At 68.5% G+C, this 57,671-nt stretch carries 53 protein-coding genes and 2 tRNA genes (2 of these 55 running past the window's edge); 41 read left to right on the top strand and 14 right to left on the bottom strand.

What is annotated here, in order from left to right; translation table 11 throughout:
• Window positions 1-381: the final stretch of a fructosamine kinase family protein gene (locus ACY466_RS13265; RefSeq protein WP_463245829.1), read on the top strand. 387 nt of this gene lie to the left of the window's left edge; the window shows 381 of its 768 coding nt (coding positions 388-768); its start codon lies off the left edge, out of view; it ends in the stop codon at window positions 379-381.
• A gap of 40 nt (window positions 382-421) precedes the next feature.
• Here ACY466_RS13265 and ACY466_RS13260 read toward each other — a convergent pair whose 3' ends face one another.
• Entirely contained in the window at window positions 422-1,006 is a 585-nt protein-coding gene (locus ACY466_RS13260; RefSeq protein ID WP_463252285.1) for a TetR/AcrR family transcriptional regulator, read from the bottom strand.
• A 140-nt stretch (window positions 1,007-1,146) separates the two neighbouring features.
• On the opposite strand from ACY466_RS13260, the gene ACY466_RS13255 reads away from it, so the two are divergent.
• The 5 genes from ACY466_RS13255 (at window position 1,147) to nrdF (ending at window position 6,180) form a co-directional block, all read left to right on the top strand.
• Complete coding sequence (locus ACY466_RS13255) at window positions 1,147-1,701, top strand: NAD(P)H-dependent oxidoreductase (RefSeq protein WP_463245828.1); 555 nt, start codon at window positions 1,147-1,149, stop codon at window positions 1,699-1,701.
• 414 nt (window positions 1,702-2,115) lie between these two features.
• Window positions 2,116-2,355: a redoxin NrdH gene (locus ACY466_RS13250; RefSeq protein WP_463245827.1), complete on the top strand. Its 240-nt coding sequence runs from the start codon at window positions 2,116-2,118 to the stop codon at window positions 2,353-2,355.
• A gap of 40 nt (window positions 2,356-2,395) precedes the next feature.
• Complete coding sequence (nrdI, locus tag ACY466_RS13245; RefSeq protein ID WP_463245826.1) at window positions 2,396-2,833, top strand: class Ib ribonucleoside-diphosphate reductase assembly flavoprotein NrdI; 438 nt, start codon at window positions 2,396-2,398, stop codon at window positions 2,831-2,833.
• A 36-nt stretch (window positions 2,834-2,869) separates the two neighbouring features.
• The gene (gene nrdE, locus ACY466_RS13240; RefSeq protein ID WP_463245825.1) at window positions 2,870-5,035 is read left to right on the top strand and encodes a class 1b ribonucleoside-diphosphate reductase subunit alpha; all 2,166 of its coding nucleotides are present in this window, start codon (window positions 2,870-2,872) and stop codon (window positions 5,033-5,035) included.
• Between the two features lie 179 nt (window positions 5,036-5,214).
• On the top strand, window positions 5,215-6,180 hold the full coding sequence (gene nrdF / locus ACY466_RS13235) for a class 1b ribonucleoside-diphosphate reductase subunit beta (RefSeq protein WP_463245824.1): 966 nt from the start codon (window positions 5,215-5,217) through the stop codon (window positions 6,178-6,180).
• A gap of 102 nt (window positions 6,181-6,282) precedes the next feature.
• On the opposite strand, the gene ACY466_RS13230 is transcribed toward nrdF, so the two are convergent.
• Both ACY466_RS13230 and ACY466_RS13225 read right to left on the bottom strand, forming a co-directional pair.
• Window positions 6,283-6,756, bottom strand: a complete 474-nt coding sequence (locus ACY466_RS13230; protein ID WP_463245823.1) for an NUDIX hydrolase — start codon at window positions 6,754-6,756, stop codon at window positions 6,283-6,285.
• A 20-nt stretch (window positions 6,757-6,776) separates the two neighbouring features.
• Window positions 6,777-7,847, bottom strand: a complete 1,071-nt coding sequence (locus ACY466_RS13225) for an ABC transporter substrate-binding protein (protein WP_463245822.1) — start codon at window positions 7,845-7,847, stop codon at window positions 6,777-6,779.
• Between the two features lie 190 nt (window positions 7,848-8,037).
• Here ACY466_RS13225 and ctaD point away from each other — a divergent pair, with 190 nt between their 5' ends.
• The 3 genes from ctaD (at window position 8,038) to ACY466_RS13210 (ending at window position 11,974) form a co-directional block, all read left to right on the top strand.
• Window positions 8,038-9,825: an aa3-type cytochrome oxidase subunit I gene (gene ctaD / locus ACY466_RS13220; protein WP_463245821.1), complete on the top strand. Its 1,788-nt coding sequence runs from the start codon at window positions 8,038-8,040 to the stop codon at window positions 9,823-9,825.
• Between the two features lie 65 nt (window positions 9,826-9,890).
• A complete protein-coding gene (gene serB / locus ACY466_RS13215; protein WP_463245820.1) occupies window positions 9,891-11,156 on the top strand; it encodes a phosphoserine phosphatase SerB in 1,266 nt (421 codons plus the stop codon).
• Between the two features lie 68 nt (window positions 11,157-11,224).
• Window positions 11,225-11,974, top strand: coding sequence for an aminoacyl-tRNA hydrolase (locus ACY466_RS13210; protein ID WP_463252284.1), 750 nt, complete (start codon window positions 11,225-11,227; stop codon window positions 11,972-11,974).
• Here ACY466_RS13210 and glgX read toward each other — a convergent pair.
• Window positions 11,914-14,091 (bottom strand): glycogen debranching protein GlgX, encoded by a 2,178-nt coding sequence (gene glgX, locus ACY466_RS13205; protein WP_463245819.1) that lies wholly within the window; start codon window positions 14,089-14,091, stop codon window positions 11,914-11,916. The two genes, ACY466_RS13210 and glgX, sit on opposite strands and share 61 nt — an antisense overlap.
• A 51-nt stretch (window positions 14,092-14,142) precedes the next feature.
• On the opposite strand from glgX, the gene ACY466_RS13200 reads away from it, so the two are divergent.
• The 5 genes from ACY466_RS13200 (at window position 14,143) to ACY466_RS13180 (ending at window position 18,839) form a co-directional block, all read left to right on the top strand.
• Entirely contained in the window at window positions 14,143-14,970 is an 828-nt protein-coding gene (locus ACY466_RS13200) for an ABC transporter ATP-binding protein (RefSeq protein ID WP_463245818.1), read from the top strand.
• Window positions 14,967-15,764, top strand: coding sequence for an NUDIX hydrolase (locus tag ACY466_RS13195; protein ID WP_463245817.1), 798 nt, complete (start codon window positions 14,967-14,969; stop codon window positions 15,762-15,764). Before ACY466_RS13200 ends, ACY466_RS13195 begins: the two co-directional genes overlap by 4 nt.
• Window positions 15,765-15,826: 62 nt before the next feature.
• A complete protein-coding gene (locus tag ACY466_RS13190) occupies window positions 15,827-16,606 on the top strand; it encodes an enoyl-CoA hydratase/isomerase family protein (RefSeq protein WP_463245816.1) in 780 nt (259 codons plus the stop codon).
• A gap of 52 nt (window positions 16,607-16,658) precedes the next feature.
• Window positions 16,659-17,657, top strand: coding sequence for a class I SAM-dependent methyltransferase (locus ACY466_RS13185; protein ID WP_463245815.1), 999 nt, complete (start codon window positions 16,659-16,661; stop codon window positions 17,655-17,657).
• Window positions 17,658-17,666: 9 nt separating this feature from the next.
• Window positions 17,667-18,839 (top strand): THUMP-like domain-containing protein, encoded by a 1,173-nt coding sequence (locus ACY466_RS13180; protein WP_463245814.1) that lies wholly within the window; start codon window positions 17,667-17,669, stop codon window positions 18,837-18,839.
• On the opposite strand, the gene ACY466_RS13175 is transcribed toward ACY466_RS13180, so the two are convergent.
• On the bottom strand, window positions 18,832-20,112 hold the full coding sequence (locus tag ACY466_RS13175) for an outer membrane protein assembly factor BamB family protein (protein WP_463245813.1): 1,281 nt from the start codon (window positions 20,110-20,112) through the stop codon (window positions 18,832-18,834). The two genes, ACY466_RS13180 and ACY466_RS13175, sit on opposite strands and share 8 nt — an antisense overlap.
• Before the next feature lie 200 nt (window positions 20,113-20,312).
• Between ACY466_RS13175 and ACY466_RS13170 the strand changes: the two genes are divergently transcribed.
• Window positions 20,313-21,053 (top strand): acyltransferase, encoded by a 741-nt coding sequence (locus ACY466_RS13170; RefSeq protein ID WP_463245812.1) that lies wholly within the window; start codon window positions 20,313-20,315, stop codon window positions 21,051-21,053.
• Between the two features lie 20 nt (window positions 21,054-21,073).
• Here the strand turns inward: ACY466_RS13170 and ACY466_RS13165 are convergent, their stop codons facing one another.
• From ACY466_RS13165 to ACY466_RS13155, 3 genes are read right to left on the bottom strand one after another with little or no spacing between them, the layout of a single operon-like run.
• A complete protein-coding gene (locus ACY466_RS13165) occupies window positions 21,074-22,327 on the bottom strand; it encodes a glycosyltransferase family 4 protein (protein ID WP_463245811.1) in 1,254 nt (417 codons plus the stop codon).
• Window positions 22,324-23,823, bottom strand: a complete 1,500-nt coding sequence (locus ACY466_RS13160; RefSeq protein WP_463252283.1) for a 1,4-alpha-glucan branching protein domain-containing protein — start codon at window positions 23,821-23,823, stop codon at window positions 22,324-22,326. Before ACY466_RS13160 ends, ACY466_RS13165 begins: the two co-directional genes overlap by 4 nt.
• 29 nt (window positions 23,824-23,852) lie before the next feature.
• Window positions 23,853-24,632: a class I SAM-dependent methyltransferase gene (locus ACY466_RS13155; protein WP_463245810.1), complete on the bottom strand. Its 780-nt coding sequence runs from the start codon at window positions 24,630-24,632 to the stop codon at window positions 23,853-23,855.
• A 226-nt stretch (window positions 24,633-24,858) separates the two neighbouring features.
• Here ACY466_RS13155 and ACY466_RS13150 point away from each other — a divergent pair, with 226 nt between their 5' ends.
• The 8 genes from ACY466_RS13150 to ligA all read left to right on the top strand — a co-directional run bounded on the left by ACY466_RS13150 (window position 24,859) and on the right by ligA (window position 34,184).
• The gene (locus ACY466_RS13150; RefSeq protein ID WP_463245809.1) at window positions 24,859-25,659 is read left to right on the top strand and encodes an electron transfer flavoprotein subunit beta/FixA family protein; all 801 of its coding nucleotides are present in this window, start codon (window positions 24,859-24,861) and stop codon (window positions 25,657-25,659) included.
• Window positions 25,660-25,716: 57 nt separating this feature from the next.
• Window positions 25,717-26,673: an electron transfer flavoprotein subunit alpha/FixB family protein gene (locus tag ACY466_RS13145; protein ID WP_463245808.1), complete on the top strand. Its 957-nt coding sequence runs from the start codon at window positions 25,717-25,719 to the stop codon at window positions 26,671-26,673.
• A gap of 140 nt (window positions 26,674-26,813) precedes the next feature.
• Window positions 26,814-27,641 carry a GNAT family N-acetyltransferase gene (locus ACY466_RS13140; protein WP_463245807.1) on the top strand — a complete coding sequence of 276 codons (828 nt, stop codon included), beginning with the start codon at window positions 26,814-26,816 and terminating at the stop codon, window positions 27,639-27,641.
• Window positions 27,638-28,588 carry a lysophospholipid acyltransferase family protein gene (locus ACY466_RS13135; RefSeq protein WP_463245806.1) on the top strand — a complete coding sequence of 317 codons (951 nt, stop codon included), beginning with the start codon at window positions 27,638-27,640 and terminating at the stop codon, window positions 28,586-28,588. Before ACY466_RS13140 ends, ACY466_RS13135 begins: the two co-directional genes overlap by 4 nt.
• 45 nt (window positions 28,589-28,633) lie before the next feature.
• Complete coding sequence (locus tag ACY466_RS13130; protein WP_463245805.1) at window positions 28,634-29,845, top strand: cysteine desulfurase family protein; 1,212 nt, start codon at window positions 28,634-28,636, stop codon at window positions 29,843-29,845.
• 6 nt (window positions 29,846-29,851) lie between these two features.
• Entirely contained in the window at window positions 29,852-30,958 is a 1,107-nt protein-coding gene (gene mnmA, locus ACY466_RS13125; RefSeq protein WP_463245804.1) for a tRNA 2-thiouridine(34) synthase MnmA, read from the top strand.
• Complete coding sequence (locus ACY466_RS13120) at window positions 30,955-31,983, top strand: uroporphyrinogen decarboxylase/cobalamine-independent methonine synthase family protein (RefSeq protein WP_463245803.1); 1,029 nt, start codon at window positions 30,955-30,957, stop codon at window positions 31,981-31,983. Before mnmA ends, ACY466_RS13120 begins: the two co-directional genes overlap by 4 nt.
• A gap of 44 nt (window positions 31,984-32,027) precedes the next feature.
• Window positions 32,028-34,184 (top strand): NAD-dependent DNA ligase LigA, encoded by a 2,157-nt coding sequence (gene ligA / locus ACY466_RS13115; protein WP_463245802.1) that lies wholly within the window; start codon window positions 32,028-32,030, stop codon window positions 34,182-34,184.
• Here ligA and ACY466_RS13110 read toward each other — a convergent pair.
• Entirely contained in the window at window positions 34,152-34,802 is a 651-nt protein-coding gene (locus tag ACY466_RS13110) for an ACT domain-containing protein (RefSeq protein ID WP_463245801.1), read from the bottom strand. The two genes, ligA and ACY466_RS13110, sit on opposite strands and share 33 nt — an antisense overlap.
• 124 nt (window positions 34,803-34,926) lie before the next feature.
• Between ACY466_RS13110 and gatC the strand changes: the two genes are divergently transcribed.
• From gatC to gatB, 4 genes are all read left to right on the top strand, one after another.
• The gene (gene gatC / locus ACY466_RS13105; RefSeq protein WP_463252282.1) at window positions 34,927-35,244 is read left to right on the top strand and encodes an Asp-tRNA(Asn)/Glu-tRNA(Gln) amidotransferase subunit GatC; all 318 of its coding nucleotides are present in this window, start codon (window positions 34,927-34,929) and stop codon (window positions 35,242-35,244) included.
• Window positions 35,241-36,719 carry an Asp-tRNA(Asn)/Glu-tRNA(Gln) amidotransferase subunit GatA gene (gene gatA, locus ACY466_RS13100; RefSeq protein WP_463245800.1) on the top strand — a complete coding sequence of 493 codons (1,479 nt, stop codon included), beginning with the start codon at window positions 35,241-35,243 and terminating at the stop codon, window positions 36,717-36,719. The genes gatC and gatA overlap by 4 nt, the downstream gene beginning before the upstream one ends.
• A gap of 80 nt (window positions 36,720-36,799) precedes the next feature.
• Entirely contained in the window at window positions 36,800-37,831 is a 1,032-nt protein-coding gene (locus ACY466_RS13095) for a 6-phosphofructokinase (RefSeq protein ID WP_463245799.1), read from the top strand.
• A 22-nt stretch (window positions 37,832-37,853) separates the two neighbouring features.
• The gene (gatB, locus tag ACY466_RS13090) at window positions 37,854-39,359 is read left to right on the top strand and encodes an Asp-tRNA(Asn)/Glu-tRNA(Gln) amidotransferase subunit GatB (RefSeq protein ID WP_463245798.1); all 1,506 of its coding nucleotides are present in this window, start codon (window positions 37,854-37,856) and stop codon (window positions 39,357-39,359) included.
• Window positions 39,360-39,405: 46 nt separating this feature from the next.
• Here the strand turns inward: gatB and ACY466_RS13085 are convergent, their stop codons facing one another.
• Window positions 39,406-40,581, bottom strand: coding sequence for a PQQ-dependent sugar dehydrogenase (locus tag ACY466_RS13085; RefSeq protein WP_463245797.1), 1,176 nt, complete (start codon window positions 40,579-40,581; stop codon window positions 39,406-39,408).
• Window positions 40,582-40,649: 68 nt separating this feature from the next.
• Between ACY466_RS13085 and ACY466_RS13080 the strand changes: the two genes are divergently transcribed.
• Complete coding sequence (locus ACY466_RS13080) at window positions 40,650-41,549, top strand: DoxX family protein (RefSeq protein ID WP_463245796.1); 900 nt, start codon at window positions 40,650-40,652, stop codon at window positions 41,547-41,549.
• A 15-nt stretch (window positions 41,550-41,564) separates the two neighbouring features.
• On the opposite strand, the gene ACY466_RS13075 is transcribed toward ACY466_RS13080, so the two are convergent.
• A complete protein-coding gene (locus ACY466_RS13075) occupies window positions 41,565-42,104 on the bottom strand; it encodes a PH domain-containing protein (protein WP_463245795.1) in 540 nt (179 codons plus the stop codon).
• A gap of 302 nt (window positions 42,105-42,406) precedes the next feature.
• Between ACY466_RS13075 and ACY466_RS13070 the strand changes: the two genes are divergently transcribed.
• The 5 genes from ACY466_RS13070 (at window position 42,407) to ACY466_RS13050 (ending at window position 48,679) form a co-directional block, all read left to right on the top strand.
• Window positions 42,407-44,344: an acetolactate synthase large subunit gene (locus ACY466_RS13070; protein ID WP_463245794.1), complete on the top strand. Its 1,938-nt coding sequence runs from the start codon at window positions 42,407-42,409 to the stop codon at window positions 44,342-44,344.
• Window positions 44,341-44,844, top strand: coding sequence for an acetolactate synthase small subunit (gene ilvN / locus ACY466_RS13065; protein WP_027507015.1), 504 nt, complete (start codon window positions 44,341-44,343; stop codon window positions 44,842-44,844). Before ACY466_RS13070 ends, ilvN begins: the two co-directional genes overlap by 4 nt.
• A 93-nt stretch (window positions 44,845-44,937) precedes the next feature.
• Window positions 44,938-45,939, top strand: coding sequence for a ketol-acid reductoisomerase (ilvC, locus tag ACY466_RS13060; protein ID WP_463252281.1), 1,002 nt, complete (start codon window positions 44,938-44,940; stop codon window positions 45,937-45,939).
• A 134-nt stretch (window positions 45,940-46,073) separates the two neighbouring features.
• The gene (serA, locus tag ACY466_RS13055) at window positions 46,074-47,669 is read left to right on the top strand and encodes a phosphoglycerate dehydrogenase (protein WP_463245793.1); all 1,596 of its coding nucleotides are present in this window, start codon (window positions 46,074-46,076) and stop codon (window positions 47,667-47,669) included.
• A complete protein-coding gene (locus tag ACY466_RS13050) occupies window positions 47,666-48,679 on the top strand; it encodes a 3-isopropylmalate dehydrogenase (RefSeq protein ID WP_463245792.1) in 1,014 nt (337 codons plus the stop codon). Before serA ends, ACY466_RS13050 begins: the two co-directional genes overlap by 4 nt.
• Here the strand turns inward: ACY466_RS13050 and ACY466_RS13045 are convergent.
• Window positions 48,676-49,830 carry an MFS transporter gene (locus tag ACY466_RS13045; protein WP_463252280.1) on the bottom strand — a complete coding sequence of 385 codons (1,155 nt, stop codon included), beginning with the start codon at window positions 49,828-49,830 and terminating at the stop codon, window positions 48,676-48,678. The genes ACY466_RS13050 and ACY466_RS13045 overlap by 4 nt on opposite strands.
• Before the next feature lie 235 nt (window positions 49,831-50,065).
• On the opposite strand from ACY466_RS13045, the gene ACY466_RS13040 reads away from it, so the two are divergent.
• The 5 genes from ACY466_RS13040 (at window position 50,066) to ACY466_RS13020 (ending at window position 53,756) form a co-directional block, all read left to right on the top strand.
• On the top strand, window positions 50,066-50,863 hold the full coding sequence (locus ACY466_RS13040) for a fumarylacetoacetate hydrolase family protein (protein WP_463245791.1): 798 nt from the start codon (window positions 50,066-50,068) through the stop codon (window positions 50,861-50,863).
• Between the two features lie 44 nt (window positions 50,864-50,907).
• Complete coding sequence (gene gltX, locus ACY466_RS13035) at window positions 50,908-52,386, top strand: glutamate--tRNA ligase (RefSeq protein WP_463252279.1); 1,479 nt, start codon at window positions 50,908-50,910, stop codon at window positions 52,384-52,386.
• 12 nt (window positions 52,387-52,398) lie between these two features.
• Window positions 52,399-53,409, top strand: a complete 1,011-nt coding sequence (locus tag ACY466_RS13030; RefSeq protein ID WP_463245790.1) for a YihY/virulence factor BrkB family protein — start codon at window positions 52,399-52,401, stop codon at window positions 53,407-53,409.
• A gap of 87 nt (window positions 53,410-53,496) precedes the next feature.
• Window positions 53,497-53,568, top strand: a tRNA-Gln gene (locus ACY466_RS13025).
• 115 nt (window positions 53,569-53,683) lie between these two features.
• A tRNA-Glu gene (locus ACY466_RS13020) sits at window positions 53,684-53,756 on the top strand.
• Between the two features lie 85 nt (window positions 53,757-53,841).
• On the opposite strand, the gene ACY466_RS13015 is transcribed toward ACY466_RS13020, so the two are convergent.
• Both ACY466_RS13015 and ACY466_RS13010 read right to left on the bottom strand, forming a co-directional pair.
• Window positions 53,842-54,354 carry a pyridoxamine 5'-phosphate oxidase family protein gene (locus tag ACY466_RS13015; RefSeq protein ID WP_463245789.1) on the bottom strand — a complete coding sequence of 171 codons (513 nt, stop codon included), beginning with the start codon at window positions 54,352-54,354 and terminating at the stop codon, window positions 53,842-53,844.
• 37 nt (window positions 54,355-54,391) lie between these two features.
• Window positions 54,392-55,108, bottom strand: coding sequence for an IclR family transcriptional regulator (locus tag ACY466_RS13010; RefSeq protein ID WP_463245788.1), 717 nt, complete (start codon window positions 55,106-55,108; stop codon window positions 54,392-54,394).
• Between the two features lie 70 nt (window positions 55,109-55,178).
• Here ACY466_RS13010 and leuC point away from each other — a divergent pair, with 70 nt between their 5' ends.
• From leuC to ACY466_RS12995, 3 genes are all read left to right on the top strand, one after another.
• Complete coding sequence (leuC, locus tag ACY466_RS13005; protein ID WP_463245787.1) at window positions 55,179-56,597, top strand: 3-isopropylmalate dehydratase large subunit; 1,419 nt, start codon at window positions 55,179-55,181, stop codon at window positions 56,595-56,597.
• A gap of 34 nt (window positions 56,598-56,631) precedes the next feature.
• Window positions 56,632-57,231, top strand: a complete 600-nt coding sequence (gene leuD, locus ACY466_RS13000; protein WP_463245786.1) for a 3-isopropylmalate dehydratase small subunit — start codon at window positions 56,632-56,634, stop codon at window positions 57,229-57,231.
• Between the two features lie 172 nt (window positions 57,232-57,403).
• On the top strand, window positions 57,404-57,671 hold the start of the coding sequence (locus ACY466_RS12995; RefSeq protein ID WP_463245785.1) for an HU family DNA-binding protein. Its footprint extends 428 nt past the window's final position; the window shows 268 of its 696 coding nt (coding positions 1-268); it begins with the start codon at window positions 57,404-57,406; the stop codon falls past the right edge of the window.

Below are 57,671 nucleotides of genomic sequence, written 5' to 3'. Positions count from 1 at the left end.
GGTGAGATCGCCGTGATCGAGCAGGCGTGCGCGCTGGTGGCCGGGGGCGCCTTCGACGACGACGAGCCCCCCGCTCGGCTGCACGGTGATCTGTGGACGGGCAACGTTCTGTGGACGGATCGCGGCGTGGTCATGATCGATCCTGCCGCCCACGGCGGTCACCGGGAGACGGACCTCGCCATGTTGGCCCTCTTCGGGTGTCCCCGTCTGGACGACATCGTCGACGGATATCGGGATCGGCATCCGCTGGTGGAGGGCTGGCGATCGCGGATCCCGGTGCACCAACTCCACCCGCTCGCGGCCCACGCCGCAGGACACGGCCGCAGTTACGGCGAGGCTCTGCGGGCAGCCGCCGAACGCGTCGTGCGCGAGCACGGCTGACGGACACATCGTGCGCCAGCACGGCTGACGGACGCGGTTGCTACCCGTTCGCCGACGCGGTGATCCGGCGGACCAGGTCGTCCCAGCCGGCCTGCAGACGCTCGATCGTCATCCCCGCGTCCCTGATCTGATGCAGCACCAACGTCGCCTCGAGTGTCGCGAGCAGGGTGTAGGTCAGGACCTCGGTGTCGCCGTCGACGGGTACGGATCGCAGCAGGGTCGAGACGTGCGTACGTCCGACCGCCTGCGCAGGGGCCGCGAAGCGCGATTCCGACGAGTTCTCGGCGGCACGCAGCAGCTCACCCTGCACCGCCACCAGATCCAGCCGAGCGCGCCCGTACGCCATCAGCCGGTCCACGGCAGGGGCATCCGGCCCCAGCGGGGGAGGGCCGAACATGAAGGCGGCCTGAAGTTCCTGCTCGGTATGGTCGAGCAGAGCGAGCATGAGTCCGGCGCGCGAGCCGAAGCGGCGGAAGACGGTTCCCTTGCCCACGCCGGCCCGGGCGGCCACCGCGTCCATCGTCACCCCGTCGGCACCGCGTTCGTCGACCAGGCCGACGGCGGCGTCGATGAGGAGTCGACGGTTTCGAGCGGCGTCGCAGCGCTCTGTGTCGTCGAGCGCCATCGGCAGTGCCGCCGAGGGAAGTAAGGCATCTCTCACTTGCTCAGGGTACCCCGTCGGGAATGAAGTGGACTATGGTCCGATTGACCGTGAGTGGGCGTCGTGATCCGCGCCCGCCGATCACTCGAAAGGAACAACCACCCATGAGCCGTGTCATCGCCCTCGTCGGCAGCCTCCGTGCAGAATCCATCACCCGTGGCCTCGCCGAGACCGCCCAGACCGTCTCGCCCGAGGGTGTCGACGTCGTCGTCTACGACGGCCTCGCCGACGTTCCTTTCTACAACGAGGACCTCGACACCCCCGACGTCGACATCGAGGCCGTCACGCGGCTGCGCACCGCGGTGGGCGAGGCCGACGCCCTGCTGTTGCTGACCCCCGAGTACAACGGCACCATCCCCGCCGTTCTCAAGAACGCGATCGACTGGCTCTCGCGTCCGTACGGTGCCGGAGCCATCAAGGGCAAGCCGACGGCCGTCATCAGCTCCTCGATCAGCCCCAACGGTGGCCGCTGGGCCAAGGAGGACACGGTCAAGGCGGCGAAGGTCGCCGGCGGCGCCGTGGTGGAGGACGTCGACCTCTCCATCGGAGCCATCGCGACGGCCATCGACGGCAAGCACCCCCGTGACAACTCACAGATCGCGTCGGACGTGCAGGCCGCCGTCGCCGCCCTCGCCGGAGCCACGCTGGTCGAGGCCTGAGCGACCCGTCGTCGCGCCGCGCACCGGAGGGGAATCCGACGCGCCCGGCGCGCCGACACGCCCGTTGCGACGACCCGCGACCTGGTAATTCCACGCGTGTCATTACAAAGTGTGGTGTTTCCTTGCGCTGTCGGACACTAGGTGTAGTGTCTTGAACACCGAGAGGCCACAACGGCTCGAGGCCGAGAAGAACCGCCGATCCCACGGATCGAAGGCGCTTCTCGGCCTCGGTCACCGTGGCCGGGAGGAGTTCTCGACCCGAGTACGCAGGCCGGAGAGATCGACGAGGAACACCCTCTGGATTTCTCACTGCGAACCGGTCGAGAGCGCCCCCGACGTGTCACCCGGGGCCGCCGTCCCACGGGCACGGCGTCTCGACTCACTCACCGCATGCGCAACAGAACGAGGGACATCATGAGCGCCACCATCACCGTGTACACCAAGCCCGCGTGCGTCCAGTGCAAGGCCACCTACCGCGCCCTCGACAAAGAGGGCATCGAGTACGAGGTCGTCGACATCTCTCAGGACCCCGAGGCTCGTGACTACGTGATGGCGCTCGGCTACCTCCAGGCCCCCGTCGTGGTCGCCGGAGACGATCACTGGTCCGGCTACCGCCCGGACCGCATCAAGTCCTTGGTGTCGGCAGCCGCCTGATCGTCGCCCCGCCCCACCGTCTCTCCCGACAGGACGTGTGATGTCCGAATCGCTGGTCTACTACTCGAGCGTGTCGGAGAACACCCACCGGTTCGTGGAGAAGTTGGGCCTTCCCGCCACTCGGATTCCGGTCAAGAACGCGTCGGGCGACTTCCGAGTCGACCGGCCGTACGTTCTCCTCGTCCCCACCTACGGTGGTGGAACCACCGCCACCGGACGGGACACCAGCTACGTACCCAAGCCGGTGATCCGTTTTCTCAACGACGCCGGCAATCGTTCGCTGATTCGAGCGGTCATCGCCGCGGGCAACACCAATTTCGGTGAATCCTTCTGCTACGCAGGGGATGTCGTCGCGCAGAAGTGCGGCGTTCCGTACCTCTACCGTTTCGAGCTCATGGGCACCCCGGAGGACGTCGAACGCGTCCGCGAAGGTCTCGCCGAGTTCTGGCAGCGTGACGCCGCCGCCTGCTCCGCCTGATCGACTTCATCCTTCCCACCATCTTCAGGAGTACACATGGCACCGACCATCACCGACACGGCGCCGGTCACGTCCCGGGGTCGCGACGAGTCCGAACTCGACTACCACGCGCTCAACGCGATGCTCAATCTGTACGGACCCGACGGTGAGATCCAGTTCGAGAAGGATCGCGACGCCGCCCGTGCCTACTTCCTGCAGCACGTCAACCAGAACACGGTCTTCTTCCACAACCTGGACGAGAAGCTCGACTACCTGGTCGAGGAGAACTACTACGAGGCGGAGGTCCTCGACCAGTACTCCCGCTCGTTCGTCAAGGGTCTGATCGAGCACGCCTACTCCAAGAAGTTCAGGTTCCCGACCTTCCTGGGCGCGTTCAAGTACTACACCTCGTACACACTCAAGACGTTCGACGGCAAGCGATACCTCGAGCGTTTCGAGGATCGGGTCTGCATGGTGGCGCTCACCCTGGCCGCCGGCAACGAGATTCTGGCGACCGATCTGGTCGACGAGATCATCGCCGGGCGCTTCCAGCCCGCGACCCCGACGTTCCTCAACTCGGGCAAGAAGCAGCGCGGTGAGCCGGTGTCGTGCTTCCTGCTGCGCATCGAGGACAACATGGAGTCCATCGGGCGGTCCATCAACTCGGCCCTGCAGCTGTCCAAGCGCGGTGGCGGAGTTGCGTTGCTGCTCAGCAACATCCGGGAGACCGGCGCGCCGATCAAGCGCATCGAGAACCAGTCCTCCGGCGTCATCCCCATCATGAAACTGCTCGAGGACTCCTTCTCCTACGCCAACCAGCTCGGTGCCCGCCAGGGTGCGGGCGCGGTCTACCTGCACGCTCACCACCCGGACGTGTACAAGTTCCTCGACACCAAGCGCGAGAACGCCGACGAGAAGATCCGCATCAAGACCCTCTCGCTCGGCATCGTCATTCCGGACATCACGTTCGAGCTGGCGAAGAAGAACGAGGACATGTACCTCTTCTCCCCGTACGACGTCGAGCGGATCTACGGCAAGCCGTTCGCCGACGTCAACGTCTCGGAGACGTACCACGAGATGGTGGACGACAAGCGCATCCGCAAGACCAAGATCAAGGCGCGCGAGTTCTTCCAGACGCTCGCCGAGCTGCAGTTCGAGTCCGGCTACCCGTACATCATGTTCGAGGACACCGTGAACCGCGCGAACCCGGTCGCGGGAAAGATCACGCACTCCAACCTGTGCTCCGAGATCCTGCAGGTCTCCACTCCGTCGACGTTCAACGAGGATCTGTCCTACAGCCATGTGGGCAAGGACATCTCGTGCAACCTGGGTTCGCTGAACATCGCGAAGACCATGGATTCGCCCGACTTCGCGCAGACCATCGAGGTGGCCATCCGCGGCCTGACCGCGGTGTCGGATCAGACGCACATCTTCTCGGTTCCGTCGATCGAGCAGGGCAACAACACCTCGCACGCCATCGGTCTCGGCCAGATGAACCTGCACGGCTACCTCGCCCGCGAACGCATCTTCTACGGCAGCGAGGAGGGCATCGACTTCACCGACATCTACTTCTACACGGTGCTGTTCCACGCTCTGCGCGCGTCGAACCGGTTGGCGATCGAGCGCGGAACGTACTTCGGCGGGTTCCCCGAGTCCAAGTACGCGTCGGGTGAATTCTTCGACAAGTACACCGATCAGGTGTGGGAGCCGAAGACCGAGCGCGTGCGCCAACTGTTCTCCGAGTCGGGCATTTCCATTCCGACGCAGGCAGATTGGGTCGAGTTGAAGGCGTCGGTGCAGGAGCACGGCATCTACAACCAGAACCTGCAGGCCGTCCCGCCCACCGGGTCCATCTCGTACATCAACTACTCCACCAGTTCCATCCACCCGGTGGCGTCGAAGATCGAGATCCGCAAGGAAGGCAAGATCGGTCGCGTCTACTACCCGGCGCCGTACCTGACCAACGACAACCTGGAGTACTACCAGGACGCGTACGAGATCGGCTACGAGAAGATCATCGACACGTACGCCGCGGCAACGCAGCACGTCGACCAAGGTCTGTCGCTCACGCTGTTCTTCAAGGACACCGCGAGCACTCGCGACATCAACAAGGCGCAGATCTACGCGTGGCGCAAGGGAATCAAGACGCTGTACTACATCCGACTGCGTCAGATGGCCCTCGAAGGCACCGAGGTGGAGGGCTGCGTGTCCTGCATGTTGTAGCGGGCGCCGGACCCCGGGAACGGAGGGCGACACACTCTGTTGTGTTGCCCTCCGTTGTCGGACACAACGGGTAGTGTCGACAGCAGCGATGGACAGTGGCGAACACACGCCGCCTCGCTCACCCCGATCTCCTCTTCGTCAGACCTTTTTCGGCAGAATCGACCTGTAGGCAGGTATCAATGGTCAAGCTCATCGATCGCGTCTCCGCCATCAACTGGAACCGCGTCACCGACGACAAGGACGCCGAGGTCTGGGATCGGCTCACCGGCAACTTCTGGCTGCCGGAGAAGGTGCCGGTGTCCAACGACATCCCGTCCTGGGCGACGCTCACCGAGGTCGAGAAGCAGCTGACCATGCGCGTGTTCACCGGGCTGACGCTGCTCGACACGATCCAGGGCACCGTGGGCGCCGTGTCGTTGATTCCCGACGCGATCACTCCGCACGAAGAAGCGGTGCTGACGAACATCTCGTTCATGGAGTCGGTGCACGCCAAGAGCTACAGCTCGATCTTCTCGACGCTGTGCTCCACCCGCGACATCGACGACGCGTTCCGCTGGTCGGAGGAGAACACCAACCTCCAGCGCAAGGCGTCCATCGTCATGGACTACTACAAGGGCGAGGATCCGCTCAAGCGCAAGATCGCCTCGACGCTGCTCGAATCGTTCCTCTTCTACTCGGGCTTCTACCTGCCGATGTACTGGTCTTCGCGCGCCAAGCTGACCAACACCGCCGATCTGGTTCGCCTGATCATCCGCGACGAGGCCGTGCACGGGTACTACATCGGGTACAAGTACCAGCGCGGACTCGAGACCCGGTCGCCCGCCGAGCGCGAGGAGCTCAAGAACTACACGTTCGATCTGCTCTTCGAGTTGTACGAGAACGAGACCGAGTACACGCAGGACCTGTACGACGAGGTCGGCCTGACCGAGGACGTCAAGAAGTTCCTTCGCTACAACGCCAACAAGGCGCTGATGAACCTCGGGTACGAGGGGCTGTTCCCCAAGGACGAGTGCGACGTGAACCCGGCCATCCTGTCGGCGCTCTCGCCCAACGCAGACGAGAACCACGACTTCTTCTCGGGTTCGGGTAGCTCCTACGTCATCGGCAAGGCCGTCAACACCGAGGACGACGACTGGGACTTCTGACCCACTCGACACTGCTGACCCACTCGACACCGCTGCACCGCTCGCACACCTCAGCCCGTACCGGCCGTCCGCCGGTACGGGCTGTCGGTGTTCCGGGAAGGGTCAGCGCCGAAACCACGCCTCCGGGCCGTGATCGAGGGCCTTGTCGATGCGCAGCGCCGAGGTCTCCGTCAGGTCGTCCGGGAGCTCCGCGCGCGCGAACCAGCGCACCTCGACGTTCTCGTCGTCCGCGACCCGCGCCTGGCCGTCCACACGGCGAGCCAGGAAGCAGATGTCCACGTACTGCGTGTGGTCGCCGTTGGGGTAGACGATGGGTGCGGTCACGTCGACGCTCGTCAGGCGCACCAGTTCTGCGCGTACACCGGTCTCCTCGGTGATCTCGCGCAGCGCGGCCGGTCCGGGTTCCTCGCCGGGCTCGAGCACGCCGGACACCACGGCCCACCGTCCGTTGTCGGCCCGGCGCGTCAGCAGGATGCGGTCCGCGTCGTCGAGGACGACGGCACTGACTCCGGACAGCCACAGCGGTGCGTGACCGATCTGCTGACGGAGTTCGATGATGAAGTCGGGAATCGGCACGGGTGGACGGTACCGGCGATCTAGACGTAGGCGTTGAGCGAGTTCGTCAGATCGGTCAGCACGGTCTGTGCGGCGACCACCCCGTTTCCCGACCACACGGCGTCGTCGACGGTGAACACCCGCGCGTCGGTGGCCGCCCCGAGGTCCATCCACGCGTCGGACTCCATGACGGACGTGCCGTACTCCAGCCCGGCCTCGCCGTCGAACAGCACGTAGATCAGGTCTCCCTCGGCGGCCGACAGATCGTCCTCCGACAGCGCCGTCGTGGTCGAGGACTGCGGTTCCGGTCGACGGACCCCGGCCTGCGCGAGGACCTGGCCCGCGAAGCTGTCGGACCCCAGCAGTTCGGCGCCGTCCGCGCCGAATCGAACGACGGACGCCTGCGTCAGCGGCGCGTTCAGTTGCTGCCCCACCTCGGCGGCGCGGTCGCGGTAGGCCTCGAGCGCTGCGCCGAAGCCGTCTCCGCGTCCCATGGCGACGGCGGCGAGGGCCGCGCTGTCCTGCCACGGCGCGGCCGCGCGGGTGACGACGGTGGGCGCGATGCTCGCCAGTTCCTCGTCGAGACCCGCGAGCGCGGCGTCGGACCCGATCACCACGTCGGGGTCCAGTGCCCGCACCGCCTCGAGGTCCGGAGCGCCGTGAGGACCGACGCTCGGGATCTCGGCGATGCCGGTCCCCAGGTACGACGGACGCAGCGGCTCGGGTGGGGGAGCGACGGGTGACCCCGGAGCCGCCGGCGCGCCCACGACCCGTTCCCAGGTTCCCGCGGCGCACGAGGCGTCCAATGCGGCGAGGTCGAGGACCACGATGCGCTGCGGATCGGCGGGAACGGTGACGGACCGCCCGTCGTCGACCACGATGCGGTCCGCCTCGCCCCCGGCCACGGCGTCGGGTGGGGTGAGCGGTGCGCACAACCCCGCCGTCTCCCGTTCGATGCCCACGACGCCCGCACCGGCCACGTTCGTGGTGGTGCGCACGATGCTCGATGCGTCGTCGGACGAGGTATCGCCGCAGGCCGAGAGGGTGAGGGCGACGGGAACGAACGCGGCGACGACGATGGTCCGGACACGGCCGGCGGGGCGAGCTGACATGGCGCAGACGATACTGCCGACCCCCGACGAAGCGCGTCGGGGAGCGGGTCGGCGGCGTGTACGGCAGGCTGAGTACGACGCGCAGTAGGACCCGCTCCGCAGATGTCCCGCGCAAGGGCTACGATCCAGATAGCGCACGAATTTCTACGTCGACCTCGAGCACGGGGAGACGCGCACTAATGGAGGATCAGTGACTGCCCTAGCGCCCCAGCCAGTCCCCGAGCTGTCGGCTTCCCGGCCGTACCCACCACGTATGGGTTCCAAGGGATCCTTCATCCACAAGATGGTGACGACGACCGATCCGAAGACGATCGGGATCATGTACATGGTCACCTCGTTCTTCTTCTTCTTGTTCGGTGGTGTCCTGGCCCTGCTCATGCGTGCGGAGCTCGCCCTGCCGGGCCTGCAGTTCCTGTCGAACGAGCAGTACAACCAGCTCTTCACCATGCACGGCACCATCATGTTGCTGCTGTACGCGACGCCCATCGTCTTCGCGTTCGCCAACTACATCCTGCCGCTGCAGATCGGTGCACCGGACGTGGCGTTCCCTCGCCTGAACGCGTTCAGCTACTGGCTGTACCTGTTCGGAGCGCTCATCGCCTCGGCCGGCTTCATCACCCCCGGTGGTGCCGCCGACTTCGGCTGGACCGCCTACACGCCGCTCAGCGGCGCGGTGAACTCGCCCGGAATGGGCGCCGACTTCTGGATCATGGGTCTGGCCCTCGGCGGCCTCGGCACCATCCTCGGTGCCGTCAACATCCTGACCACGGTCATCTGCCTCCGTGCTCCCGGCATGACGATGTTCCGGATGCCGATCTTCACCTGGAACATCTTCGTGACGATGATCCTCGTGCTCCTCGCGTTCCCGCTGCTCACCGCAGCGTTGCTGGGACTGGCGGCCGACCGACACCTGGGTGCGCACCTGTTCGATCCGGCGACGGGCGGAGTGTTGCTGTGGCAGCACCTGTTCTGGTTCTTCGGACACCCCGAGGTCTACATCATCGCCCTGCCGTTCTTCGGCATCGTCTCGGAGATCTTCCCGGTCTTCAGCCGTAAGCCGTTGTTCGGATACACGGGTCTGATCTACGCCACCATCGCCATCGCGGCGCTCTCCATCGCGGTGTGGGCGCACCACATGTACGCCACCGGCGCCGTCCTGCTTCCGTTCTTCGCGTTCATGACGTTCCTCATCGCGGTGCCCACCGGTGTGAAGTTCTTCAACTGGATCGGCACCATGTGGAAGGGGCAGTTGACCTTCGAGACCCCGATGCTCTTCTCGGTCGGCTTCCTGGTGACGTTCCTCTTCGGTGGTCTGTCCGGTGTGTTGCTCGCCAGCCCGCCCATCGACTTCCACGTCACGGACTCGTACTTCGTCGTGGCGCACTTCCACTACGTGCTCTTCGGCACCATCGTGTTCGCGACGTACGCCGGCATCTACTTCTGGTTCCCCAAGATGACCGGGCGCATGATGGACGAGGCGTTGGGCAAGTGGCACTTCTGGGCCACCCTGGTGGGCTTCCACGCCACGTTCCTCGTGCAGCACTGGCTCGGCGCCGAGGGCTTCCCGCGTCGCTACGCGGACTACCTGCCCAGCGACGGCTTCACGGTGCTGAACTCGATCTCGACGGTCGGAGCGTTCGTCCTCGGTGCCTCGACGTTGCCGTTCCTCTGGAACGTCTTCAAGAGCTACCGCTACGGCGAGGTCGTCACGGTCGACGACCCGTGGGGTTACGGCAACTCGTTGGAGTGGGCGACCAGCTGCCCGCCCCCGCGCCACAACTTCGTGGAGCTGCCCCGCATCCGCTCGGAGCGTCCGGCCTTCGAGCTGCACTACCCGCACATGGTCGAGCGTCTTCGAGACGAGGCGCACGTGGGCCCCGGTCACGGCGGTGGCAAGACCACCCAGGTGATGGAACAGGCCCGCCGCGCCCCGATCGCCACCAGCGATCACGAAGGCTCGGGCGACCGCGACAACTGATCCAGTACAGACGAGAAGGCCCCTCCCGAATTCGGAGAGGGGCCTTCTCCATGAAAGGAACCGTCGTGGATTCGACAGGTCAGTTCTCCGAGAACACCCCGTTCAGACCGGACCCCACCGAGACCTCGGTACTGGTCAGCGTCACCGGAAGCGACAAGCCCGGGGTGACCTCCGTGCTGTTCGCGACCCTGGCCAAGCACGAGGTCAGCGTGGTGGACGTCGAGCAGGTGGTCATCCGGGGTCGACTGATCCTCGGCGTGCTCGGTACCTGCCCCGGGGACGTCGACAGCCTGCACGACCAGCTCGACGACGCGATGACCACCGTGGGCGTTCAGGTCGAGGTGGAGGTGGGCAGCGAACACGGACGCGCCCCCATGTCGACCCACGTCGTCGTGGTGCTCGGACGCCCGGTGACCGCCCGGGCCATCAGCACCATCTCGCGCGAGTTGGCCACGCAGGGCGCGAACATCGATTCGATCCGCGGCATCGCCGACTACCCGGTCACCGGATTGGAACTGTTGGTGTCCACCTCGGCCGAGGGCGCCGAGGCCGACGCCGCGCTTCGGCGGTCCCTGGCGGTCGTCGCGGCGGGGGTCGGTGTGGACGTGGCGATCGAGCGGGCCGGTCTGGCCCGACGCGCCAAGCGTCTCATCGTGTTCGACGTCGACTCCACGCTGGTGCAGGGCGAGGTCATCGAGATGCTCGCGGCCCGGGCCGGCGTCGAGGACGAGGTGCGCGCGGTGACGGAGGCCGCGATGCGCGGCGAGATCGACTTCGCCGAATCGTTGCACCGCCGCGTCGCGACCCTCGCCGGTCTCGACGCCTCCGTCATCGACGACGTCGCGGACGCCCTCGAACTGACCCCCGGTGCACGCACCACGATCCGCACGCTGCGCCGACTCGGATATCACTGCGGTGTGGTCTCCGGCGGTTTCCGGCAGGTCATCGACGGTCTGGCGCACGAACTCGAACTCGACTTCGTCCACGCCAACACCCTCGAGGTGGTGGACGGTCGACTCACCGGTCGGGTCACCGGGGAGATCGTCGACCGTCCGGCCAAGGCCGTCGCGCTCCGGCGCTTCGCGTCGAGCGTCGGGGTTCCGATGGAGCAGACGGTCGCCGTGGGGGACGGTGCCAACGACATCGACATGCTCTCCGCGGCAGGTCTGGGCATCGCCTTCAACGCCAAACCCGCCCTGCGCGAGGTCGCCGATGCGGCTCTGTCCTACCCGTTCCTCGACGCGCTGCTCTTCGTCCTCGGCGTCACCCGCGGGGAGATCGAGGCGGCCGATTCGTTGGACGGCACGATTCGCCGGATTCCGATCCCGTGATCTCCGGCGACCCTGCTGCTCCTGACGGCCCCGCTGCTCCTGACGACCCCGCCGTTCCGGACACCCCGGTGGCGACGCCCGCCGAGCGGCACGCGGTTCTCGTCGCCGGTACCCGCGCTGCCGGGTCCTACGGCACGAGGGAGGACCCGGAGGATCCCGCGGACGTCCGAGCCATGCCGCTGGTGCTCCACATCCCCAAGGTGGATCCGCCGAGCCGGACGGATCTGCTGGAAGCGGCGGCCGTCGCCACCCTGACTCTGTGTCTCGACGAGCGGGTCGGGGCCGGTGGGCCGTGGCACGAGGAGTTTCTCGCGTGGACCGGCGTCCGTATCCGCAAGGTGTCCCGCCGCGCTCGCGGGGCGCAGTGGACCGCGGCGCAGGACGTCCCGGGGGTGACCGCCGAGGTGCGTGGAGCGCAGGCCCGCGCGTTCGTGCCCGGACGGGTCGGCGATCTGGACCCACGGCTGCGCAAGCTCCAGGTGGGCGGCACCGACCTGCCCGCCGACGATCCCGGTCCGCCCGGTTCGGCCCCGGTCACGCTGTGGGTGAACCGATCCCTGGACATGACGGTCGGAAAGACCGCCGCTCAGGTCGGCCACGCGGTGATGCTGGTCGCGGGAGCGTTGTCGCTCGACGCGGTGGAGGCGTGGCGCGCAACGGGATTCGCCGTCTCGGTCCGAGACGCCGACGAGATGCGGTGGCGTACCGAGGTCGCGGCGGTGCGGGCGGGCATGGCGATCGGAGTGCGCGACGCCGGTTACACGGAGGTGGCGCCGGGATCGCTGACGGTGATCGGATCGGTCGGCGGACAGACGTAGACCAGAACGATGGGACCGTCCACGGAGACGGTCGCTCCTCCCGGCACGGGGTCGGCCGACACCGGCCGTCCGTCGAGGGTGGCCGAGTCGAAGATCGGCACGTACGGCGCCCGAGGTCCGTCCCCGGGTCCGCGGTCCGGCGGATCCGGGAGAACCAGATCGGCGGCGCCGCCGGAATGCAGCACGAGAAGCGCGGAATCGATCGCGTGGAACGTGGCTCCGGGAAGCCGCACGTCCGAACCGTCCACCCACGCCTGCAGGGTCCGCGCCGTGTCGTCGTTCCAGGTCTCGGTCCGCATCTCGACGCCGAGAGCATCGAACCACACCAGATCGGGTCGCCCGCTCGGGGTGTCGCGGCCCGCGAAGAACTCCTGCTGACGCAGTGCGGGCGCGGTGCGGCGACAGCTCAACGCTCGGGCGAGGGTCGCGGTCAGCGCGTCGTCGCGGTTCGACCAGTCCAGAGCGTGGGCGTCGGCGGCCGCGGTGTTCTCCGGAACGCAGTACGCGTTGTTGTTGCCGTGTTGGGTGTGTCCGAGTTCGTCGCCGGCGAGGAGCATCGGCGTTCCGGTGGAGAACGCCAGCGTGGACAGCAGGGCCCGCACGTGTCGGTCTCGCGCACGAAGCACGGTCTCGTCGTCCGTGGCTCCCTCGATTCCGTGATGGACCGACAGGTTGTTGTCGGTCCCGTCGCGGTTGTCCTCGCCGTTGGCGGCGTTGTGCTTGCGTTCGTAGGACACCAGGTCACGGGCGGTGAAACCGTCGTGCGCGGTGACGAAGTTGATCGACGCCCACGGGCGCCGCCCGGTCGAGGCGAAGATGTCCTCGGAGCCGGAGATCCGCGACGCCAACTCCCGGACCCCGCCGTGGCCGGCGAAGAACCGGCGGACGGTGTCGCGATAGTGGTCGTTCCATTCGCTCCAGACTCCACCGAAGGACCCCACCTGGTAACCCGGACCGGTGGCATCCCACGGCTCCGCGATCATCTTGGCGTGACACAACACCGGGTCGGCGGCGATGGCGCTGAGCAGCGGCGCGCGGGGATCGAAGCGCAGTCCGCCGGGGCGGCCGAGCGTGCTCGCGAGGTCGAAACGGAAGCCGTCGACTCCCAGTTCCGTCGACCAGTACCGCAGGGAGTCGCACACCATGCGCACCACCGCGGGGGACGCGGCGTCGACGGTGTTGCCGCACCCGGTGAGATCGATGTCGTGCCCGCGTCCGTCGAGCAGGTAATAGCCCGGGGCGTCGAATCCGCGCCAGGACACCGACGGACCGTCGACGCCGCCCTCGCAGGTGTGGTTGTAGACGACGTCCAGAATCACCTCGATGCCCGCGTCGTGCAGGGCGGCGACCATGGTGCGGAACTCGGCGATCTCCTCGCCGGCGCGGCTGGCGTAGCGGGGCTCGACCGCGAAGTACGACCCGGTGGAGTAACCCCAATGGTTGCGCATACCGCGGGCGCGCACCCCAGGCTCGGTCAGGCACGCGTGCACGGGAAGCAGTTCGACCGCCGTCACGCCGAGTCGGCGCAGATGGTCGAGCACCGCGGGTTCGGCGAGACCGAGATACGTCCCGCGCAGATGCTCGGGTACCTCCGGGTGCGCGCCGGTGTAGGAACCGACGTGGAGTTCGTAGATCACCGTGGCGTCCCACGGGGTACGGAGCCGTTCCGGGGATGCGGGCGGGGCGGGTGCGGTCACCACGCCGAGCGGGACGTGTCCGAGCGAGTCCGACCGGCCGCGGGGTCCGAACGGATCGTCCCGATAGGGGAGCAGGGCGCGCGCGTCGCCGAGCGAGCCCGTGATCCGGCGAGCGTAGGGATCGAGCAGGATCTTCGACGGATCGAAGCGATACCCCGCCATCGGATCCCAGGGTCCGTCCACGCGATAGCCGTAGACGTCACCCACCGCCGCCTCGGCCACCACACCGTGCCAGATTCCGTAGGTGCGTTCGCGCAGGCGGTGCCGACGCTCACCGGCGTCGGTGACGATGCACACCTCGACACCGGACGCCGCCGGTGCGTGCACCGCGAAGGAGACGCCCGACGCCACCGGGTGCGCGCCCAGCGGGAACGGAGAACCGGACGCGTGGGGCGGAGCGGAAACCTCGTCGTGCGACACGCGTAGAGATCCTGCCGTGTTCGAGGCCCGAGCGTGGGAGAAGATGGACGCGTGTCTGAACCTGATCCCGACCTGTTGATCGAAATGGACCGCGTCGTCGTGCAGCGAGGTGGGACCACACTGGTCGGTCCGGTGTCGTGGAACGTCGAGCTCGACGAGCGGTGGGTGGTTCTCGGGCCGAACGGGGCGGGCAAGACCACCTTGCTGCGCATCGCCGCCGCCGAGATCTTCCCCACCGACGGTGCCGCCAACATTCTCGGTGAGACGCTGGGGCACGTCGACGTCGGCGAACTCAGGCCCCGCATCGGACTGTCCTCGGCGTCGCTCGCCGCGCGGATCCCCGACCACGAGGTGGTGTCGGACCTCGTCGTCTCGGCCGGCTACGCGGTTCTCGGGCGGTGGCGGGAGAAGTACGACGACGTGGACACCGAACGAGCGGTGGACATGCTGGAGACGGCCGGGATCGAGCACCTGGCGGGCCGTACCTTCGGCACGCTGTCGGAGGGCGAACGCAAGCGCGTACTCATCGCGCGCGCCCTCATGACGGATCCCGAGATGCTGCTGCTCGACGAACCCGCCGCCGGACTCGACCTCGGTGGTCGAGAGGACCTCGTCGCGATCCTCACCGAGCTGGCGCTCGATGCCGATGCACCGGCCACCGTTCTCATCACCCACCACGTCGAGGAGATCCCGCCCGGTTTCACCCATGCGATGCTCCTCAAGGAGGGCGGGGTCGTGGCGCAAGGACTCATCGAGGACGTCATCACCGAAGAGAATCTGAGCGCCACCTTCAGCCAGGGCATCACCCTCGACCGGGCCGACGGACGGTACTTCGCCCGCCGCACGCGCCGCGGTCGATCCCACCGGCGCGCGCGGTGAGCCCGGCGGCTCCCGCACCGCTGCGGGACGCGTCGACGGTGGTGCTGCTGCGCGACGGCGACGACGGCGTCGAGGTCTTCCTGCAGCGACGCGTCGGGCAGATGGCGTTCGCGGCGGGCATGTCGGTCTTTCCCGGTGGGGGAGTCGATCCGTCCGACCGAACGCTCCCGCGACACCGGTGGGCCGGACCGCCCGTCGAATGGTGGGCTCGCGAACTCGGTACGGACGAGCCGACCGCCTGCGCCCTGGTCTCCGCCGCGGTGCGAGAGACCTTCGAGGAGTGCGGCGTTCTGCTCGCCGGTCCGTCGGCCGAGACGGTGGTGCGGGACACCGCCCGGTACGCGGGTCACCGCGCGCGGATCGAGGCGCGCGAGGTGTCCTTCACCGAGTTCCTCGACGACGCCGACCTGGTCGTGCGGACCGATCTGGTGCGTCCGCGGTGCCGGTGGATCACGCCCGAGGGGGAGACGAGTCGTCGGTACGACACCCGCTTCTTCCTCGCTGCGGTCCCACCCGGGCAACACGCGGACGACGCCACGTCGGAGGCGTCGGACGCGCAGTGGTCCACGCCCGCGTCCGCCATCGCCGACTTCCGGACGGGCGCTCGGATGTTGATGCCACCCACGTGGTCGTCGCTGCGGTCGTTGACGAGCCACCCCACGACCCGAGCGGCGTGGGACTCGGCCTACGACATGACGCCGGTGCAGCCGGTGATCACGACGACCGAGGCGGGTGTGCGCGTGCAGTTCGACGAGGCGGACGACTACTACGCGGATGCGCCCGCACGTCCCTGACCCACCGATTCCCGACCCACCGCCCGGCGAGGCGGCGGACCCGCGACGGTAGCGTGCGACACATGGCTGAATTCGTGACCCTCGAGGTCCAGGACGGTATCGGCACCATTCGGCTCTCGCGGCCGCCCATGAACGCCCTCAACCGGCAGGTCCAGGGCGAGCTGCTCACGGTGGCTCGCGCCGCCACCGCGGATCCGGACGTGAAGGCCGTCGTCGTGTACGGCGGTGAGAAGGTGTTCGCGGCCGGCGCCGACATCAAGGAGATGGCGGACATGACCGTCGGGCAGATGACCGACGCGATCGGAGATCTGCAGGACGGTCTCGGCGCGCTCGCGAGCATCCCGAAGCCCGTGGTCGCCGCGATCACCGGGTACGCGCTCGGCGGCGGTCTCGAGGTCGCCCTGGGCGCGGACCGTCGCATCGCCGGAGACAACGCCAAGCTCGGCGTTCCGGAAGTGTTGCTCGGGGTGATCCCCGGCGGAGGCGGAACGCAGCGCCTCGCGCGCCTCGTCGGCCCGAGCCGTGCCAAGGACATGGTGTTCACGGGCCGCTTCGTCGGCGCCGAGGAGGCGCTGCGCATCGGTCTGGTCGACGAGGTCGTCGCGCCGGACGACGTGTACGAGGCCGCGAAGGCGTGGGCGTCGCAGTTCGTGGGCGGCGCCTCCCGCGCCCTCGCCGCGGCCAAGGCGGCCATCGACGAGGGCCTGGACACCGACCTGGCCACCGGTCTGAAGATCGAGGCGCACGTCTTCGCGGCGCTGTTCGGCACGGACGATCGCCGGATCGGGATGGCGTCGTTCCTGGAGAACGGCCCCGGCAAGGCCGAGTTCACCGGTAACTGACCGACCTCGTCGTCGATCGACCGCCCACCTTCACCAGATAGGATCGCTCTTCATGACCGCCAGTCGCGACAACACCCCCGGTTCCGATCCCGCTCCTCGCCCGCACGCCAGCGCGGAGGAAGTCCAGGCGGCGCGGTCGGACACCAAGCTGGCCCAGGTGCTCTACCACGACTGGGAAGCCGAGACCTACGACGACAAGTGGTCCATCTCGTACGACGAGCGATGCATCGACTACGCCCGCGGCCGTTTCGACGCCGTCGCGGGCGATCAGCCGCTGCCCTACGATCGGGCACTCGAACTGGGGTGCGGCACGGGATTCTTTTTGCTCAACCTCATGCAGAGCGGTGTCGCCGCGCGCGGTTCGGTCACCGATCTCTCACCCGGCATGGTCAAGGTCGCGCTGCGCAACGCCGAACACCTCGGGCTCGACGTCGACGGCCGGGTCGCCGACGCGGAGACCATCCCCTACGAGGACGACACGTTCGACCTGGTCGTCGGCCACGCCGTGCTGCACCACATCCCCGACGTCGAGCAGTCGCTGCGTGAGGTCCTGCGGGTACTCAAGCCCGGCGGTCGCTTCGTCTTCGCCGGCGAGCCCACCACCGTGGGCAACTTCTACGCCCGCTGGCTCGGACGCCTGACGTGGGAAGCGACGACCCGCGCGACCCGGCTGCCGTTCCTCGCCGACTGGCGCCGGCCGCAGCAGGAACTCGACGAGTCGTCGCAGGCCGCAGCGCTCGAGGCCGTGGTCGATCTCCACACCTTCGACCCGAGCACGCTCGAGGACATCGCACGGGCCGCCGGTGCCGACGCGGTCGAGGCGAAGACCGAGGAGTTCGCCGCCGCCCTCCTGGGGTGGCCGGTCCGCACCTTCGAGGCCGCCGTTCCCGCCGAGAAGCTGGGGTGGAACTGGGCGAAGTTCGCGTTCAACGGCTGGAAGTCCCTCAGCTGGCTGGACGAGAACGTCCTGCACCACGTGGTGCCCCGCGGGTACTTCTACAACGTGATGATCACCGGTGTGAAGCCGGACGTGTCCGGCCCCGGCCGGTAACCGTCCTCGGTGGGGTACGCGTTCACCCTCGACGACGTCGCGTACCTCACGTCGGCGTCGGCCGACATCGCCGCGGTCGCGGAACTCGAGCTGGGCCCGGCGTCGCACATCGCCGACGTGCAGCGGGTCCGCGGCCGATTCGGTGACCGCGCCGCTGCCCTGATCGACACGGTGCGCCTGCAACGCCGCGCGGCGCTGAAGGTCCCGTCGGCCACCGGCTGGCTCTTCACCGACGACGCTCTCCAGCAGGCCACGACCGAGGCCGTGTCCCTCCACCGCGCCCGTCGGCTGGCGGGCCGCGCGGTCCACGACGTGACGTGTTCGGTCGGGACGGAGTTGTTCGCTCTGCGCGGTGCGGCCTCCGCGGTGGTGGGCAGTGACCTCGACCCCGTGCGTCTGCGCATGGCTCGGCACAACGTTCCCGAGGTCCCGCTCCTGCGGTCCGATGCGCTGACGCCGGTCACCCGCGGAACCGTCGTGATCGCCGATCCGGGGCGCCGAGCGGGCGGACGCCGACGCCACGATCCTGCTGCCCTCGAACCGCCTCTGCCCGATCTGATGGAGGCGTACCGGGGCCGGGACCTCGTGGTCAAGTGCGCCCCGGGGTTGGACTTCGATCGCCTGGATTTCGACGGTGAGGTCGAGGTGGTGTCGCTGGACGGCGGCGTGCGCGAAGCGTGTCTGTGGAGTCCGGGGCTCGGCGAGTCCGGGGTCCGGCGGCGCGCGACGGTGATGCGGTCGGACGGCACGTCGTGGGAGCTGACCGACGCGGAGTCCGACGAGATCGCGGTACGTGAACCCGGACGGTTCGTCGTCGATCCCGACGGCGCGGTGGTGCGGGCGGGGCTGGTGCGGCACTACGCGGCGAAACACGATCTGTGGCAACTGGATCCGCGTATCGCGCACCTGACCGGTGATCGATTGCCGGCCGGCACACCCGGTTTCGAGATCCTGGAGCGACTCCCGTTCTCGGAGAAAGGATTGCGGCGATACCTCGCCGACGCCGACTGCGGGTCACTGGAAATTCTGGTGCGCGGTGTGGATGTCGATCCGGCGGTTCTGCGCTCGGCGTTGAAGTTGCGCGGATCGCGGGCGCTCGCACTGGTGATCACTCGGATCGGTCGCAGCGCAACGGTGTTCGTGTGCGGCCCGCGCACCATCGGCGGTTCCGACGTCAGCTGAAGTGGAACAACTCGCCGACGCCGGTGGGGACGACGACCTCGCCGTCGGGACCGATCGACACCCCCGGGGTGGTTCCCGTGGCTCCGGGGATCTCGTCGGTGTCGACGGTGTCACCGGTTTCCAGGTCGAAGGTCACCAGGGTGAGGGTGTCGGCCTGCTCGGTCACCGCGTACCCGGTGCCGCCCGCGGCCAGCGCGGTGGACCCGGCGAGAGTCAGATCCTCGCGCTCCCACAGCACCTCGGGCTCGTCGCCTCCGTCGCGGATGGCCCGCAGATGCGCACCGTTGCCACCCGCCGTGACGATCGTTCCGTCGTCGGCGATCGACACGCTCCCCGCGGCTCGGTCGCCGACGAAGTACGACCAGACCGGCTCCCCGCCGTCGGTGTCGAACGCGCGAACCGTTCCCTCGGTGTCGGTCAGATAGACCCGCGTGCCGTCGCCCGACAGGACCGGACTCGACGTGACCGCCGAGGGCAGCAGTTCCGAGGACCATGCCTCCTCGATCACGGGCGCATCGCCACCGGTGTAGTTCAGCGCCACCAGTTGCGGGGCGATGGCTCCGTCGCGCCAGAGGACGACGTAGATCGTCGACGACTGCAGGTCCACCGCGGGCGCGGCGGCGACGGCGCAGTCCGGGCCGCCGCCGAAGCAGGCCAGGAGACCGTCCGCGGCCGGTCGTAGGGGAGCGTCCGGTCGATCCAGGAATTCGGGTGGGGGGACCAGATCGTAGATGGGTGCTTCACCCTGCCCGGTCTGACTGCTCAGGACGTTGACCTGGCCGAACTGGGTGACCACCAGGACGTTGCCGTCGGGAAGGAACTGGGGAGCGCGCGGAACGCCGTACACCGGGGTCTGCCAGCGCAACTGACCGTTCTGGTTCACCGAGCGGATCGAACCGTCGTCGCCCGCGTAGACGTTCGACGCGCCGTCGGCGACCGCGGTGGACGAGACGCCCGACGGTCCCAGCGGATTGCAGAATCGTTTGCGGCCGGAATCGCCCTGGAACGAGCCCAGAGGACAACCGGCGGAATCGGCCATGGTGACCGTGATCTGACCGTTGGGTGCGATGGAGGCGCGCGTGGCGGTGGGTGCACCGAGGGGGCGAGTCCAGGTCAACTCGAGGTCACGGGTGCCGTCGGCGTCGACGCTGGAGCTGTTGCGGGCGTCGGAGAGTCCACCGAGCCACCCCGGCCCGCCGAGAACGTCGACGGAACCGGAACCGGAACCGGTGCCGCAGCCCGCGACGACTCCGGCCGCGGCGGCGAGGGCCACGGCGACGCGGGTCGGGCGGAATCGGCGCGCGCGGCGGTGCTCCTCGGCCGGGGGGGGCGTACGCGCCGGACATGCATCACTCCTACGACGGGGGTACCGGATCGTGCGTTCCCGACGGTCGGGTGCACGGGCGGTGGGGCACCTGAGGGTAACCGGCGGCAGCCCCGGCGGCGCGCAGGTGGTGTCGTAGGGTGCCGGTCATGACGAGTATGTGGAACGCCCCCCTGCGCACGCGCTGGCGCGGGTCCCGTCGTCGCGACTCCGATCAGGCCCGCTTCCTGACCGTCGCCTCCGTGAAGTGGGTCCTCGAGCACAAGGCCTACACACCGTGGTACCTGGTCCGGTACTACCGCCTCGCGAAGTTCAAGGCGGCAAATCCGCACGTGATCCTGCGAGGCATGGTGTTCCTGGGCAAGAACGTCGAGATCCACGCGACGCCGGAACTCGCGCGGCTCGAGATCGGTCGCTGGGTCCACATCGGCGACGGCAACGCCATTCGCTGCCACGAGGGTTCGCTGCGGATCGGCGACAAGGTGGTCTTCGGCAAGGACAACGTCGTCAACTGTTATCTCGACATCGAGATCGGGGCGTCGACCCTGGTGGCCGACTGGTGCTACATCTGCGACTTCGACCACCGCACCGAGGACGTGACGATGCCCATCAAGGATCAGGGCATCGTCAAATCCCCGGTCCGGATCGGCCCGGACACCTGGATCGCCGCCAAGGTGACGGTCTTGCGCGAGACGGCGGTCGGGCGCGGATGTGTTCTCGGTGCCCATGCCGTGGTGAAGGGAATCGTGCCGGACTACGGCATCGCCGTCGGTGCGCCCGCACGCGTGGTGCGCAATCGCAAGGCGGACTGGGAGGCCGGAGCGCAGGATCGCGCCGCGTACGTCGCCGCGTTGGAGGACATCGCGCGCAAGAAGGAGGGCGGTGCCTGAGGCGCTGCGTACGGGGTGAGCTACGTCGAATCCCGTTCGGGCAGCGGGCGTTCGATCACCTCCGGGCGACCCAACGGGCTGCGTACCCGACGTTTGGCGCCGGCGTAGACCCGAGCGGTCTCGGCGGCGACGGTGTCCCAGGAGAAGTCGGCGGTCAGCCGCGCTGCGGCCGTCTCGGCGCGGTGGGCCGCGGATCGTGGATCGTCGAGTACCGACCGCACGGCGGCGGTCAACGCTGCGACATCGCCGGGAGGGAACGACGTGCCCGTCACCCCGTCGACGACGGCTTCACCGAGACCGCCTGCAGTGGAGGCGATCACGGGTGTTCCGGCGGCGGCGGCCTCGAGCGCGACGATGCCGAACGGTTCGTAGCGGCTGGGGAGCACGAGTGCGTCGGCGGCGTGCAGCCGGCCGAGAACCCCCTCGTGATCGAGCGATCCGAGAAAGTCCACCGAGCGCAGGATCCGATGGGTGCGCGCGAGATCCGTCAGCCACGCCAGCTGGGTGCCGTCACCGACGACGGTGAGTCGAGTTCCGGGGTGGCTCCGGCGAATTCGGGGTAGGGCGGCGAGCAGATCCTGTAACCCCTTCTCGTACTCGAGCCGTCCGACGAACAGCAGCGTGGCAGGTCCGCTCCGGTCCGGGCGGGCTCGAAACGACCACCGGGTCGTGTCGATCCCGTTGCGGATCACCGTGACCGGTGCGGGCAGGGGTCCGAACAGCCGCGTCACCTCGTCGTCCATCGCCGCGGAACAGGCGATGAGGCAGTCGGATTCGTTCGCCAGCCACCATTCGATCGAATGGACCTGCCGGTTGACGCGCCCGGACACCCAACCGCTGTGTCGCCCGGCCTCGGTGGCGTGGATGGTTCCGACCAGCGGGACGTCGTAGAACTCGGCGAGGGTGATGGCCGGATGGGCGACCAGCCAGTCGTGAGCGTGGACCACGTCCGGTGTCCAGCCCTGGCCGACACCGGGTTTCGAGAGTGCGAGACCCGCCCGCACCATCGCGTGTCCCATGGCCAGGGTCCACTCGAGCATGTCGACGCCGAAGGTGAAGTGTGCGGGGTCCTCGGCCACGGCGACCACCAGTACGCCCTCCGAGACGAAGGACGTCCCGGGATGCGACACGGCGTCGGTGCCGGTGGGGCGACGGCACAGCACCACGACCTCGTGGCCGGCCCGGGCGAGTTCGACGGCGAGATGATGGACGTGTCGACCGAGTCCGCCCACCACGACGGGTGGGTACTCCCAGGACACGAGCAGCACTCTCACGGCAGAGACTCCGCGGTGAGGCGTCGGGCGTCGAGATCGGGGAACAGGTTGTCCGCGCGGTTCCACCCGGCGGCGAGGCGTCCCGCGCGGGCCTCGTCTCCGCCGATGCGGGCGGCGGCGATCTCCCGGACGGCGTGTGCGTGCCGGTGCGCTCGTTCTCGCGCGTACTGCGCGGCCGAATCCTTGGTCACCATGAACGCCCAGTCGCTGGAGGTGGTCAGCAGCGCTTCGCGGATCAGCTGGTCGTCGATTCGGTTGCGTCCGAATCGATCCGGTGACGCGTCGATCGCGCGCAGTGCGGTCGACGTGACGTCGGCGTTCAGATCGACGAGATCCCGCACGCCCTCCCCGGTCCACACCCGCCAGTCCTTCCCCGAACCCCACGACGTGTCGGTGAGGTGGACCGCGTCGCCGACGTAGCCGCGATCGACGGCGTCGCTCAGGGTGCCGATGTCGATGCCGGCCTCGGGAAGGGCGCGCAGCAGCGCCGCGAGCCACTGCGGGCCCTCGTGCCACCAGTGCCCGAACAGCTCGGTGTCGAAGGCGGCCACCACGAGTGCGGGTTTGCCGATGCGTTCGTGCTCGGCCCGCAACCGGGCCCGCACCACCTCGACGAAGTCGTCGACGTGCGCGGCGACGGCCGCGTCCGCCAGGGAGGGGTCGTAGGGCGCCTTGTCGGGACCGTCGACGTGTCGGCCGGTGACCCGAGCGGGCTTGAGGCCGGTGGAGTGGTCGTAGGTGTGGAAGTCCCGGTACGCGGCGTGACCGGGGTATCCGGACTTCGGTGACCACACGCGGTAGCTCACCGGCAGATCGCGGCCGAAGGCGATGACGTCGGACTCTCCGACGGGCCGTCCCGATGCGGTGTCGCCGTGCAGGGCCGGACCGTCCACCAGGAAATGACCGACCCCGGCGTCGGCGTAGTCGGACTCCATACCGGGCGTGAAGGCGCATTCCGGCGCCCAGATTCCGCGGGGAGCACGTCCCCATCGCCGCACGGCGTCGGCGCGTCCCTCGCGCAGCGAGAATCGGCGCAGCCGCGGATCGAGGAGCGGTTGGAACGGGTGCATCGACGGTCCGCCGAGCAGCTCCACGGTTCCGGCGTCGGCGAGGGACCGCAGCACGGGGGAGCCGCCGTGGCGCCATCGAGATTCGAAGTCGGCCAGTGCGCCGCGGGCGCCGCGGTATTCGCGCGCTCCGAGTTCGCGGCGGGACGGGTCGGACGATCCGGCCGCTTCACGAGCGCGCAGCTCCCAGTTGCCGAGCCAATGGTGCATGCCGTCGAGGCAGTGCGGATCGTCGAGCTGAGCGGCCAGCACCGGGGTCACCCCGAGGGTCAGCAGGCCGGTCCGACCCTCGTCCGCGAGAGCCCGGAGTTCGCGCACCAGGGGGAGATACGACCCGCTCCAGGACTGGTACAGCCACTCCTCGCCGACCGGCCACCGTCCGTGGTGGGCCAACCAGGGCAGGTGAGAGTGCAGAACCAGGGCGAACATGCCCGGTTCGGCGGTGGATGCGACGGGGCTCACGCCTGCGCCGCGGCCTTCGTGGCGACGACCACCAGATCCAGGCTGGCGTCGAGGTCGCCGCCCCGGATGTCGAAGTCGGCCGCCGAGACGGCGGCGACGTCGCGGGTGAGTTGCTCCGGCCAGGGTTCCCCGGCCAACGCGCGGTCGATCTGCGCGTCGATGAACGAACCGCCGTAGGTGCGGTCGAGAGCGGCCAGCCGGTCGCCGTGATGAACACCCACGAAGGAGTCGACGCGGAAACCGGTGCTGTGCATCAGGTCTCGCATCTCACCCGGAGCGAGTTCACGGGTGTGGAACGGGTTCAGGGGGGTGTCCCGGCCGGGTGAGAACGTGAGTCGATTCGGCGTGCTCACGATCAGTCGGCCCTGCGGTGCCAGCACGCGGTGGCACTCGCGAAGGAACTGCTCCTGATCCCACAGGTGCTCGATGACCTGGAGGTTGACGATCACCTCGACGGCGTCGGTTCGGAAGGGAAGCGTCGCCAGGTTGCCGCGCAGCATGTCCACCTTCGGGTAACGCCTACGGACGTGTTCGGCAGCGCCACGGTCGTAGTCGAGTCCCACGACGCGACCGCCGGCGGCGGCGATGATGTCCGCGCCGTAGCCCTCGCCGGATCCGGCTTCGAGAACGGTCTTTCCGAAGCACTGCGCAGCGAACTCGCGGTAGACCACCTCGTGTCGGCGGAACCAGTAGTTCTCCTCGGCGATACCGGGCACGGTGCGCTCGCCGGTGAGCGGAAGCGAGTCCTCCGGTGGGGTGTCCGTGACGTCGTTCATCCGGGCGACACTAGTGGTTCCCGGGGTCGGAACCTGGATCGGTGCGCTCCGAATCGGTGCAATTCGACACTTCTCGGGGTAAGTTACCGACTGGTAACTAGACATGGGGTAACGTCCGTTGTACGTCGGGAAAACGTCTCTACCACCCGCGCCGAACAACTACAGACCCGCAGCACTCGAGTCGCGCGGAGCGCTCGAGACTCACACAGGAGGTCGACGAAGTCTCATGACGAACCTTGTCGTTCTGATCAAGCAGGTTCCCGATACATGGTCCGAGCGCAAGCTCTCGGACGGCGACTACACGCTGGACCGGGAAGCTGCCGATGCCGTGCTCGACGAGATCAACGAGCGCGCCGTCGAGGAAGCGCTTCTGATCAAGGAGCGCGAAGGCGGCGAGGTGAAGGTTCTGTCCGCAGGCCCGGACCGCGCCACCGAAGCCATCCGCAAGGCCCTGTCCATGGGCGCCGACAGCGCCGTGCACGTCAACGATCCGGCCATGCACGGATCCGACGCCATCCAGACCGCGTGGGCACTCGCCGCGGCCCTGGGTCAGGTGGAGTTCGAGAACGGCGAAGCCGCCGATCTGGTCATCGCCGGCAACGAGGCCACCGACGGCCGCATCGGCGCCGTCCCGGCCATCATCGCCGAGTACCTGGGCATCCCGCAGCTCACGCAGATGCGCAAGCTCGTCATCTCCGACGGCAAGATCTCCGGCGAGCGCGAGACCGACGAGGGCGTGTTCGGCCTCGAGGCCAGCCTGCCCGCGATCGTCAGCGTCACCGAGAAGATCAACGAGCCGCGCTTCCCGTCCTTCAAGGGCATCATGGCCGCGAAGAAGAAGACCGTGCAGGTCCTCACCCTCGCGGACATCGGCGTCGACCCCGAGACCGTGGGCGTCGACAACGCCGGCACCACCGTCACCACGGTGACGCCGAAGCCGCCGAAGACGGCCGGCGAGCGCGTCACGGACGAGGGCGAGGGCGGCACCAAGGTCGCCGAGTTCCTCGTCGGTCAGAAGATCATCTAGTCCCGTCGTTTCGCCGCATCCGCGACCACGACACACCATCAGCACAGGAGAAGCACCATGGCAGAGGTACTCGTACTCGTCGAGCACTCCGACGGGACGCTCAAGAAGGTCACCAGCGAACTGATCACGGCCGCGCGCACCCTCGGTGAGCCCTCCGCGGTCGTCACCGGGGCCCCCGGCACCACCGACACCATCGCCGACGCATTGACCGAGGCCGGCGCCGCGAAGATCTACGTCGCCGAGTCCGACGACATCGACGGCTTCCTCGTGACACCCAAGGTCGACGTCCTCGGGGCGCTCGCCGAGCAGGTCTCGCCCGCCGCGATCATCACCTCGGGTGGTATCGAGGGCAAGGAGGTCGCCGGTCGTCTGGCCGCGCGTCTGGGATCCGGACTGCACCAGGACGTCGTCAGCATCAATGCCGACGCGTCCGCCACGTACTCCATCTTCGGTGGCGCGTTCACCGTCGAGGCCCGAACCAACGGCGAGCTGCCGATCATCTCGGTGCGCCCGGGAGCGATCGAGGCGGAGCCGCAGGCCGGCGCCGGCGAGCGCGTCGTCGTCGAGGTGCCCGCCCAGGAGGAATCCGCCGTGAAGGTCATCTCGCGTGACCCGATCGTCGGCGGCGACCGTCCGGAACTGACGGAAGCCTCCGTCGTGGTCTCCGGTGGTCGAGGCGTGGGCAGCGCGGACAAGTTCTCCGTGGTCGAAGAGCTCGCGGACTCGCTCGGTGCCGCGGTCGGCGCGTCGCGTGCGGCCGTCGACTCGGGCTACTACCCGGGTCAGTTCCAGGTGGGTCAGACCGGCAAGACGGTCTCGCCCCAGCTCTACGTCGCACTCGGTATCTCCGGCGCCATCCAGCACCGGGCCGGCATGCAGACCTCGAAGACGATCGTCGCCGTCAACAAGGACGAGGAAGCGCCGATCTTCGAGATCGCCGACTTCGGCGTCGTGGGTGACCTCTTCAACGTCACCCCGCAGCTGGCGGAAGCAGTGAAGAAGCGCAAGGGCTGATCCCTTCCGGCGTGGACGACGCCCCGTTGCCTCTCGGCAGCGGGGCGTCGTCGCGTCCGTAGCCCGAGATTCACTCGATCGACACCGACGCGGCGCCGAGGTGTGGCTCCGCGGACGCACGGGCTCGATAGACCTGCACCATGACAACTCCGGTCATGTCCTCGTTGCCCGCGTTCAAAGTCTCCGACAACACCGTGCTGGTCTCGGACCGGCACTATTCCCTGATTCTCGGCTCGACGCCCACCCACATCGACATCGCGCAACGGCTCCGCGCCCTCGTCTTCGGGGAGGAGGCCGGTTTCGACACCGCCGCCTTCGTCGACGGGGTCGACCGGGATCGTTTCGACCGGTTCTGCGAGCACCTGTTGGTGATCGAGAACGCGACCGGACGGCCCGTGGGGTGCTACCGCATGCTGACCCCCTCGGGCGCCGAACGCGCCGGCGGGTACTACACGGCCACCGAATTCGACATCGCCGAGCTGGCCGCGTTCGAGCGCCGCACCGTGGAGATGGGCCGTGCCTGTGTGCGACTGGGTCACCGTTCGGGCTCGGTCCTGGGGCTCATGTGGTCCGGAATTCTCCGCTATCTCGATCTCCGCGGCTACGACCGTGTCATGGGGTGCGTCTCGGTTCCGATGGACCTCGGCGACGGGGTGCCCGTCGGAGCGCACGTGCGTGGTGTGCGTGACCTCGTGGAGCGTCGGCACCGATCCGACGTGCGGGCGTACCCACTCCGTCCGGTCGTGGTGGACGGGACGGCTCTGAGCGGCATCGCCGCGCCGGCGCGGGTGTCGGTGCCACCGCTGCTCCGGGGATACCTCCGCATGGGCGCGTCCATCTGCGGCGATCCGGCGCACGACCCGGACTTCGGGGTGGCCGACTTCGTGGCCCTCCTGTCGATGGAGGACGCCAACGTGCGGTACCTCGACCGGCTTCGCTCGGCGGCTGCCGGAATCGACGCGTCGTGACGGTCTCGACGGTCGGTGCGGCCGCGCTGGACCCCGTCCCGCTGGATGCGGTCGCGCTCGACCCGGTCACCGCTCCGGAGGTCACGCGCGCCCACCACGCCTGGATGCCGCACAGCCCGTGCGGCGCCGGATGCATCGCGTCGGAATCTCCGGCCGTGCGCGCCTGGCGAGTGGTACTGCGGTGGGCGGCGATCGTCCTGGTTCTCGCGGTGGTGCCCGTGCTGCTCGCCGCACGCTGTCTGCCGGCGTCGGCGCGCCGGACAGCGGCGCGAGGAGGTGCCCGCAGTGTGCTGCGCGCCATGGGAATTCGGTTGCGAGCCAGTGGATTCGATGCGAGTTCGCCACGCGACGGGGTGGGCACGCTGGTGGTGGCCAACCACGTGTCCTGGACCGACATCCTGGTCATCGCCTCGGTGCTGCCCTGCCGCTTCGTCGCTCGGGCGGACCTCGTCGATTGGCCGGTCCTCGGAGTGCTCGCGCGCATCGTGCGCGTCGTGCCCGTCGACCGGGCAAGCCTGCGGTCTCTGCCGGGTTCCATCGACGAGGTGTCCGACGCGCTGCGTGCGGGGGAGACCGTCGTGGTCTTTCCGGAGGGAACCACGTGGTGCGGCACTGCCTACGGCCGGTTCCGGCCGGCCTTCTTCCAGGCGGCGGTGGACGTCGGCGCCGACGTGCAGCCGCTCGAGATCGTCTACCGCGACTGCTCCGATGAACGCAGCACGGCGACGGCGTTCGTCGGCGACGAGAGCATCGGAACCTCGATGTCGCGCATCCTGCGGCTGTCCGGCATCCGGGTCGACGTCCGCGCGGGGGAGCGCCTGGTCGGAGCCGGGGACCGGCGCGAGCTCGCGGCGGCGGCGGAACGCAGCGTGCGACCGATCGAGAACGCTGTGACCGGTGTCCCACCGATGACGCTGGTGCGGGACAGGCAGCCCCGCAGCCGGTGAGCGACGACGGTGTCCGACGCCGGACCGGCTATCCTCGGACACGTCATGTCGCTCCGCACCCGCGCCGTTCCGGTCTATCTCGACCACGCAGCCACCACCCCGATGGTCCCCGAGGCCATCGAGGCGATGACCGCCGTCCACGGAACCGTGGGTAACGCCTCGTCGCTCCACGGATCGGGGCGCACGGCCCGGCGTCGAATCGAGGAATCACGCGAGAGCATCGCGGCCGCGCTCGGTGCCCGCCCGTCCGAGGTGATCTTCACCTCCGGTGGCACGGAAAGCGACAACCTCGCCGTCAAGGGCATCTACTGTGCCCGACGGTCCGCCGACCCCGCCCGCGTCCGCATCGTCGCCGGCGCCGCGGAGCACCACGCGGTGCTCGACGCCGTCGAGTGGCTCGAGGCTCGTGAAGGTGCGTCGGTGACGTGGTTGCCGGTCGACGCGCAGGGCGTGGTGCACACCGCCGCGCTCCGGGCCGAGCTCGAGGAACACGCGGACGAGATCGCCCTGATCACGATCATGTGGGCCAACAACGAGGTCGGCAGCATCATGCCCATCGGTGAGTTGGCGGACACCGCGCGGGAGTTCGGCATTCCGATGCACAGCGACGCCGTGCAGGTGGCGGGAACCGGTGTCGTGGACTTCGGTGCGAGCGGACTGTCGGCGCTGTCCGTCGCCGCGCACAAGTTCGGCGGTCCGCACGGCGTCGGGGCGCTGTTGTTGGGCCGGTCGGTGGCCTGCGAGCCGATGCTGCACGGCGGTGGTCAGGAACGAGACGTGCGTTCGGGTACACCGGACACCGCGGGAGCGGTGGGAATGGCCGTCGCCCTCGAGATCGCGACGAAGAATCGGCCCGAGCTCGAGCCGCGATTGCGGTCCCTGCAGGACAGACTGATGCGCGGCATCGTCGAGTCGATCCCCGACGCGACGGTGAACGGACCGGTCGGGTCCGAGCGTCTGCCCGGCAACGTGCACGTGTCCTTCCGCGGCTGCGAGGGTGATTCGCTGCTGATGCTTCTCGACGCCGCCGGCGTGGAGTGCTCCACCGGTTCCGCGTGCACCGCCGGAGTTGCCCGGGCGAGCCACGTGCTCCTCGCGATGGGCCTGGATCCCGATCACGCCCGCGGGTCGTTGCGATTCTCTCTCGGCCACACGAGCACCGACGCCGACGTCGACGCGGTGCTCGAGGTACTTCCACAGGTCGTCGAGCGTGCGCGAGCCGCCGGCATGGCCTCCACCACGAGTTCGGAAAGGTAGGAGAAGATGCGAGTTCTGGCTGCGATGAGTGGCGGTGTCGACTCCGCCGTCGCGGCGGCACGCGCCGTCGATGCCGGCCACGACGTGGTCGGCGTCCACCTCGCCCTGTCCACCGCGCCGGGCGCGTTGCGGACGGGGTCACGGGGATGTTGCTCCAAGGAGGACGCGGGTGACGCTCGGCGTGCGGCCGACGTCCTCGGAATCCCGTTCTACGTCTGGGATTTCGCGGATCGCTTCAAGGAGGACGTGATCGACGATTTCGTCGCCTCCTACGCTGCGGGCGAGACACCGAATCCCTGCCTGCGCTGCAACGAGAAGATCAAGTTCGCGGCGCTCGCGGACCGAGCCGAGGCCCTGGGGTTCGACGCGGTGGCAACCGGCCACTACGCGCGCCTCGAGGACGGTGTGCTGCGCCGTGCGGTCGACGCGGACAAGGACCAGTCGTACGTGCTCGGTGTGCTCACCGCCCGGCAGCTGTCCCGAGCTCTGTTCCCCATCGGTGACACCCCCAAGGCGCAGGTGCGCACAGAAGCCGCCGACCGGGGGCTCGCGGTCGCGGACAAGCCGGACAGTCACGACATCTGCTTCATCCCGTCGGGTGACACCCGCGCGTTTCTCGGCGCTCGTATCGGGGTGCGGCCGGGCAGCGTCGTCGACGCGGACACCGGTGACGTTCTCGCCGGCCACGACGGCGTGCACGGGTTCACCGTCGGTCAGCGCAAGGGACTGGGCGTCGAGGGTCCGGCCGTGGACGGCAAGCCCCGGTACGTGACGTCGATCGAACCCGAGACCGGCACGGTCCGCGTCGGGTCCGCCGCTCGGCTGGATGTGCACTCGATCACCGCGTCGGCACCCGTCTGGACCTCCGGGCAGGCGCCCGACGGCCCCGTCGACTGCGTCGCGCAGGTGCGCGCCCACGGCGGTCTCGCCGAGGCGACGGCGGAGAGCGTGGGCGGGGAGCTCGTGATCTCGCTGCACAGGCCGCTCACCGGCGTCGCGCGCGGACAGGCCGCCGTGATCTACCGCCCGGACCCGGACGGCGACATCGTCGTGGGCAGCGGAACCATCTCCGGTACCTCGTCCGCCGCGGCCCTCTCGTCCACGGGTTCGTGAGCGACGACGCCGGCGCAGCGTTCGCGGGGCTCGCCACCGGCATCGGTTCGTGGCCGGGCACCGACATCGCGGAGGCGGTCGGCATCGTCGTCGGAGAACTGACGCGACTGCCCCACGTCGTCGAACTGCCCGCGCGCGGACTCGGTGCGGACATGATCGGGCGCACCGGAGCCATGCTGGTCGACATCGAACTCGACGCCGCGACCAGTGGTTACCGCGTCAGTGCACGTCGGAGCGCCACGGGCCGCCTCGCCGCGGACCATCTCTCCCGCGACCTCGACGTGCTCGAGGAGGAGTGGGAGGTGCGAGGGCTCCGCGGCGCCGGGCACTCGGTCAAGGTGCAGGCCGCCGGACCCTTCACCCTGGCGGCGGAGGTCGAGCTGGCCACCGGGCACCGTGCGTTGACCGACCGCGGGGCCGTCCGCGACCTCGCGGAATCGCTGGCGGAGGGCCTCGCCGTCCACGCGGCCGAGGTGTCGCGCAGGCTCGGCGCCGAGGTGGTGGTCCAACTCGACGAACCTCGGATCGCGGCGGTCCTCGGTGGGCGGGTGCAGGGCGTGACCAGCTTAGATCGGATTCCTGCGATTCCGGCCCCGGAGGTGACCGACCTGCTCTCTCGTGTCGTCGACCGGCTGGATCTCCCGGTGATGATCCACACGTGCGATCGCGACGTACCCTTCGAGGTCTTCGGCCGGAGCGGGGCGGCGGCCGTGGCCTTCGACCTGTCGCTGCTGCCCGTGTCTCGTTACGACGCGCTGGGGGAGTTCGTAGAGGCCGGGGGCGTCCCGGTCCTGGGCCTCGTGGCCGGATCGGGGACCGGTTCGCCGCCGCCGTGGCGGGAGGGCGCCCGCGCCGCGGCGGAGCTGATCGACCGACTGGGTTTCGCGCGCCGGCTGCTGCGCGACCGGGTCTCGGTGGCACCGCGGTGCGGCTTCGCGGAGGCATCGCCGCGGTGGGCTCGCGAGGCGTCGACCGTGGTGCAGGACGTGCGTCGCGCGCTCGACGACGATCCCGACGGCGTCTGACGAGCGAGGACGGCCTGTCGGAGCCCTCCGATAGTGTTCTCGGCGTGGACGAGAACCAGGTCGAGGTCGCCGCGGCGTCACCGGACGAGAAGCAACAGTGGACCGAGTTGGCCGAGGAAGTGCGCGGTCACCAGTTTCGGTACTACGTCCGTGACGCTCCGATCATCTCCGACGGCGAGTTCGATGCGTTGCTTCGTCGGCTCGAGGCCCTGGAGACCGAACATCCGGACCTACGGACGCCGGATTCGCCGACGCAGTTGGTGGGCGGCGGGTTCGAGACGGACTTCACCGCGGTCGACCACCTCGAGCGAATGTTGTCCCTGGACAACGTGTTCGACGAGGAGGAACTGCGCACCTGGGTGCGCCGGGTCGAGGTCGAAGCGGGGGAGAACCTCCACTACCTGTGCGAGGTGAAGATCGACGGGGTCGCGTTGAACCTCGTCTACGAGAACGGACGCCTGGTGCGCGCCGCCACCCGCGGCGACGGGCGCACCGGTGAGGACGTCACGCTCAACGCCCGCACCATCGACGACATCCCCGAGGTCCTCACCGGCACAGACGAATTCCCGGTTCCCACTCTGCTCGAGGTCCGCGGCGAGGTCTTCTTCCGCCTGACGGATTTCCAGGCGCTCAACGCGTCCCTGGTGGAGCAGGGCAAGGCCCCGTTCGCCAATCCGCGCAACTCCGCGGCCGGTTCGTTGCGCCAGAAGAATCCGGCGGTCACCTCACGGCGCCGGCTCGGCATGATCTGCCACGGATTCGGGCGTCTCGAGGGCTTCGAGCCGACCACCCAATCCGTCGCGTACGACGCGTTGGCCGCCTGGGGGCTGCCGGTGTCGACGCACAGCGCCGTCGTGCGCGGGGTCGACGCCGTCGTCGAGCGAGTCCGGCACTGGGGTGAGAACCGGCACTCCGTGGAGCACGAGATCGACGGCCTCGTGGTCAAGGTCGACGACATGGGCGCGCACCGTCGGCTGGGCTCGACCTCACGGGCTCCGCGCTGGGCCATCGCCTACAAGTATCCGCCGGAGGAGGCCACCACCACGCTGCTCGACATCCGCGTGAACGTCGGCCGCACCGGACGGGTCACCCCCTTCGCGTTCATGGAACCGGTGCTCGTGGCGGGATCGACGGTGTCGCTGGCGACGCTGCACAACGCCTCCGAGGTGGTGCGCAAGGGCGTGCTGATCGGCGACACCGTCGTCATTCGCAAAGCGGGAGAGGTCATTCCGGAAGTTCTCGGTCCCGTCGTCGATGCCCGCACGGGCAGCGAGCGCGAGTTCGTGATGCCCACCGAGTGCCCGGAGTGCGGCACCACGCTCGCGCCCAGCAAGGAGGGGGACGCGGACATCCGCTGCCCCAACACCCAGTACTGCCCGGCGCAGTTGCGCGAGCGGGTGTTCCACGTGGCGGGCCGCGGTGCATTCGACATCGAGGCGCTGGGTTACGAGGCGGCGACGGCGCTGCTGAGCGCCGGGGTCGTCTCGGACGAGGGCGATCTGTTCGATCTGACGGCCGATCACCTCACCGCCACGGATCTGTTCCGCACCAAGGCCGGTGCGCTGTCGGCCAACGGACGGCGGTTGTTGGAGAACCTGCACAAGGCGAAGAACCAGCCGCTGTGGCGGGTGCTCGTGGGGTTGTCCATCCGGCACGTCGGGCCCACCGCGGCGCGGGCACTGGCTGCGAGGTTCGGCAGTCTCGAGGCCATCCGCGCCGCGTCGGAGTCGGAACTGGCGGCAGCGGACGGTGTCGGTCCCACCATCGCGACCGCCGTCACGGAATGGTTCGCCGTCGAGTGGCACCGCGCCATCGTCGACAAGTGGGCCGCCGCCGGGGTGCGCATGGAGGACGAGCGGGACGAGAGCATCACGCGCACCCTGGAGGGCATGTCCATCGTGGTCACGGGGTCGCTCGCGACGTTCACCCGCGACGACGCCAAGGAAGCCATCCTGGCGCGGGGAGGCAAGGCGGCGGGATCGGTGTCGAAGAAGACCGCGTTCGTCGTCGTCGGGGAGGCGCCCGGATCCAAGCACGACAAGGCCCTCGAACTCGGGGTTCCGGTGCTGGACGAGGACGGATTCAGGACCCTTCTCGCGGACGGCCCCGACGCGGTGCGGCCGCCCGAGACGCCCGAGGCCGAGGGCGCGCCCGAAGCCCCGGAGACGTCAGCCCAGGACGGTGGCGACGATGCCGGCTAGGTAGCCCAGGCGCGCGATCTCCGACGGCCGGAAATCCGGTCCCCCGGGCCGCCCCAGGACCAGAACGGCGTCGGTGGAGCCGAGCGGAGCCGCAGCGAGGGTGGTGTTCATCGTCTTCCACGAGTCGGGAACCCACTCCGCGTCCGCGTCGAGTGCCGCGGGCGCGGTGAGCGGCATCCACGGCATGTCGTCGGCGAGGGTCTCGGGGGCCCCGGAACTGCCCACGATCACGGTGGGGCCACCGTCGCCCATGCCCACGACGGTGCTCCACCCCACGCGCAGTACGCGGGGAGCGCCGTCCACCAACACCTGCAGCCGGTCGTCGTGCGCGGTGGCGACCCGGTCGATCAGCTCCAGTTCGCGGTGGGTGTCCAGGATTCCGGCGTAGGGCCGAATCGATTCCACTCGCACACCGTCGAGGGATTCGGCCGCGGTGATCAACGCGTCGGGCAGGGCACCCGGAGCCAGCTCGACGACCAGATCGTCCATGGCGTATCCGTCGCCGCGCTCGACGACGTCGAGCGAGAGGATGTCGGCGCCGACGGTCCCCAGGGCGACCGCGAGGGACCCGAGACTGCCGGGGCGGTCCGGCAACTGAACACGCAACAGATACGACACGCGGACATCCTCGCACCGACCGCGACGGACATCGAGTTGCAGACACGAGGCGCCGGGGAGCGATCCCGTCGTCACGAACTAGGCTGACGGCCATGTCGTACGCATCGAAAGGGGCATGACGGACATGCCCGAATCTCGTGACCAGCCCGCCATCTCCCGTGACGAGGTCGCTCACCTCGCTCGACTCTCGCGGCTCGCACTCACCGATGCCGAACTCGACGAGTTCGCCGGCCAGCTCGATTCGATCCTGAGCCACGTCCAGGCCGTGTCCGAGGTGTCGGTCGACGACGTGCCGGCCACGGCCAACCCGCTGTCGGTGACCAACGTCACCCGTCCGGACGAGGTCGTCGAGGGTCTCACACCCGACGCCGCTCTCGCCGGCGCACCGTCCGCCGAACAGGATCGGTTCGCCGTTCCCCGCATCCTGGGAGACTCCGAGTGACCGACCTCGTCCACAGCACCGCGGCCGATCTGGCCGATCTGATCCGCACGCGTGAGGTCTCGGCCGCCGAGGTCACCCGCGCTCACCTCGACCGCATCGCCGAGGTCGACGGCACGCTGCACGCGTTCCTGCACGTGGCGTCCACCGACGCGATGGCGGCCGCCGACGCCGTCGACCGATCCCTCGACGCGGGGGAGCAGCCCGCGTCGCCGTTGGCCGGGGTTCCGCTCGCTCTCAAGGACGTCTTCACCACCACGGACATGCCGACCACGGCCGGTTCGAAGATGCTCGAGGGCTGGGTCTCGCCCTACGACGCGACGGTCACCGCACGGTTGCGCGCGGCGGGAATCCCGTTGCTGGGCAAGACGAACATGGACGAGTTCGCGATGGGCTCGTCCACCGAGAACAGTGCCTACGGCCCGACGCTCAACCCGTGGGACACCACTCGGGTCCCCGGCGGATCCGGCGGCGGTTCGGCGGCGGCGCTCGCGTCGTTCCAGGCGCCGCTGGCCATCGGAACCGACACCGGCGGATCCATCCGCCAACCCGCTGCCGTCACCGGCACCGTCGGGTGCAAGCCGACGTACGGCGCCGTGTCCCGGTACGGACTGATCGCGTGTGCGTCGTCCTTGGACCAGGGCGGGCCCTGCGGCCGAACGGTTCTCGACACGGCGTTGCTGCACCAGGTCATCGCCGGACACGATCGTCGCGATTCGACGTCGGTCGACGCCGCCGTCCCCGATGTCGTCGCCGCGGCCAAGGCCGGCGCGGGCGGTGACCTTCGGGGCGTGCGGGTCGGCGTGGTGAAGGAACTGCATTCCGACGCCTACCAGCCGGGTGTGATCTCGTCGTTCGACGCCGCCGTGGAGGTTCTCACCTCTCTCGGCGCGGAGGTTGTCGAGGTCTCGTGCCCCAACTTCGACCACGCTCTGGCGGCGTACTACCTGATCCTGCCGTCCGAGGTGTCGTCCAATCTCGCCCGCTTCGACGCCATGCGGTACGGGCTGCGCGTGGGCGACGACGGCACCCACAGTGCCGAGCAGGTCATGGCGATGACGCGGGCAGCGGGCTTCGGTCCGGAAGTCAAGCGCCGCATCATGATCGGGACGTACGCGCTGTCCGCGGGGTACTACGACGCGTACTACGGGCAGGCTCTGAAGATTCGCACGCTCATCGCGCGCGACTTCGATCGTGCCTACGAGAAGGTCGATGTGCTGGTCTCGCCGACCACGCCGTCGACGGCGTTCCCGCTCGGCGAGAAGGTCGACGACCCGATCGCGATGTACCTCTACGACCTGTGCACCCTGCCGACCAACCTCGCCGGGCACCCGGCCATGTCCGTGCCCTCGGGACTCGCGGACGGTCTGCCCGTCGGTCTGCAGATCATGGCACCGGCCATGGCGGACGACCGGCTGTACCGGGTCGGCGCCGCGTACGAGGCCGCTCGGGGAGCCTTCCCGCACGCGTCCATCTGACACCGGCCGCGGCACGTCTCGGCGCGCGCCGCGGCCCGAGTGCCTAGATTCGACATGCACGACCGACACGGAGGTCCTTGATGACGAAAATCGGCATCCTCACCAGCGGTGGGGATTGTCCCGGCCTCAACGCGGTCATCCGTGGCGCGGTCCTCAAGGGGTCCGCCGTCTACGGGCAGGAGTTCGTGGGGTTCCTCGGCGGCTGGCGCGGCCTCGTCGAGGGCGACGTGATCCCGCTCGACCGCAGCCGCGTCCGCGGACTGTCCCACCAGGGCGGAACCATTCTGGGAACCAGCCGCGTCGGCCCGTACCAGGAACCGAACGGCGGAGCCGAGAACGTTCAGCGCGTACTCGATTCGCTCGGGGTCGACGGTGTCATCGCGATCGGCGGAGAAGGAACGGCGAGCGCCTCGAAACGCCTGTACGAGGACGGCATCAACATCGTCGGCGTTCCCAAGACCATCGACAACGATCTGGACGCGACCGACTACACCTTCGGTTTCGACACCGCCGTCGAGATCGCCACCGAGGCCATCGATCGTCTGCGTACCACCGGTAATTCGCACGATCGGTGCATGGTGCTCGAGGTGATGGGCCGCCACGCGGGGTGGATCGCGCTGCACTCGGGAATCGCGGGCGGCGCACACGCCATCCTCATTCCGGAGCAGCCCGAGAGCATCGATCAGATCTGTGCGTGGGCGGTCAGCGTCCGTGACCGTGGTCGCTCGCCGATGGTCGTCGTCGCGGAGGGGTTCACTCTGCCGGACATGGCCGAACCGCACTCGACGAAGGGCCTCGACGGATTCGACCGTCCCCGGCTCGGGGGAATCGGCGAGCGGCTCGCGCCGATGATCGAGAAGCGCACCGGAATCGAAACGCGGGCAACGGTTCTCGGTCACATCCAGCGCGGCGGTGTGCCCACCGCGTTCGATCGCGTGCTGGCCACCCGGCTCGGCATGGCCATCGTCGACCTCGTCGCCGAGGGCGGCTGGGGAAAGATGGTCGCGCTGCACGGCACCGACATCGCCCACGTCCACTTCGACGAGGCTCTCGCCAATCACAAGACCGTTCCGGAGGAGCGGTACCAGGAGATGCGTGTCATCTTCGGCTGACGTACGGCGGTAAAGTATGCGCATGACTGCTGCCACCGTCGAGATGATGGATTACGACGAGGTGATCGCGCGCTTCGATCCCGTACTGGGGATGGAGGTCCACGTCGAGCTCGGAACCGCCACCAAGATGTTCTGTGGGTGTCCCACCGAATTCGGCGGCGAACCCAACACACAGGTCTGCCCGGTCTGCCTGGGTCTGCCCGGAGCACTGCCGGTGGTGAACGCTGCGGCCGTCGAGTCGGCGATCCGCATCGGGTTGGCTCTGAACTGTTCCATCACTCCGTGGGGCCGGTTCGCGCGCAAGAACTACTTCTACCCGGATCAGCCCAAGAACTACCAGATCTCGCAGTACGACGAACCCATCGCGACCGAGGGATACCTCGACGTGGTGCTCGACGACGGCACGACCTGGCGCGTGGAGATCGAGCGCGCGCACATGGAGGAGGACACCGGGAAGTCCCTGCACGTCGGTGGGGCCACGGGTCGGATCGACGGCGCGAGCCATTCGCTGCTCGACTACAACCGGGCCGGCGTGCCGTTGGTGGAGATCGTCACCAAGACCATCTCCGGTGCCGGCGAACGGGCGCCCGAGGTGGCGCGGGCCTACGTGACCGCGTTGCGGGAACTGCTCGAGGGACTCGGAGTCTCCGACGTCCGGATGGACCAGGGCTCGCTGCGCTGCGACGCCAACGTGTCTCTGATGGAGAAGGGTGCGTCGGAGTTCGGCACCCGCACCGAGACCAAGAACGTCAACTCGCTCAAGAGCGTCGAGGTGGCCGTTCGGTACGAGATGCGCAGGCAGGCTGCGATTCTCGCGGACGGCGGTGAGATCGTCCAGGAGACTCGGCACTTCCAGGAGGCGGACGGGACGACCAATCCCGGTCGCAAGAAGGAGACCGCCGAGGACTACCGCTACTTCCCGGAACCCGACCTCGAGCCCGTGGCGCCGGACGCGGCGTGGATCGAGGAGCTGCGAGCCACGATTCCCGAGGCGCCGTGGTTGGTTCGGGCGCGCATCCAGAAGGAGTGGGGTTGGTCCGACGCCGTCATGCGTGACGTGGTCAACGCCGGCGCGCTGCGTTCGATCACCGCGACGGTCGACGCCGGTGCCTCCGCCGACGCGGCCCGCAGCTGGTGGGTGGCGTATCTCGCCCAGCAGGCCAACACCCGATCGGTGGCACTCGAGGACCTGCCGATCACCCCGGCGCAGGTGGCTCGAGTCGCCGCGCTCGTGGCGGACCGCACTCTGACCAACGCCAACGCACGCAAGGTCGTGGACGGGGTGCTCGCCGGTGAGGGCGAACCCGACGCGGTGATCGACGCACGCGGACTGGCTGTGCAGCAGGATGATTCGGCCCTCGAAGCCGCCGTCGCCGACGCGCTGGCCGCCAATCCCTCGGTGGCCGACAAGATTCGCGGCGGCAAGGTGCAGGCTGCGGGCGCCATCGTCGGTGCGGTCATGAAAGCGACCAAGGGACAGGCGGATCCGGCCAGGGTCAAGGAACTGGTCATCGCCGCCTGCAGTTAGGTCCGGGCCGCGGCCGGCGCCCTACCGGGCAGAAGCCGGGCGCGGCTCAGTCGCTCCCGCCGCCGCCAGAGGGAACCGGAATGATCACGACGCGGTCGTCGGTCGGCGAGGGTGCACCGCCGTCCTTGTTGACGGTGCTCACCCAGACCTGTCCCTCCGCACCGGCGGCTGCGCCGCGCAGGCTCCCGTACTGGTTCTGCGCGGTCAGCGTCGGGGGAGAGGGGACGGCGCCGGTCTGCGGATCGATCGGCACGCTTGCGAGAGCACGCGCGTCGTCCATCGATATCGACACCGAACCGGGTCCGACGGCGCATCCGCCCACGCCCGGTCGATCGGGCCAGGTCCACACGCCGGCCACCACGGCGCCCTCGGGGGTGATGCGCGAGAGTCGATCCTCGGTCGCCGTGGCGTCGGTGACCCAGGTGTTCCCGTCGGGCGAGGTGCACACGTCCCCGGCCCGCCCGATACCGCTCATGAGCACCCGCGGAGCGGGTGAGGTGTCCGCGGCCGTACCGCCGAGGCCGAGAACCTTGCCCGCGAGGGACGACGGGTCGGCTGCGTTCGTCGGCTCGCCGGCGTCTCCGGTGATCACTCGGAGTTCGTTCGGTCCCGAGAAGTCCAGTGCGCCGGAGTTGCCGTTCGCGCCGCGCGGGATGCCGGTCAGCACGTTCTTCGGGACATCGCCCGCGGCGATCCGGACGACCCGGTTGTCGGACGGCGTCGTGATGTAGGCGTAGAGCAGTCGGTCCTCGGCGTAGGTGGGGGAGAGCGCGATGTCGAGCAGGCCCCCGGTGCCGCTGCCGTCCACCGGGATCGTGGCGAATTCGCTCGGGGGAACGCCGGGCGCGACGCGGTAGACCGTGCCGGTGCGGCGTTCGGCGACGAACGCGTCGGCTCCGCCGGGTAGAACGACCAGTCCGCCCAAGGTGTCGAGACAGGTCGCCACCACGTTGGGGTCCGGATCGTCGCACGGGCCCAGCGATTCCGGTGCCGGTGGCTCCGTGGGCTCGGCCGAATCCGATCCTGGCTCTCCGGGTTCGACGGGGGCGATGTCGGCGGCCTCGAAGCTGGGCTCGGGCGCGAACGGCGTGGACGCGGAATCGTCGAAACGTGCGCACCCCGCAGTGAGCAGGGCACCGGTCATCAGCAGCGCGAGCGCCGCCGTCGGGCGTCGCCGGCGTGAACCGCGCCCGGACCCTGCTGCCTGATCACCGACCGTCATGAGTCCCCACGGTACGGGTCCGGCGAGGCAGCCCGGAAAAACGCGGGCCGAGACCTACTCTGATCTGCGTGAGTGACAAGTCCCGAGACCCAGACGGCGCCGGCGCGCCCTACGAGCCCGCGTCGAGCCCGTACGACCAGCCCACCGAGCGCATCGGATCCACCGCCGGGTCGTCGTCGATGCCGCGCACGGACGACGATCTGGACGGCTCGTCCGGCGTGCACCCGACGGAACAGATTCCGACCTATCGAGGTGCCGACAGCACCGACGACGCGCGCACCGCCGGGTATGCGAACGTTCCCGATCAGTCCACCCGGGCGTTCTCGACGTCCGAGGTCGGTCCCGCGGGCGCCGGGATGGCCGGGGGCACGGCCGGAGCCGGGATGGCTACGGGTGCCGTGGCCACCGACGATCCGTCCGTGCGCCGGGAAGTCGTCGAGACCAAGGAGAGGCGCGGATCCCTCGATCTGGGTCTGTTGATCCTGCGGGTCTCCGTGGGCGCGATCATCCTGGTGCACGGTCTCCAGAAGTTGACCGGTTGGTTCGACGGCCCCGGTTTGTCCGGGTTCGAGGAGACGGTGGCCGGAGCCGGATACGACCAGGCGCGGCTGCTCTCCGTCTTCGGTGCCATCGGCGAGGTCGCGGGTGGCGCCCTGCTGATTCTCGGCCTGGCCACACCGCTGGCGGGCGCCGCCGTGGTCGCCGTGATGATCAACGCCTGGCTGGTGCGTCAGGTCGCGGAGCCGGGGCTGCAGTTCTTCGCACCCGACGGCGTGGAGTACGAGACGCTGCTGGTACTGGCCGCCGCGGCGATCGTGCTGACCGGACCGGGTCGGATCGCGATCGACGGCGGACGCGGCTGGGCGCGTCGGCCGTTCATCGGGTCGTTCCTGGCTCTTGCTCTGGGTATCGGCGGCGCGGTGGCCATCTGGATCCTGCTCAACGGAGCCGATCCGTTCGTCATGTGATCTCGCGACGCGTGATCACTTCGGCGGGGTCGGGTCCGACGCAACGGACTCGGCGCCGCCGTCGGACTCCGGCTCGTCGGTCGGCTCCGATTCGGTCGGTTCCGGCTCGGCCGGCTCTGTTTCGGCAGGCGGGGGCGTGGGATCGGGAACGGCGCCGTTGCTCGCGCGCGAGAGTTTCGGCAGATCGTCGATGGTGATCGCGGGTAGCGGGACCTGCGAGCCGTCCGCCAGGGTTGCCCGAGCCCATCGCAATCGAGGAAAGCTCAACCCCGTGACGTCGGCCCACGCGACGGTGCGGATCTGCACCATCGACCGGGCCCGGAGGGTGTCCGGGGTCACGGTGGTCCGCAGCCGGAGCACGGCGTAGGCCGCGAGCACCGGGAAGATCAGCGTCCAACCGAACAGCGCCGGGTTCCCGGCGACGGGGAAGGTGGCCCCGAAGAGGAACAGAACCACGCCGGCGAGGGCGAGGACGGGAATCCGGAACACGGTCGACGGCGGCGGCTCCGAGCCGGGGCCCGCGGAATCGGACGGTCCGGTGTGGGAGACTGTCACCGGTGGTTCGGACTGCTGTGAAGACGACACCCCTCTATCTTCGCACTGCGCACGTGCCGCGCTGCACCCACGAGTGCAGCGCACACGCCATCCCACATAATGGGATCTGTTGTTCGGTAAGTTTGACTGGCACTGCTTCACGCGCCTAACGTCACGCGTATGAAGCACCATGAGCTCGTAATCGGCAGGCGCGTCGTCGCCTGAGCCGATGTTCTTCTCGCTCAGCCACGACGCGCCACCCTCGCACAGCATCTGCTGGCGAGGGTTTTTTCTTGCCCGGATGAGGATCTAAGGACTTTCCAGTGAGTGCACCCACCGCCCGGCCCGGCCCGGCAGCCCGCAAGTCGAACTCTGCCGCGCCCACTCCCGCTGCGCCCCCGTCGCGCCGCCCCCTCCCTCCCGAGCGCGTCAGCGGCGCGAAAGCCGTCGTCCGCGCACTCGAGGAGCTCGAGGTCGACACCGTTTTCGGTATTCCCGGTGGCGCCGTGCTTCCGGTCTACGACCCCTTGCTCGATTCGACCAAGGTGCGCCACGTGCTCGTCCGGCACGAGCAGGGCGCCGGTCATGCCGCGACCGGCTACGCCCAGGCGACGGGACGGGTCGGGGTCTGCATGGCCACGTCCGGCCCCGGCGCGACGAATCTGGTGACCCCGTTGGCCGACGCGCAGATGGATTCGGTTCCCATCGTCGCGATCACCGGCCAGGTCGGCCGCTCGCTGATCGGAACCGACGCGTTCCAGGAAGCGGACATCTCGGGTATCACGATGCCCGTCACCAAGCACAACTTCCTCATCACCGACGGGGCCGACATCCCGCGCATCATGGCGGAGGCGTTCTACCTGGCGTCGTCCGGACGGCCGGGCGCCGTGCTCGTCGACATCCCCAAGGACGTCCTGCAGGCACAGACCACGTTCTCGTGGCCGCCGGAGATGCGTCTGCCGGGCTACCGTCCGGTGACCAAACCGCACGGCAAGCAGGTTCGCGAGGCCGCCCGGCTGATCGCCGCGGCGAAGAAGCCGGTGCTGTACTGCGGTGGCGGTCTGATCAAGGCCGAGGCGGCCGCCGAGTTGCTCGAGCTCGCCGAGCTCACCGGCATCCCCGTCGTGACCACGCTGATGGCGCGCGGGGTGTTCCCGGACGGGCACGATCTGAACCTGGGCATGCCCGGCATGCACGGAACCGTCGCCGCCGTGGCCGCGCTGCAGCGCAGCGACCTGCTGATCACCCTCGGAGCGCGGTTCGACGACCGAGTCACCGGCCGACTCGACTCCTTCGCCACCGAGGCCAAGGTGATCCACGCGGACATCGACCCCGCCGAGATCGGCAAGAACCGCTTCGCCGACGTCCCGATCGTCGGGGACTGCCGCGAGGTCATCGTCGAGCTGCTCGAGGCCCTGCGTGCGGATCGCGCCACCGGAACCACCCTGGACCTGACCGACTGGTGGACGTACCTGGACGACGTCCGTCGGCGCTTCCCGCTCAGCTACGACCGCCCGTCCGACGGCGCGATGTCACCGGAGTTCGTCATCCAATCCATCGGAAAGTTCGCCGGACCCGACGCCATCTACTGCGCCGGTGTGGGCCAGCACCAGATGTGGGCCGCGCAGTTCATCAGCTACGAGAAGCCGCGTACGTGGCTCAACTCGGGCGGACTCGGGACCATGGGTTACGCCGTTCCCGCCGCCATGGGCGCCAAGATGGGCATGCCGGACACCGAGGTGTGGGCCATCGACGGTGACGGGTGTTTCCAGATGACCAACCAGGAACTCGCGACCTGTGCGGTCGAGGGCATCCCCATCAAGGTGGCCGTGATCAACAACGGAAACCTGGGGATGGTGCGGCAGTGGCAGACCCTCTTCTACGAGGAGCGCTACTCCAACACCGAACTCGGGACACACGGAACGGTGCGAATCCCGGACTTCCTCAAACTAGCCGAGGCGCTGGGATGCGTCGGGCTCCGCTGCGAGCGTGAGGAGGACGTCGACGCGGTCATCGCGCAGGCGAGGGCGATCAACGATCGACCGGTGGTCATCGACTTCATCGTCGGCAAGGACGCCCAGGTGTGGCCGATGGTCGCCGCGGGCACCGGCAATTCCGAGATCCAGGCCGCGCGCGGCATCCGGCCCCTCTTCGATCTCGACGACGCCGCGCAGGGTGTCGTCGCCGAGGTCACCGAAGATGCACTCGAGCAGGGCGCCGAGAACGCGAACGACGCGAACGCGAAAGGTATCGATCAGTGAGCACCAGTCACACCCTGAGCGTCCTCGTCGAGGACAAGCCCGGCGTCCTGGCCCGCGTGGCCTCGCTGTTCTCGCGCCGCGGATTCAACATCGCCTCGCTCGCCGTGGGCGGCACCGAGGTGCCCGAGATCTCGCGTATGACCATCGTGGTCACCGTCGACGAATTCCCGCTCGAGCAGGTGACGAAGCAGCTGAACAAGCTGGTGAACGTCATCAAGATCGTCGAGCAGGAGGCCGATTCGTCGGTGGCGCGTGAGTTGGTGCTGATCAAGGTCCGGGCCGACGCGAGTGTGCGCAGCGAGGTCATCGAGACGGTGAACCTGTTCCGCGCCAAGGTCATCGACGTCTCACCCGAGGCCGTCACGGTGGAGGCGACCGGTACCCGGTCGAAGCTCGAGGCGCTGCTGCGCATGCTCGACCCGTACGGTGTGCGCGAGATCGTGCAGTCCGGTGTCGTGGCCGTCGGCCGCGGGCCGAAGTCGATCACCGCGTCGCGGTAACTGCGGTACCACCGAAACACCCGAACCGAACAACGTCATATTGCACCCGGGAACACCCCGGGCAAACGAGGAGGAAAACCAGTGGCAGTCGAGATGTTCTACGACGACGATGCGGATCTGTCGATCATTCAGGGTCGCAAGGTTGCGGTCATCGGCTACGGCAGCCAGGGCCACGCGCACTCGCTGAGCCTGCGCGATTCGGGCGTCGACGTCCGCATCGGCCTGAAGGACGGCTCGAAGTCGCGGGCCAAGGCGGAGGAGCAGGGCCTCAAGGTCGGCACGCCCGCCGAGGTCTCCGAGTGGGCGGACGTCATCATGCTCCTCGCACCGGACACCGCACAGGCGTCGATCTTCACGAACGACATCGAGCCCAACCTGAAGGACGGCGACGCGCTGTTCTTCGGTCACGGTCTCAACATCCACTTCGACCTGATCACCGCGCCGGAATTCGTCACCGTCGGCATGGTCGCTCCGAAGGGCCCCGGCCACCTCGTGCGCCGCCAGTTCGTCGACGGCAAGGGCGTTCCCGCCCTCATCGCCGTCGATCAGGACCCCAAGGGCGAGGGCCAGGCGCTGGCACTGTCCTACGCCCGCGGCATCGGTGGTACGCGCGCCGGCGTCATCAAGACCACGTTCAAGGAAGAGACCGAGACGGACCTCTTCGGCGAGCAGGCCGTGCTGTGCGGCGGCACCGAAGAGTTGGTCAAGGTCGGCTTCGAGGTCATGGTCGAGGCGGGTTACGCCCCCGAGATGGCCTACTTCGAGGTCCTGCACGAGCTCAAGCTCATCGTCGACCTCATGTACGAGGGCGGCATCGCCCGTATGAACTACTCGGTGTCCGACACCGCGGAGTTCGGCGGCTACCTCTCCGGACCCCGCGTCATCGACGCCGGCACCAAGGAGCGCATGAAGGCGATCCTCGCCGACATCCAGTCCGGTGAGTTCACCCGCCGCCTCGTGGCCAACGTCGAGAACGGCAACACCGAGCTCGAGGGTCTGCGCAAGGAGAACGCCGAGCATCCCATCGAGGTCACCGGCAAGAAGCTGCGCGACCTGATGAGCTGGGTCGACCGTCCGATCACCGAGACCGCCTGATCCTGTTCGTCCCCGGGGGGCGCTCGACGGCCGATTCGTCGGTCGAGGGTGCCCCCCGGTTCCGGGTCCGCCCCGCTCTAGAATCCTTCCGTCGACCACCACCGCAGACCGAACCGAATCAGGGAGTTCTCCACGTGAGCCAGCCAGGCCGTCCAGTCGTTCTCATCGCCGACAAGCTCGCTCAGTCCACCGTCGATGCTCTCGGCGACGGTGTCGAGGTCCGCTGGGTCGACGGTCCGGACCGTCCCGCCCTGCTCGCCGCCGTCCCCGACGCCGACGCCATCCTGGTCCGGTCGGCAACCACCGTCGACGCCGAGGTGCTCACCGCGGGAACCAAACTCAAGATCGTCGCGCGGGCCGGTGTGGGCCTCGACAACGTCGACGTCCCCGCCGCCACCGAGCGGGGAGTGCTCGTGGTCAACGCGCCGACCTCCAACATCCACACGGCCGCCGAGCATGCGGTCACCCTTCTCCTCGCCGCCGCTCGTCAGATCCCCGCCGCCGACGCGACGCTGCGCGATCACCAGTGGAAGCGCAGCAAGTTCAACGGTGTCGAGATCTTCGGCAAGACCGTCGGTGTCGTCGGACTCGGCCGTATCGGCCAGCTGTTCGCGCAGCGTCTCGCCGCGTTCGAGACACACGTCATCGCGTACGACCCCTACGTGTCCGCCGCTCGCGCAGCGCAGTTGGGCATCGAGCTGGTCTCCCTCGACGAGCTGCTCGAGCGGGCGGACATGTTCTCCGTCCACCTCCCCAAGACTCCCGAGACCACGGGCATCATCGGCACGGAGGCCCTCGCCAAGACCAAGAAGGGCGTCATCGTCGTCAACGCAGCCCGCGGCGGTCTGGTCGACGAGCAGGCCCTGGCCGACGCGATCACCAGCGGCCACGTCTTCGCCGCCGGTATCGACGTCTACGCCAGCGAGCCCTGCACCGACAGCCCGCTCTTCGAACTCCCGCAGGTCGTGGTGACCCCGCACCTCGGCGCCTCCACCACCGAGGCGCAGGACCGGGCCGGCACCGACGTCGCGCGGTCCGTGTTGCTCGCTCTCGCAGGCGAATTCGTACCCGACGCGGTCAACGTTTCCGGCGGTTCGGTCGGCGAGGAGGTCGCGCCCTGGCTCGACATCGTCCGCAAGCAGGGTGTGTTGCTCGGTGCACTGTCGTCCGATCTGCCCACCTCTCTCTCGGTCGACGTGCGGGGGGAACTGGCGTCGGAGGACGTCGACATCCTGAAGCTGTCGGCCCTGCGTGGCATCTTCTCGGCCGTCATCGAGGACGCCGTGACGTTCGTCAACGCACCGTCGCTCGCCGCCGAGCGCGGCGTCACCGCCGAGGTCAGTACGGCCAGCGAGAGCCCCAACCATCGCAGCGTCGTCGACGTGCGCGCGGTCTACGGCGACGGCACCGTGCTCAACGTCGCAGGAACGTTGACGGGTCCGCAGCAGGTGGAGAAGATCGTGAACATCAACGGTCGTAACTTCGACCTGCGCGCCGAGGGCAAGAACCTCATCGTCACCTACGCCGATCAGCCCGGGTCGCTCGGTCGCATCGGAACCGCACTCGGCAACGCCGGTGTGGACATCGCCGCCGCAGCGCTGAGCCAGGACGCCGACGGCAGCGGCGCGACGATTCTGCTGCGCGTCGATCGCGACGTTCCCGCGGACGTCCGTTCGGACATCGCCGACGCCGTGGGCGCGACGACTCTCGAACTGGTCGACCTCTCGTGAGGCTCGCAGTCGTCGCCGGAGACGGCATCGGACCCGAGGTCGTGACCGAGGCGCTCAAGGTGCTCGACGCAGTTGCGCCCGGGGCGAGCGTCACCGAGTACGACCTCGGTGCCCGTCGCTACCACGCGACCGGGGAGATCCTGCCCGATTCGGTGCTCGACGAACTTCGCGGTCACGACGCGATCCTGTTGGGGGCCATCGGCGATCCGTCCGTTCCGCCCGGCATTCTCGAGCGCGGCCTGCTGCTGAAGGCCCGGTTCGCGCTCGATCACCACATCAACCTGCGGCCCTCCAAGCTGTACCCCGGCGTGACCGGGCCACTGGTGGGAAACAAGCCCATGGACATCGTCGTCGTCCGCGAGGGCACCGAAGGTCCCTACACGGGCAACGGCGGGGCCATCCGCGTCGGAACGCCCCACGAGGTCGCGACCGAGGTCAGCCTCAACACCCGCTTCGGGGTCGAGCGCGTCGTGCGCGACGGTTTCGCGCGCGCGTCGGCGCGGCGGGGGCACCTGACGCTGTTGCACAAGACCAACGTGCTCTCGTTCGCCGGCTCGCTGTGGAAGCGCACCGTCGACGAGGTCGCGACCGAGTTCCCGGACGTCGAGGTGGCCTACCAGCACATCGACGCGGCCACGATCCATCTGGTGACCGATCCGGGCCGCTTCGACGTGATCGTCACCGACAACCTGTTCGGCGACATCATCACCGATCTCGCTGCGGCCGTCAGCGGTGGCATCGGGTTGGCCGCGAGCGGGAACATCGATGCGACCAAGGCCAACCCGAGCATGTTCGAACCCGTGCACGGGAGCGCACCGGACATCGCAGGCCAGGGAGTCGCGGACCCCACCGCGGCGATCCTGTCGGTGTCGTTGTTGCTCGCACACGTCGGTGACCAGGACGGTGCGGATCGAGTCGAGGCGGCCGTCGCCGCCGACCTCGAGTCCCGGTCCGTGGAGGCGCCGGGCACCACGGTGGCCGTCGGGGACCGCATCGCGGGTCGGCTCTAGCCGGTCCGGTCGGCGGTGCTCCTCGGCAGCACGGGGAGCGCCGCGGCCGCCAGGACGGCGCACACCGCGAAGGCCGCCGCATAGGACGTCTGTCCGATCAGCAGGCCGAAGACCGGGGGAACGGCGGCCGCGGCCAGGTACTGCACGGTGTTCTGAGAACCCAGTGCGCGTCCGCTCCAGAAGGGTCCGGCGATCTCGGCGACCGCGGTGAACGCCAGTCCGTTCGGCGCCACGGTGGCCACCGAGGCCACGACGAGGAGGGCGATCGCCACCGAGACATCGGCGGCGTCGGCCGCTGCGAGGGCCGCCATCACGACGGCGATGGACACGACGATCCACCGCATCGGGCGCATGCGAGACCCCACCCGATCCGAGAGAACTCCGGCCGCGATGCGCCCGAAGGCCCCGCCGATCTGCGCGAGCGTGATGATCACGCCGGCGGCCGCGGGTGACCAGTCGCGCTGATCGGTCAGCCACACCAGGGCGAAGGTCCACACGACGTACTGCGGCACCACCAGCAACACCGAGGCACCGTGGATACGCCACAGCACCGAGTGTCCGCGATAGGGGTTGGTGAGCAGGTCCGCGCTCGCGCCCGCGGACCGCGACGGCCGCGGCGGATCGAAGACGAGGATCAGACACGCGAGTGCGGCGAGAGCCGATGCGGCGGCGGGCAGCAGCATCGCGGCGGCGATGCCGTGACGATCGGCCAGGGTCGGAACGGTCAGAGCGGACACGGCGACGCCCAGGGGCAGGGCCATCTGGCGGATGCCCATCGCGAGTCCGCGTCGCTGGGCCGGGAACCAGCCGACCACGACGCGTCCGGTGGCGGAGTTGACGCTGGCGGCCGCAGATCCGCCCAGCAGCAGGAACAGCCCCAGCGTGACCGTGGACTCGGTGGTCGACGCGGCGAAGGCCGCTGCGGAGGTCAGCACGGATCCGGTGACGAGCGCGCGTCGTTCTCCCACCCGGTCCACGATCGCGCCCCATACGAACAGGGTCAGCAGAACGCCGACGGTGGGCATCGCCACCACCACCCCTGCGCCCGCGAGCGACATCCCTCGATCGACCCGGAGGGCGGGGATGAGGAATGCCGCTCCGTTGATCATCAGTGCCGCGGCCACCGTCGCCAGCATGCCGACGATCAGCATGGTCCAGCGTCCGGCGGCCGAGCCGGTGTATCGCTCACGGGGGCCGGGGTTGTCGGCAGGCGGGTGTGCGGACACGGCGGTGACCTTCCCCCTCCCGGAACCGTTCGGTTCGCGATCCCACTGACTGAGACAGCCGTTCCGAATGATGATCGACCCCGACGACTGTACGCCGGTGGCGTCGAACTTCGGCACGCCCTCCGCGGTCTCGGCACCGGACCTCGATAGACTCTGCGCCATGCGTCTTGGTCGAGTAGCGAGTCCCGATGGTGTCGCCTTCGTGTCGATCGAGGGTGACGGTGACGAGCGAACCGCTCGGGAGATCGCCGAGCATCCCTTCGGCACACCCACGTTCACGGGTCGGAGTTGGCCGCTCGCCGACGTCCGCCTGCTGGCGCCGATCCTGGCGAGCAAGGTGATCTGTGTCGGCAAGAACTACGCCGATCACGTCCAGGAGATGGCCGCGCTGAGCGGTGACGCGTCGGGCGGCGCCGAGGCCCCGGCGGATCCCGTGATCTTCATCAAGCCCAACACCTCCATCGTGGGGCCGGCCGCGAACATCGTGCGTCCCAAGAACTCCGACGAGGTCCACTTCGAGGGCGAACTGGCCGTGGTGATCGGGCGTCCGTGCAAGGACGTTCCCGCCGCGCGGGCGTCCGAGGTGATCCTCGGATACACCGTGGCCAACGACGTCACGGCCCGCGATCACCAACGTCACGACGGCCAGTGGACCCGCGCGAAGGGATACGACACCTTCTGCCCGCTCGGGCCGTGGATCGAGACCGCGATCGATCCGTCGGACCTGTCGATCACCACCACCGTCGACGGTGAGGTGAAGCAGAGCAGCCGGACATCGATGCTGTTGCACGCGGTTCCGGAGATCATCGAGTGGATCTCGGCGGTGATGACGCTGCTCCCCGGTGACGTCATCCTCACGGGCACACCGGCCGGCGTCGGTCCGCTCGAGGCCGGACAGTCCGTGTCGGTGGAGATCGACGGTATCGGCACCCTCGTCAACCCGGTCGTGAACAAGTGAGCGCCGATGCCGCTGCGCCCGTGAGCGCCGATGCCGCTGCGCCCGTGAGCGCCGATACCGCTGTGCGCGTGCGCTTCTGCCCGTCGCCGACAGGGACTCCGCACGTCGGTCTCGTCCGCACCGCGCTGTTCAACTGGGCGTTCGCGCGACACCACGGTGGGGCTTTCGTGTTCCGTATCGAGGACACCGACGCCGCTCGCGACTCGGAGGAGTCCTACCGCGCTCTCCTGGACGCGCTGCGCTGGTTGGGGCTCGAGTGGGACGAGGGTCCGGAGGTGGGCGGCCCGTACGAGCCGTACCGCCAGTCACTGCGCCGCGATCGCCACCTCGAGGTCGTCCGGGCGCTGGTGGAGGCGGGGGAGGCGTACGAATCGTTCTCCACGCCCGAGGAAGTCGAGGCGCGGCACCGCGCCGCCGGCCGCGACCCGAAGCTCGGCTTCGACAACTTCGATCGCGATCTGACCGACGATCAGCGTCGGGCGTTCGTCGACGAGGGTCGTAAACCCGTGATCCGACTGCGCATGCCGGATCACGATCTGACCTGGACCGACCTGGTGCGCGGCGAGACCACCTTCCGCGCCGGCACGGTGCCGGATTTCGCGCTCACGCGCGGCAACGGAATCCCGCTGTACACCCTCGTCAATCCCGTCGACGACGCGTTGATGAGGATCACTCACGTCCTGCGCGGAGAGGATCTTCTCTCGTCCACTCCCCGGCAGCTCGCGCTGTACGAAGCCCTCACGCGGATCGGTGTGGCCGAACGTGTTCCGGAGTTCGGTCACCTGCCGTTCGTCATGGGGCAGGGAAACAAGAAGCTGTCCAAGCGTGATCCGGAGGCGAACCTGTTCCTCCATCGGGACCGGGGGTTCGTTCCCGAGGGCCTGTTGAACTATCTCGCGCTTCTGGGATGGGGTTTCTCCGACGACCGCGACGTCTTCTCGCTCGACGAGATGGTGGCCGCGTTCGACGTGTCGACGGTGAACGCCAACCCCGCGCGGTTCGATCAGAAGAAAGCCGACGCGATCAACGCGGAGCACATCCGTCTTCTCGATCCGGCCGATTTCGCGACGCGGCTGCGGACGTACCTGGAGCTGCACGGCCACCCCGTCGACACCGTCGATGCCGAGACGTTCACCGCAGCAGCGGAACTGGTGCAGACTCGCATCGTGGTCCTGTCCGATGCCTGGGGGTTGCTGAAGTTCCTGCTGCAGCCCGCGGCCGAGTTCGTCGTCGATCCGGCGGCCGCGGCGAAGAACCTCGGTACCGACGCGGCACCCGTGCTCGACGCCACGGATGCGGCACTGTCGTCGTTGGCCGAGTGGACACCCGACGCGATAGAGGAGGCGCTCAAGGTCGCGCTCGTCGACGGGTTGGAGCTCAAGCCCCGCAAGGCTTTCGCACCGGTGCGCGTCGCCGTCACCGGCTCGCACATCAGCCCCCCGCTCTACGAGTCGATGGTTCTGCTGGGCCGTGAGACGACCATGGCGCGCATTCGGTCGGCGCGCGCGTCGATCGACGGCTGACGCGGGCGCTCGATGGGTGCGACCGACAGGATCGATGCCTTTCAACGCAAGCACCCGGCGGCCGGTTACCCGCTGGCGGTCGTCTACAAGTTCGTCGACGATCAGGGCGGCTATCTCGCTGCGCTGATCGCCTACTTCGGCTTCGTCTCTCTCTTCCCGCTTCTGCTGCTGTTCTCCACGGTGCTGGGGATCGTGTTGGCCGGGGACCCCGAACTGCAGCAGCGGATCATCGATTCCGCGATGAGTCAGATCCCGCTCATCGGAGACGAACTCGGCGAGCCGGATCGATTGAGCGGGGGAACGGGCGCGATCGTCGTCGGTGTCTTGGGCTCGTTGTACGGCGGGCTCGGAGTCTCCGTGGCCGCCCAGAACGCGATGAACACGGCGTGGTCGGTCCCGAAGAACGAACGCCCCGACCCGCTCCGCGCGCGAGTGCGGGGATTCGGTCTGCTCGCGACCGTCGGTACCGCCATCGTGGGTTTGACCGTGCTCAACGGATTCAACGCCGCCGGCGTCTTCGGGACGGTGGTCGGGTTCTTCGTCACCGTGGCGGCCATCGTCCTCAACATCGCGACGTTCGTCGTGCTGTTCCGGCTCGGCACCACGCGGGCGCTGTCGGTCCGTGACGTCCTTCCGGGCGCGATCATCGCCGGGCTCGTGTGGCAGGCGCTGCAATCGTTCGGTGGGTTCTACGTTCAACAGGTGGTGGGCAACGCGGAAACCACCAACGGGGTGTTCGCGATCGTGCTCGGATTGCTGGCGTTCCTGTACGTGTCGGCGATCCTGCTGGTGTTCTGCATCGAGGTGAACGTGGTTCGGGTCGATCGGCTGCACCCACGGGCGTTGCTGACTCCGTTCACGGACAACGTGGACTTGACCGACGGCGACCGCGATGCCTACACCGCCGCCGCCGAGGCGCAGCGACACAAGGGTTTCGAGGAGATCGACGTCAGCTTCGGCGAGCCCGGCGGTGGCCGCGAGCCGGGGGCGACCGATGAGCCCGAGGCCGAATCCACCCGCTGAGCTGCTGGTTTGGTGATTTCAGCCGGGTGTTTGGTAGTGTTCTCCACGGCCCGAAACGGTGCGGAGATCGCAGCCGGAACAGGCCATTGGGGTATGGTGTAATTGGCAACACAGCGGTTTCTGGTACCGCCATTCTAGGTTCGAGTCCTGGTACCCCAGCCGAGAAACAGCCGATTTCGTCGGTTGCTCTCCACCGGTTATGCTCGTCCGGTTGCTCGAACTGCTTCACATCTCCACCAGTACCGACACACAGTCGGTACACATGCACAGTCTTGGCCCCGTCGTCTAGCGGCCTAGGACGCCGCCCTCTCAAGGCGGTAGCGCGGGTTCGAATCCCGTCGGGGCTACACACGAGAACAGCACCTCTCGATCATGTCGAGGGGTGCTGTTCTTTTTTCTCGAAGTAGGTGTCCGGTGTCTCGACCGGCGCGGTCAGGCGTCGGAGTCGCGGGCCGCGGGAGCCGTCGATCCTGCCACCGGCATCGGATCGAGTCCGAGTTTGCGATGGTCCCAGGACCGACTGCGGGTGGGATCGAGTCGCATCACCACGCGCTTGTTCATCATCATGTCGACGAAGGGCCGGTGTTCGTCGGTGTACGGGCCGGTGTACCGCTCCCACACGCTGATACCCACCGCGAGCAGGTCGTCCGGGTCGTCGCTGATGTGCGCGGTGCCCTCGAAGGAGACGCCGCGCAGGGTGTCGTAGGTGTCGCCGGCCTCGATCGACACCGTGCAGCGATCGTCGCGCCGGAGATTGACCGCCTTCTGGGACTTGGCCTTGGTCTCGAACCACACGGCGCCGTCGACGACGGCGAACCACATGGCGACCAGATGCGGAAGTCCGCTCGGTCCGATGGTGGCGAGCGTCGCCACTCGGCTCTGCTCGACGAAGGAGCGGATCTCGTCCTCGGTCATGGTGATGTTCGCGCGTTGATTGGTTCCCATGATCGACCTGGTTACCACACCGAGGCACCCGAGTGGGTCAGGCCGCCTCGACCCTCAGTCGCTTCTGGATCGCATCGGCGGCGGCGACGAGGTCCGCGGCCCACCGCGCGCCGGGCCGGCGTCCCATGCGGTCGATGGGGCCCGATACCGACACCGCGGCGATCACCCGGTCCTGCCGGTCGCGGATGGGGGCGGCGACGGACGCCACGCCGGGTTCGCGTTCCGCGGCGCTCTGGGCCCAACCGCGGCGCACGGTCTCGGTGAGTACGCGCTCGCCGAACGCCGCGTCGGGCAGAACCGCGCGTCGCAGGGCAGGGTCGGCCCAGGCGAGAAGGACCTTCGCGCCCGATCCCGCGGTGAGGGGCAGGCGGGCACCGACGAGGACGGTGTCGCGCAACCCCGTGGGGGGCTCGAGGGCGGCGACGCAGACGCGAGCCGTGCCGTCGATCCGGAAGACCTGAACGCTCTCTCCGGTGATCTCGCGCAGCCGGGGCAACACGGTCGATGCCGCATCGATGAGCGGATCCTGCGCGGTGTCCGCGAGTTCGGCGAGCCCGGGACCGGGCCGCCACAGCCCGTCGTCGTCACGGGTGAGCAGGCGGTGCACCTCGAGCCCCACCGCGAGCCGATGGGCGGTGGCGCGAGGCAGTCCGGTGTGCTCGCACAGGTCGCCGAGAGTCGACGGTCCGCGGGAGGCCGCGTGCAGAACGCTCATTGCTTTGTCGAGAACGCCGATGCCGCTATGCTGTCCCATAGGTCGATACTATCGTCTCACTGATTGGGACGACAGACCTTCGACCGAGACTGCGAGAAAGGTGGGATCGATGGTAGCCAAGACCCTGGCGGAGAAGGTCTGGGATCAGCACGTGGTGGTGCGAGGCGGTGGAGAGGGCGACGCGACCAAGCCGGACCTGATCTACATCGATCTCCACCTCGTGCACGAGGTCACCAGCCCGCAGGCCTTCGACGGCCTCCGCCTGGCCGGTCGTCCGGTTCGCCGCCCGGATCTGACGATCGCCACCGAGGATCACAACGTTCCGACCGTCGACATCGACCAGCCCATCGCGGATCTCGTCTCTCGAACGCAGGTCGACACGCTCCGTCGCAACTGCGAGGAGTTCGGCATCCGCCTGCACTCGATGGGTGACATCGAACAGGGCATCGTGCACATCATCGGACCGCAGCTCGGGCTGACGCAGCCCGGGATGACGGTGGTGTGCGGCGACTCCCACACCTCCACCCACGGCGCGTTCGGTGCCTTGGCCATGGGTATCGGCACCAGCGAGGTCGAACACGTGATGGCCACGCAGACCCTGTCGCTGCGTCCGTTCAAGACCATGTCCGTGACCGTCGACGGTGAGCTGGGGGACGACGTCGGGAGCAAGGACCTCATCCTCGCGGTCATCGCGCAGATCGGTACCGGCGGCGGACAGGGATACGTCATCGAATATCGCGGCAGCGCCATCGAGAAGTTGTCGATGGAAGCGCGAATGACGATCTGCAACATGTCCATCGAGGCCGGCGCGAGGGCGGGGATGATCGCTCCGGATCAGACGACCTTCGATTACGTCCAGGGTCGTCCGCATGCGCCGACGGGTGCGGACTGGGACGCGGCGGTCGAGAACTGGCGCACTCTGGTGACGGACGACGGCGCGGTCTTCGACAAGGAGGTTCGCATCGACGCCTCGACGCTGACCCCGTTCGTCACCTGGGGGACCAACCCCGGGCAGGGCGCGCCGATCGGCTCCTCCGTGCCGGACCCGGCCGAGATGCTCGACGAGGCGGAGAGCCAGGCGGCGGAGAAGGCACTCGCCTACATGGACCTGACGGCGGGAACTCCGTTGCGCGACATCGTCGTGGACACCGTGTTCCTGGGTTCGTGCACCAACGGCCGCATCGAGGATCTCCGGGTCGCCGCCCGAATCCTCGACGGACGCTCGGTCGCGGACGGAGTCCGCATGCTGGTGGTACCGGGTTCCATGCGGGTGCGTTCGCAGGCGGAGGACGAGGGCTTGGGCGACATCTTCCTCGCGGCGGGTGCGGAATGGCGACAGGCCGGATGCTCGATGTGTCTGGGAATGAACCCGGATCAACTGGCGCCGGGGGAGCGGTCCGCGTCGACGTCCAACCGGAACTTCGAGGGGCGGCAGGGCAAGGGCGGTCGGACCCACCTCGTCTCCCCGGCGGTCGCGGCCGCCACCGCGGTGCGCGGACGCCTTTCCGCCCCCGCCGATCTCGACTGATCCCCCTCGATCACCTCTCGTCAGGAGTTACGACATGGAATCGTTCACCACACACACGGGCATCGGCGTACCGCTGCGACGCAGCAACGTCGACACCGACCAGATCATCCCCGCCGTCTACTTGAAGCGTGTCACGCGTACGGGTTTCGAGGACGGGCTGTTCGCCGGCTGGCGACAGGACCCGGGGTTCGTCCTCAACGTCGCCCCGTTCGACGCCGGCTCGGTTCTGGTGGCGGGCCCCGATTTCGGTACCGGCTCGTCCCGCGAACATGCCGTGTGGGCCCTGAACGACTTCGGATTTCGCGTCGTCATCGCGTCTCGATTCGGTGACATCTTCCGCGGAAACGCGGGAAAGGCAGGGCTGCTCGCCGCCGTCGTCGAACAATCCGACGTCGAGTTGTTGTGGAAATTGCTCGACGAACACCCCGGAACCGAATTGACCGTCGATCTCGAAACGAAGACCGTCAGCGCCGGAACTCTGGTGGTGCGCTTCGATATTGACGACTACACCCGCTGGCGTCTGATGGAGGGGCTCGACGACATCGCGCTCACGTTGCGCCAGGTAGAGGCAATTTCGGAGTACGAGACGTCACGTCCGGAATGGAAGCCGACAACGGTCTCCGTCGACAACTGATCCCTCCGCCGAGCGGGTTCTGCCTCCCGCCGCGCGACACTCATTGCGCCCTTGTGCTTTACGCGAGAGGTGCCGATGTGGCGAGCCTCGTGGACTACTGCGCATTTCGGGTTTACCGTGGTAGGCAGTCGGTCCTACGAGGGGCCCATTCAGGTATGCGGAGGAATCACGAATGAACAAGGCAGAACTGATCGACGCCCTCACCGAGAAGACCGGTGCCGACCGTCGAAGCGCGACGGAGGCCGTCGAGAACATGGTCGACATCATCGTGCGCGCCGTCCACCGCGGAGAGTCCGTGACCATCACCGGATTCGGAGTCTTCGAGCAGCGCCGCCGCGCGGCGCGCGTCGCCCGCAACCCCCGCACCGGTGAGACCGTCAAGGTGAAGCCGACGTCGGTTCCCGCGTTCCGTCCCGGCGCTCAGTTCAAGGCCGTGATCT

It is taken from the genome of Rhodococcus sp. K11/5 (assembly GCF_055193735.1).
This window is presented reverse-complemented; position numbering and strand designations above follow the sequence as displayed.

Coding starts and splice junctions, on each gene's coding strand:
- nrdF (WP_463245824.1), top strand. CDS start 5,215: ATGGTCAAGCTCATCGATCGCGTCTCCGCCATCAACTGGAACCGCGTC.
- ACY466_RS13155 (WP_463245810.1), bottom strand. CDS start 24,632: ATGAACGACGTCACGGACACCCCACCGGAGGACTCGCTTCCGCTCACC.
- ACY466_RS13010 (WP_463245788.1), bottom strand. CDS start 55,108: ATGGGACAGCATAGCGGCATCGGCGTTCTCGACAAAGCAATGAGCGTT.
- ACY466_RS13045 (WP_463252280.1), bottom strand. CDS start 49,830: ATGCTGATCGTCGGCATGCTGGCGACGGTGGCCGCGGCACTGATGATC.
- ACY466_RS13260 (WP_463252285.1), bottom strand. CDS start 1,006: ATGGCGCTCGACGACACAGAGCGCTGCGACGCCGCTCGAAACCGTCGA.
- ACY466_RS13255 (WP_463245828.1), top strand. CDS start 1,147: ATGAGCCGTGTCATCGCCCTCGTCGGCAGCCTCCGTGCAGAATCCATC.
- ACY466_RS13015 (WP_463245789.1), bottom strand. CDS start 54,354: ATGGGAACCAATCAACGCGCGAACATCACCATGACCGAGGACGAGATC.
- ACY466_RS13150 (WP_463245809.1), top strand. CDS start 24,859: ATGACGAACCTTGTCGTTCTGATCAAGCAGGTTCCCGATACATGGTCC.
- mnmA (WP_463245804.1), top strand. CDS start 29,852: ATGCGAGTTCTGGCTGCGATGAGTGGCGGTGTCGACTCCGCCGTCGCG.
- ilvC (WP_463252281.1), top strand. CDS start 44,938: ATGTTCTACGACGACGATGCGGATCTGTCGATCATTCAGGGTCGCAAG.
- nrdI (WP_463245826.1), top strand. CDS start 2,396: ATGTCCGAATCGCTGGTCTACTACTCGAGCGTGTCGGAGAACACCCAC.
- leuC (WP_463245787.1), top strand. CDS start 55,179: ATGGTAGCCAAGACCCTGGCGGAGAAGGTCTGGGATCAGCACGTGGTG.
- ACY466_RS13185 (WP_463245815.1), top strand. CDS start 16,659: ATGACCGCCAGTCGCGACAACACCCCCGGTTCCGATCCCGCTCCTCGC.
- gatB (WP_463245798.1), top strand. CDS start 37,854: ATGACTGCTGCCACCGTCGAGATGATGGATTACGACGAGGTGATCGCG.
- ACY466_RS13085 (WP_463245797.1), bottom strand. CDS start 40,581: ATGACGGTCGGTGATCAGGCAGCAGGGTCCGGGCGCGGTTCACGCCGG.
- gatC (WP_463252282.1), top strand. CDS start 34,927: ATGCCCGAATCTCGTGACCAGCCCGCCATCTCCCGTGACGAGGTCGCT.
- ACY466_RS13250 (WP_463245827.1), top strand. CDS start 2,116: ATGAGCGCCACCATCACCGTGTACACCAAGCCCGCGTGCGTCCAGTGC.
- ACY466_RS13170 (WP_463245812.1), top strand. CDS start 20,313: ATGACGAGTATGTGGAACGCCCCCCTGCGCACGCGCTGGCGCGGGTCC.
- ACY466_RS13130 (WP_463245805.1), top strand. CDS start 28,634: ATGTCGCTCCGCACCCGCGCCGTTCCGGTCTATCTCGACCACGCAGCC.
- ACY466_RS13145 (WP_463245808.1), top strand. CDS start 25,717: ATGGCAGAGGTACTCGTACTCGTCGAGCACTCCGACGGGACGCTCAAG.
- ACY466_RS13160 (WP_463252283.1), bottom strand. CDS start 23,823: ATGTTCGCCCTGGTTCTGCACTCTCACCTGCCCTGGTTGGCCCACCAC.
- ACY466_RS13225 (WP_463245822.1), bottom strand. CDS start 7,847: ATGTCAGCTCGCCCCGCCGGCCGTGTCCGGACCATCGTCGTCGCCGCG.
- ACY466_RS13190 (WP_463245816.1), top strand. CDS start 15,827: ATGGCTGAATTCGTGACCCTCGAGGTCCAGGACGGTATCGGCACCATT.
- nrdE (WP_463245825.1), top strand. CDS start 2,870: ATGGCACCGACCATCACCGACACGGCGCCGGTCACGTCCCGGGGTCGC.
- leuD (WP_463245786.1), top strand. CDS start 56,632: ATGGAATCGTTCACCACACACACGGGCATCGGCGTACCGCTGCGACGC.
- ACY466_RS13095 (WP_463245799.1), top strand. CDS start 36,800: ATGACGAAAATCGGCATCCTCACCAGCGGTGGGGATTGTCCCGGCCTC.
- ACY466_RS13140 (WP_463245807.1), top strand. CDS start 26,814: ATGACAACTCCGGTCATGTCCTCGTTGCCCGCGTTCAAAGTCTCCGAC.
- ACY466_RS13030 (WP_463245790.1), top strand. CDS start 52,399: ATGGGTGCGACCGACAGGATCGATGCCTTTCAACGCAAGCACCCGGCG.
- ACY466_RS13040 (WP_463245791.1), top strand. CDS start 50,066: ATGCGTCTTGGTCGAGTAGCGAGTCCCGATGGTGTCGCCTTCGTGTCG.